This is a genomic window from Polymorphospora sp. NPDC050346 (genome assembly GCF_040655695.1).
Classification (GTDB): Bacteria; Actinomycetota; Actinomycetes; order Mycobacteriales; family Micromonosporaceae; genus Polymorphospora; species Polymorphospora lycopeni.
Window position 1 is genome coordinate 115,343 of sequence record NZ_JBFAKM010000015.1, and the last position, 54,423, is coordinate 169,765.

Genomic DNA, 54,423 nt, shown 5'->3' on the forward strand with positions numbered 1-54,423 from the left:
GGGGTGCGGGGCACCCCGAAGTGGAAGATCGTCAGGTACCGCAGCAGTTCCTCCACCGCGTTGTCGAGCACTCCGGGGTTCGTCTCCAACTCGGCCCGGTGCTCTGGGTGCGACAGAAGGGTGAGCACGCTCAGGCCCAGGGCGCCCGCCGTGGACTCGTGCCCCGCGGTGAGCAGCAGGACACCCACGCCGGCGATCTCCTCGGCATCGAGCGTGCCCTCTGCCGCCAGCATGCTCAGCAGGCCGCCGGTGTCACCGTCCCGCTGCTTGGCCAGTTGCCGCAGCAACGCGTACAACTCGTCCATCGCCCGCGCAGCGTCCTCCGCGCTGGCCTCCAGGCTGAACAACGTCGCGCTGTTGCGCTGGAACTCCGCTCGGTCCCGGTAGGGCACCCCGAGTAGCGCGCAGATGGTCAGCGACGGCACCGGAAGCGCGAACAGCGACACCAGGTCGGCAGGCGGCCCGTGCTCCTCCATCACGCCGAGCTGGTCATGGACGATCCGTTCCAGCAGCGGCCGCATGTCCTTCATGCGCTTCGCGGTGAACTTCCCAGCCAACTGGAGCCGCAGCCGGGTGTGCTCCGGCGCGTCCATGTCCACCAGCCAGCCGGGCAACGCCGGCGCGCCGAAGAAGGGATCGGCGCTCGGTCGCGCCACCGGCGCCCGCTTGAACTCCGACCGGGCGCTGAACCGTGGATCAGACAGGATCTTCCTGGCCAGGGTGTGGCTGGTGACCAGCCATCCGACATGACCGTCCGGATAGACCATCCGCCGAATCGGCTCGGTCTCCCGGTACCGCGCCAGTTCGGCGGGCGGATCGAACGGGGTGAGCCTTACCGTCGGCATCGGTACTGGATTCATACCCCTACCTCCTCCTTCAGGAACTCGGCCAGTCGTCGTACCCCGGCGTCGATCTGGTCGATGTCGAGATAGCTGCACGACAGCCGCAGTTGCCGGTCGCCGCCGCCGTCGAGATAGAACTGGGCCATCGGGGTCCAGAGCACGCCGTACCTGCGCGCCGAAGTCTCCAGCAGGTCGGCGTCCGCCGACACGGGCAGGCACATCCGCACGAAGAACCCGCCGTACGGTCGGTTCCAGTCCACGCGGCGGGATCGCACGTCACCGAGGCACGAGTCGAGTGCCCCGATCAGGTGGTCGAGATTGCGCTGGTACCGCTCGGCCTTGCGTCTGGACAGCTCGATCAGGGAACGACCATGTTGCAGCAGCATGCCCGCGACCACCGCCTGGCACAGCGGTGACGTGTTCACCGTGACCATGGTCTTCATCGCGGCGATCTCGTCGGCGAGCATCCTGCCGTCGTCGCCCACGCTCTGATCCGCCACCACGTAGCCGACTCTGGCGCCGGGAGAGCAGACCTTGGCGAACGTGCCGATGTGGATGACGCGTCCAACCGCGTCCAACGCTTTGAGCGGCGGCAGTTGCGACCCGTACGGCGCCGTGAAGGCGTAGGCGCTGTCCTCCAGGACGAAGAAGTCCTCGCGCTCGGCAAGCGCCAGCAGCTCCAGCCGAGTGGCCAGGGGCATCCGGGCACCGCCGGGATTGGAGAAGTCCGGCGCGACGTAACAGGCGCGCAGCCGCCGACCCTCGCGCCGGGCCTCCCGGCAGGCGGTCGCGAGAGCGTCGAGGTCGATTCCCGCCGCGGTCTCGCCGACCGCGACGCGTTCGACGTCCAGGAGCCGCGCCGCTCCGGTCATACCGACGAAGCAGGGATTCGCCACCGCGAGCAGGTCGGCGGCGGATCGAAACAGTACGCGCAGCACCAGCAGCATGCCTTCCTGCGCACCCACCGTGATCACGATCGCGTTCGGGTCGGCGTCGATCCCGTGGTCGCGGTTCAGGGCCTCGCCGACGATGCCGTTGATGAGCCCTCGGCCGGGGCCGTACTCGTAGAGCAGTCGACGTGCCTGGTCCGGTGTGCGGCCTTCGTCGCGCAGGTGGTCCAGAAAGCGTTCGGTGTAGCGCTGGATGTCGAGGTCCGCGAGGAACTCCGGATGCGGGGCACCGGGCGCGAAGGAGATCGCGTCCGGATACCGGGCCATCACCTCGTTGAGGAATCCGAGCGAGCCCAGCAGCGGATCGCGCAGCGACGCGTGCAGGGACTCCCGGTCGAGCTGCGTGGCGTTCACCGGCTTGGTCCCGGCCGCCGCCAGCGCCGCCCGATCTTGGTGAGAACATCGTCGCTGTACGCCCTGACCACCTGGCTGCCCGCGAACTCGGCCAGGTACTCCCGGAAGTCGTCCAGCGGCTCCTCCGCGACCGTCAGCAATCGCCGGTTGGCGGCCACGGCCGGCGCGCCGAGTTCTCGCACGGCGCGGTCGATCGCGTCACGCATGTCGGACGGCGCGACAACCTCGTCGCAGATCAGCCGACCCTCCGCGCTAGCCGCAGAGATCTTCCGCCCGGCCAGGACGACCTGTCGGGCGAGGCGGGCCCCGGTGAGCCTGGCAAGCCTGAGGTTGCCCGCCCCTGGCACGATGCCCTCCTCGGCCGCCGGCAGGCTGAAGTACGCGTCGGTCTCGGCGATCACGCGGTCGAGTACGAGCAGCAACTGCATGCCCCCGCCGATGGCGAACGAGTCGACGGCACCGACCCACGGCTTCGCGACAGTACGATCCGACCAGGCCGCCGCCGACCGGTCGACGAGCAGACCACGGTACATCTTGTTGATGTAGCCGAGCTCCCTGCTCATCAGGAACTCGAGGAACGGGATCGCGCCGTCGCACAGGTCCCTGAGATTGATGCCGGCACTGAAGACCCGCTTGCCAGGGTAACGGGGGTGGCCCACCTCGCCGCCGCGCAACACACCGACCCGCACCTGGTCGTCCAGCAGGGCCAGGTCGACCGCCGTCTCCTGGTCGGCGATCAGCCTGACGTCCTCGGCATTCAGGCAGTCAGCGTTTCGGAAGGTGAGTTCGGCGGCATGTCCCCGGCGTTCGACCAGTACGGCGTCCAGTTCGGCCACTCCCGTGCGCTGGAAGTCGTCGCGCAGCCGCAGTGCCCGTGATGTGGGCATCAGCATCGTGTCTATCAGGTGACGCCCGGCCGTGGCCGAGCGCAGCACCGCGGCACAGAAGATGCCCTGGTCGATCTCCCTGCCCTCCTTGTCCGCCTGGACGTGCTGCCGCTCGGCGGTCATCTGATCGGCCGACGGCACCAGTCCCGGAAACCGCTCGGCGGCGGCTGCCACCAGTGCGGGTAGCCGCGGATAGCTGGCGCGGTCGTCGGTGAGCCGGTCGTAGACGCTTTCCACGTGCAGGGCAAGGAACGCGCGGCGCGCCGCCCGACACGCGGTGAAGACGTCCTCGGCGAGCCGTTGCTGGGTACTGTCGCGTTCGACTTTGGCGGGCAGGGTGGTCAGTACGTCCTCTCCGGCGGCCACGAAGCCGGCGAGTGTCCGCGCATCGTCGTCGAGACCACCGGTGAGCGTCGGCGGCACGACATCCCAGGTGGGGGGGCAGGTCGCGGTCACGAACCCGTCCCTACGGCCAGCCGTCGCAGTTCACGGTCGCACGCTGCCAGGTGCACACCGAGCGCCTCGTCGTATTCAGCGGTGGATGCCTCGAGCAGCAGCTGCCTGCGTACCGCGAGCTCCTGATCGGAAACCCGGCCCATCAGCACGACCGCGGTGTGTGCCGCATCGTCGAGGTCCTCGCTGATCTGGTCGATCAGGCCGAGTTCGGAGGCCTTCGTCACGGAGAGGTCCATCCCCCAGATCACGATCTGGCGGGCCCTGGCCACGCCGAGGTTCTGCACCAGCCGGTAGACCGACATCCCCGGCCAGAAGTGTCCGTCGTTCACCGGCAGGACGAGTACCAGGTCCGGCGCGCCGATGCGGAAGTCGGCCGCCAGCAACAGATCCAGCGCAGGCCCGCCGCTCAGGCCGCTGGCGACGGCGACGTTCGCGGCGGGAAGCCGCTCCAGCCTGCGGACCGCCCGTTCCCACCGGTTGACGTCGCGGATGCCGACCTCGCCCGGCCACATCCGGCTCTCCGCCGAGGTGCACTCGAGCCGCAGGACCACGACGGTCCGTTCGACGCGTTGCTCCACCTCGTCGCAGATCGCGTTCACCGCGGCGGTCAACTCCGCGAGGGGACGTGTCACGTCGACCTTCAGCGCGAGTCCGAGACCGCCGGACACCGGGGTCAATTCGAGATTTCTGTTCATCGTGTCGACCGCCCTTCTCTCACCAGGCCACCAGGGCCATTTCGATAGTTGATCCGGGCCCCATCGTCATGAGGACGCCGTACTCGCCGGGCGTTGCGCTCTGCTCGGCGAGCAGACGCTGGTAGGAAAAGAGAAAGGACCCGCTCGACAGATTTCCGTGATCCCGCAGGACGCCCGTCGTGTGTCGCACGTCGTGCCGCGAGAGCCCGAGGTTCGTACGCACGGAGTCGATCACCTTTTTCCCTCCGGAATGGATGATCCAGTGTGTTATGTCGGAGCGTCGCAGTTCCATTCCGGTGAGCAGCTCTTCGAGTGCGAGCTCGGCATGCGCTCCAACCACGTACGGCACGTCTTGATCGAGATAGAAGCTGAATTTGCCTTGACCGTCGTCCCAGTCGTAGCGCATCGCGTCTACGGCCTGCGGAATGATACAGCTAGCGAAACGGATCAGCGCGGGTCCGCTGGGGACGTCGTCGCCCGCCCTGGCCGCCACCGCCGCCGCACCGTCCCCGAACAGGCTGTTCACCACCGACGATCGCATCGTGCCGTCGAAGACGTAGGCGGCCGAGCACGCTTCGATGCACACCATGAGCGCCAGTTCACCGGGATGCGCGCGCGCCCAGCCGGCGACCGCGGTCAACGCGTTCAGCCCCGCGTTGCATCCCATGCCCACCACGTCGAGACGCGAGCAGTGCACACTGATGCCGAATTCTTTGATGAGTAGCGCTGAGAATCCCGGCGTGATGAATCCGGTCGAGGAGACGCAGCAGAGGTAACGCACGTCGGACAGGGCTGCCCCGGCGTTCTCCAGACACGCTACGACGGCTTCCCTGCCCATTGCCAGGCCGTTGGTGACATGCTTGCGCAACAACTCGCCCTGGCTTTCCGGATGCCGCGAACCATCGGGCCCGAGTGGCGGCAGCGTGAGCCCGCGGCGCTCGATCGCACTGTTGAGGAAGACCGATCGGATTCGCGGATCGGTGATGTTGAACTCGTCCAGTAGTTCGCGCTGGCTGTATGACGTCGTCGGGACCGCGGTACCGACCCCCACAATGCGTGGGGAGAAAGCTCTCTCCCTTACCTCCAGACTCACAACCTATTCCTCTCCATGAATTCGACTCGGGTTAGACTTGCCGCCGTGTCCAAAGGAGTGCGTTACGAGAAGACCGGCCACGTGGCCGTGGTGACTCTCGACCGGCCCGAGGCCCTCAACGCGATGAACCTGTGCATGCACGAGGAACTCGCCCGGGTCTGGGACGACTTCGAGACCGACGACGACCTGTGGGTGGCGGTACTCACCGGCGCGGGGTCCCGGGCGTTCTCCGTCGGCCAGGACCTGAAGGAACTCGCCGAGCGGGTCCGATCGGGTACCGCGGGCACCGCGACCTTCGGCAGCCGGGGCAAGCCCGCCTGGCCACGGCTGACCGAACGGTTGGAACTGACCAAGCCGGTGGTGGCCAAGGTGCGGGGATATGCCATGGGTGGCGGCTTCGAGCTGGCGCTGGCCTGTGACATCGTGATCGCCTCGACCGATGCCACCTTCGCGCTGCCCGAGGCCAGGCTCGGCCTGATGGCGGGGGCGGGTGGCGTGTTCCGGCTGAGCAAGCAACTGCCGTGGCGCGCCGCCATGGGCCACCTGCTGACCGGTAGGCCGATGACCGCTCAACGCGCCTTCGAACTCGGCCTCGTCAACGAGGTGGTGTCCGCCGACGAACTCGACACGTGCGTCGACGGGTGGGTCGCCGACATTCTGCGGTGCGCTCCGCTGTCCGTACGAGCGATCAAGGAGGCCGCGACGAAGTCCCTCACCATGCCGCTGGACACCGCATTCTCGACCCGGTTCCACTGGGAGGAGCGCCGGATGCACAGTAGGGACGCGATCGAGGGGCCGCTCGCGTTCGTCGAGAAGCGCGATCCGCGCTGGGAAGGCCGCTGACCCCCGCATCAGCTGAGGAAGTCGTCCGCGCCGCCCTCGCGAACGGTGTCCAGGGTGAAACAGTGCAGGCCTCCGCCGAAGAGCCGCCGGTGGCGGTGCCGGACCGGCACGACCGTGAATCCTTTCCGCTCCAACGCCCGCGCAAGCTCCGGGCAGGCTTCGTTGACCAGGATCGTGTCCGGGTCGACCGACAGCTCGTGCGACACGTAGTTCTCGGCCAAGCCGACGATCACCTCTTTGAGGGTCGACCACTCATCAAAGCTGTTGAGCCGCATGCACTCCCCCGATGTCGCATTCGATTAGCCCACCCGGACCGCGCCGGTTCCAGCAATCCAGTCGTAGCCCAAATATCCAATCGACGCAAGTCACTGCCCAAGCCAACCTTTTGCAGATCCATACACCCAGGATGCCCGTCAAGCATCCAATCACCTCAACCACTGTGATCCAGGACACACGCCTCCGGGCAACAAGTGTTTCAGCCTTCCGGTAGTGTCGCCTCCAAGGTTGACCCATTCAGCACCCTCGATCTCAGAGCGGACGGTCGACCAACGGGGATCAATCATGAGCTCGGAGGACGACCAGGTACCGCAGTGATCCATTGCGGCATGGGCTCAGGCTTTCCTATCCAGGAGTTCTTGCCGCCTTAAGCACAGGAGCGGGGGATGATGCACACCACCCACGAGGACGATCCTGTATACAGCCGTTTCCAGTTCCTGATGAACGCTCCCGCATTGTTCAATGCGGTCGCCACGGCGGTCGAGTTGAGGATCTTCCATTTCCTCGCCGAGCGGGGTACGGCAACGTCCGATGACATCCGGGAATTCACAGATCTGCCATCACATCAGCTCCGCGTCCTGCTGCAGGCCGTCTGCGCAACCGGGCTGCTGACCAGACGGGACGGCCGGTACGTCAACTCGCCGGTCGCGCAGGACCTGCTCGCCTCCGACGACGAGGACAGTTGGACGCACATCGTCACCGGCTGGAAAGAGGTCTACTACCCCGCCTTCGCCCAGACGACGAAGGCCCTACGTGCCGGGACCAACACCGCGCTCGAGGCGCACCCGGGTGACGAGCCAACGCTCTACCAGCGGCTCTCGCGCAATCCCGAGCTCGAGGCCGCCTTTCACCGCGCGATGAGCGCGTTCACGCTGCGGTCCGTCGACGCCCTGGCCGAGCGGCCCGAGTTCGCAAGGGTGCGGCACCTGCTCGACGTCGGTGGCGGCGACGGCACGACGTCGATCCGGCTGGTGGCACGCCACCCGCAACTCAAGTCGACGATCTTCGACATTCCTAGCGTTTCCCGGCTCGCCGACGGCAAGACCGCATCGCTGACCGACCGGGTCGCCCTGCTGCCCGGCAACATGTTCACCGACGAGTTCCCACTCGGTCCCGATGCCGTTCTCTTCAGTCACGTGCTGGAGATCTTCGCGAGCGATCAAATCCTGGCGATGCTGAAGAAGGCGTACGATGTCCTTCCGGTCGGCGGCCACGTTTTCCTATACGGCTACAACGTCTCCGACGACGAGACAAGTGGCATCTTCTCGGCACGGCTCGGCCTCTACTTCAATGTGCTGGCCAGCGGCCAGGGAATGGCATACCCGGCGAAGGACTACGAGCGCTGGTTGCGCCAGGTCGGCTTTCATGACGTGACGACCATCCGGGATCTTCCGTTCGAACACGGCCTCAGCATGGGCACGAAGTAGTACCCGGGTACGAAACCGGTGCGAAACACGAAAGGCTGACTACATGCTTCTCGAAAACGCCCTCGCACACTACTACCCACAGGTTCAAGAAGCCCTGCGGGCACTACAGGGGAAGCCGGGATCGACTGAATTCACCCCGGGCACCGAACTGCCCGAGCTCACGCCCGCGATCCGCGACTATCTTTCGGCCTCCGAACTGAGGCACAGCTCAATGGGGAAGTATCGCGGCAAGACTCTCGCACTTCTGGACCTCACCCGCAATTCCGGAACGATGACAACCAAGACGTTCGCCTCGCTGGTCATCGTCGGCCGCGCGGTCCGGTACATCCAGAGCACCGGCGAGCGGGTCACGATCGTGACGCCGTCCTCGGCCAACAAGGCGGTCGCCATGCGTGACGCCGTGTTGCGGGCTATCAACGCCGGGCTTGTCACTGCCGATCAGCTCAACGTGGCGGTCGTGGTACCGGCCGGCTCGGTGCACAAGATTCGCGCATCGGAACTGCTCGCCGACCCGTACCTGCGGGAGCGCAACCCGATCGCCGTGTACCACGGTGACGTCGCGGGAACCGTAAAGTCCATCGCACGCAACATGATGGACAAGCACGCGGGCCTACTGGCGAAGACTGCCAAAACCAACCTCTGGTACACATTGCAACTGGAGAACTACCTCGCCGCCGACGTGGTCCGGGCGCTGGCGGAGTCCGAATTCTTCACCCCCGGGGCGAACGAACCACGGCTGCACGTGCACGCCGTGTCCAGCGCGTACGGGCTGCTCGGACACGCGTACGGCCGGAAGCGGTTCGGCGGGGCCGGGCTGCCTTCGCGGTACTTCCTCGTGCAGCACCTCGGCGCCCCGGACATGGTGCTCAGCCTGTATCACAACGGTGAGTTCGACACGAGGAACGTGCCGGACTACTCCTACGAGCCGGAGTCCGGCCACTACGTCCAGCGGGAGAGCCCGCACTTTCCCGCCGTGACCCTCGACCCGCACGAGACGCTGGACCCGACCTTCTACACCAGGGCGCCGGTCACCTCGCCGCAGATGAACGCGTTGATCCACAACCAGGGCGGCGGCGGCGTGGTCGTGTCACTCGCGGAATGCCTGGCGCGGTACGGCCAGGTGCGGTCGCTGCTGGGTGAGGCCGGCGTGCTGGTCCCCGCCAACCCCACCCTGCTCCGTGAATGGTCGCTTGTCATGGCGATGACCGGAATCCTGAACGCCATCGACCGGGACCTCGTGCCCGAGAACGACATCGTCGTACACGGCTCCGGCTGCTATTCGGTCGGGGACTTCGACGAGGTGCCCCTCCGGGACATGCACGAGGTCGGCACCGACGACGACTCGCTCATGAACGTGGTGCTCGCAGCCACCGCGCTCTGACTCCTGTCGCCCGCACCATGAGGGGAAGGCCCCAAGTCATGCGTCTGAACAGCTACGACGACTTCTCGCCGCTCAAGGAGGTCATCCTCGGCTCGGCGGTGAACTACGTCGAACGCATCCACGACCTGTCGTTCGACATGTTCATCAGCGACAATCTCACCGGCGCCAGGGGATACTACGCGAGCATCACGGACTGGTACGACGGCTCGTCCCGTGCCAAGCGGAACGAGCCGCACCGGCTGGCGCTGAAGAAGCGCTTCCTCGACGAGCTGATCGAGGACATCGAGGGTATGGCAGAGGTCCTCGAGTCTTTGTCCATCAAGGTCCTCAGGCCGATGTCGCTCGATCCGCGACCGAAAGACGTGGCGACGCCCGCCTGGTCGGCACCGATCACGCCCCCGCTGAACGTACGGGACAACACCCTGATCCTCGGCGACGAGATCATCGAGACGCCGCCGACCCTACGCGCCCGGTACTTCGAGACCCACTTCCTCAAGCCGATCTTCATGGAGTACTTCACGCAGGGTGCCCGGTGGACGACGATGCCTCGGCCGATGATGACCGACGCCTCGTTCGACCCGCGGAACATCGACAACGCGGCTCCCAACATCGAAGTGCCGTTGGACCCGCAAGCGTCACCGTACGATGTCGGCCCGGAAATCATGATCGATGGCGCGAACTGTCTCCGGCTCGGCCGCGACCTGATCGTCAACATCTCCAACGCCAACCACGCGCTCGCGTGCGACTGGCTGGAACGGCACCTGGACGGACGGTTTCGCGTCCACCGCATGCACAAGCTGACCCAGAGCCACATCGACAGCGTGGTGATCCCCCTACGGCCGGGTACGCTGCTCGTCAGGTCCGAAAAGGTGATGGAATTCCTGCCCGAGCAGCTCCGCCGCTGGGATGTGATCGTCTCGCCCGTTCCCGACGTGAGCGACTACCCACAGTACGACAACGACGACCCGATCCCCGCCAGCCCGTACATCGATCTGAACCTCCTGTCGATCGACGAGAACACCGTGCTGGTCAACGACGCCTGCAAGACCCTCATCCAGGTCCTGGAGGAGAACAGGTTCACGGTCGTGCCGTTGCGGCACAGGCACCGCCGGCTGTTCGGCGGCGGCTTCCACTGCTTCACTCTCGACACCGTCCGCACCGGCGGAGCCGAGGACTACCTCAGTTAGGAGAGCCCATGGCAGTCCGCAACTGCGCGTCGACGCTGTCCGGCGCGCTGTTGGAACGCGACTTCGCACCGTTCTTCGGCACTCCCTGCGGCATCCTGGCGCCTCTGTACGACCAGCTCGGAACCGCCGCGGATCTATGGACCGTCCCCCGTGAGGACAACGCGGTCGGTGTCGCCGCCGGTGCCGCGATGACCGGGAAGAGCCCGGTGGTCCTGATGCAGAACTCCGGCCTCGGCCAGTCGGTGAACGCCATCGCGTCGCTCGTCGTCCCGTATCAGATTCCGATGTTGCTCATCGTCAGCATGCGCGGCGTGCCGCCGGACTTCACGACGGAGAACCTCGTGATGGGCCGACTGACCGAACCGTTGCTCAACGGAGCGGGGATTCCAGCGGTCCACCTTCGGGCAGACAGCCTCGGGGCACAGGCTGACTGGGCCCGCGACCTTGTCGTCGAACGGCGACGACCGGCGGCACTGCTCGTTCCCCCGTCGCTGTTCGGGTGGCAGGCGTGAACAAGACAGATGCCGTCCGAGCGGTGATCGAGGCCACGTCCGTCGAGCCGATCATCTTCACTACCGGGTACTCCTGCCGTATCGCCAGGAACGTCGCCGACCGGCCGAACCACTTCTACATGACCGGCAGCATGGGACTCGCGGCCTCCATCGGCACCGGTATCGCGATGTCGTCGGGCCGACGCGTCGTCGTCGTCGACGGTGATGGGGCGCTGACCATGAATCCCGGCTGTCTCCTCACCGCCGGCGCATCCGCCCATCTACCGATTCTCCATCTCGTCCTCGACGACGGTCTGTACGAGTCCACCGGAGGGCAAAGCGTTCCGTCGCGGCGTATCAACTTCACCGCGCTCGCCGAGGCCGCCGGATACAGCGACGTCTGGCACGTCGACGACCTGGGGAAACTCAAGGATCTGCTGCGCAGCGAGGTCGCGAGGTGCGCCTCCCCCACGTTCGTGCACTGTGAACTCGCCGAGCGGGACACGGCCAACCCGCCGCCGCGGGTGGAGGCCGACCTCACGCAGCACCATCTGCGGTTCAGCCGGCATCTCGCGAGCACGTCCGCATGACCTCGACCGTGGCCCGTTCGTGGTTCGGCAGCCATGCGGACCCGGACCGGAGATTCGACGCGGCCAGGGCGGCCGAGACGATCGTGGCGGACATGCGGGGTGTCTCCATGGGTGGCTATCCGGTCGCCGTGTCGCCTGTCGTGGTGCCGCGCAAGTCGTACCGGTACCTGCTCGACGCAACCACCCGGCTGCTCGACCTCCAACGTCGTACCGTGATCAACCTGGCGTCCGATTCGCACGGACGGATGGCCGCGCTCGGGCTGGACCCGCGACTGCACCCACGTGCGACCGACGACGAGGCGTACGAGATGCGGTACTGCGCTGAAATGGCGCGCGCGGACGTGCTGATCGCCGAGGAGGGCCCCCGGTTCGTCGAGTTCAACGTCGGTGCCAGCTTCGGGGGGATGGTGCAGTTCGACATCCATCGTCGCGCCTGGCAACGGCTCAGTGCCGAGGCCGGCGGGCCCGAGCTGTCCAGCCCCGATCCGTTCGCGCTCTACGCCCGTTTGATCACAGGCATCTGCGCGGAACTGGGGATCGATCCGTCGGCACTGCTCGTCGGCAGTCTCGAGGACCCGAGCGTGAGCAACCGCTTCTTCGATCACCAGGTCGAACGACTGCGGGCACACGGCGTGCCGACCCGGTTCGCTCGGCTCGACCAACTGCCCGACGTCATGGGACCACCCGCGGCGCTCGCGCGCCTGCTCGGTCTGGTCCACGTCTGCGAGAACGAGGCCCAGGCCTCGGGCTGGGACCTGTCCGCACTGGTCACGGCGCTGCGGTCGGGTCTGCGGATGTTTCCGTCACAGACCACCCGGCTGGTCGACTCCAAGAAGGTACTCGCCCTGCTCTCCGAAGGACTACCTTGGATGTCCGCCGAGGAACGCGCTCTGGTCCGGCGGGTCGTGCCGTGGAGCAGGCTGATGGGTGACCGGCGGACCGAGTGGCGAGGGAAACGGTATGACCTGCCACGGCTGGTCGTCGAGCGGCAGGAACTGTTCGTTCTCAAGGGCGCCTCGGGCTTCTCCTCCGAAGAGGTTCACTTCGGCACCCGCATCAGCCCCAGGCAGTGGGCGGAGTTGGTCGAATCCGCCGTCCGGTCGGAGTACTACGTGGTGCAGGAGATCGTCCCGGTGGTCCGCCATCCGGTACGGGTCATGCTCGACGGGTCCGGCGAGACGGAGACCGTGTCCGCCAACTCGGTACTGAGCCCGTTCAGCATCGGTGGCGCCGCCACCGGCTGCCTGGTCCGTTTCGACCGGGCAACCGAGCCCGGCGCGATCACGGTACGGTCCGGTGCCAGACTCGCGTGTCTGTTCGCGGCGCCGGTCTGAGAACGGCGGGGCCGCCTTGGTAAGTCTGAGCCGCACGGGGCGACCCGGTTTTGGGGGTTCGGTGAACGCACGTCGTTTGAGGTACGGATGGCAGAACAGCGACCGGCCATGGGTCGTGACCGCACACCACATGTTCGACGCGCTACATAACCGTCGCCCGCGGGTGACCGAGTCGGCACCGGCCGCCGGCGGGCCGACGCTCGCCTACGCGGGACTGGCCGAGGGGCTCAGCCACGTCCTTCCGTTCCTGGAACAACGGCGTGGACCGACCGGGCAGCGCCGGCGCCACACCACCTCCTGGGCGGACATCTTCGCCGGTCGGGCCGCGCCGGCGGCGGACATCCTCGCCGCGGGCTGTCTCCCCGGTCGGGTGCCGCCCGATCCGGTGCCGCGCAGCCTGACCCTGCCGCTACGGATCACGCTGGTCGTGCCACTTGACGAGGGTGCGACGCAGGTACTGCGACGGGTTTCCCGCAAGGCTCGCCAACAGCACGTGCGAGAACTACGATCGCGCTCCCGCAGCCTCGAGGTGGCGACCCTGGACAAGGACTTCGACCTCTTCTACGACGGCATGCACGTGCCGACCATGCGGAGCCGGCACGCGTCCGCGACCCGGACGGTGTCCCGGGCGACCGCGCACCAGTGCCTATTCCGCGGTGGAGTGCTGTTCTTCTTGCGAGAGGAGGGGGAGCGCGTGGCCGGCATGCTCTGCCGGCAGGAGGGGGACGTGCTGGTCGTCCGGCTGGCCGGGGTGCGCGATGGCGCCGAGGAGCCCTACCGCTCCGGCACCTACATGGCCATCTACGTCATGATTCTGCAGTGGGCAGCCGACCGCGGGCTCGCCCACGTCGACCTCTCCGGCTGCGAACCGTTTCTCAGCAAGGGCATATTCCAGTTCAAGCGCAAGTTGCACCCCGAAGTCACCCTCCCCCGCAACCACTTCGCGGGCAAGCGCCTATGGCTGCACGTACGCCGGGACAGTCCGCCGGTGCGTGACTTCCTCGTCGCCAACCCGATGCTGGTGGTCGCCTCCGACGGTGGCCTGGAAGCTGTGTACTTCCATGATGCGCAGCGCCCGGCGCGGGTCGATCTGCGGTGGGAGGCACCGGGGGTACGCGGCGGCCGCCTGCTCGACCTCGACGCGTTCATGGCGGGCCAGCCCACCACCGGCCAGGCCCTCCCGCCCCGGCCGGCCGGCGGTGACGGCCGAACGGGCCGGCTGCGGTGACCGGCCGCCCCGGCACCACCGCTTCGACCTCGAACCGGCCCACCGTCCGCATCGGCGTCGTCGTGCTCCCGGAGCACAACTGGCCGTACACACGGCGGGCCTGGTGCTCGGTCGAGGAGTGGGGCCTGCACCACGCCTGGACCTTCGACCACTTCTCGTGGCGATCCCTGCGGGGAAAGCCCTGGTACGACTCCCTGACCACGTTGACCGCGATCGCGGCCGTGACGGAGCGAATCAGGCTGGGTACCCTCGTCGCCTCTCCGAACATCCGTCACCCCGTGCCGACCGCGAAGCAGGTGATGACCCTGGACGAGATCTCCGGCGGGCGGCTCGTACTGGGCATCGGAGCCGGAGCGACGGACGGTACGGACGCACGGGTGATGGGATCGGTCGCCGGCGTACGCCGAAGCGATCGGTTCGAGGAGTTCGTGACGCTCACCGACCTGCTTCTGCGAAATCCGCGCACCACCTTCCACGGTGCGTGCTACGAGGCGGTGGAGGCGGACATGGTGCCCGGCTGCGTGCAACGTCCGCGGGTCCCGTTCGCGCTCGCGGCCAGTGGTCCGCGGGGATTCCGGCTGGCCGCCCGGTTCGCCGAGACATGGGTGACGATCGGGGATGCCGCCCGGCCGGGAGCAAGGTCGGAGGCGGACGGTTGGGGTGTGCTCACGCGCCAGATCGAGCAGCTCACCGACGCGTGTGAGCAGGCCGGGCGAGATCCCGACAACATCGGCAAACTGGTCAACGTGAGCAGGTTGGTGCCGGATCCGTACGCATCGGTCGAACGATTCATCGACCTGGTGGGGCGCTGCCACGAGTTGGGTTTCACGGATGTCGTCGTCAATCACCCTCGCCCGTCCGGCGTCTTCCAGGGCGACCCGGCAATGTTCGAGCAGGCGGTACGCCAGACGCTGGCCGTCTTCGCCGAAGACGGCCAGTAGCGCCGGTCTGCCATTTCTGCCGGTCAGCGGTCAGGCAGGGGCGGTTCGGTCTCGGTCTGGGCACGGACCAGATGGTCGCCGGCGGGTGTCCGGTAGTAGAGGACCGATCGCCCGGAGCGGCGCCGCCGGATGAGGCGCGCGTCGAGCAGGATCTTGAGATGGCGGCCCACCGTGCCCAGCCCGTACCCTCCGAGGGCGACAAGCTGGGTCGTGCTCTTCGGCGTGTCCAACTGGCTGAGCACCTCGGCCCGGACCGGGCCGAGGAGCGCCCGGAGTGCGTACGGCACGCCGGCGTGTTCAGCTTCCGCGAGCACGCCGGAGCAGGGGTACACCACCGCGTACCGGTGCGGTTGCTCCCAGGCCACCCAGCCACGCCGGGCCGTGCTCGGGATGAACAGCAACTGCACGCCGGCGAGATCACGAGGCGGGTACTCGTACGTGTTGATCTGTAGCCGCCCGTCCCCCAGCCAGCGCATCCCGGGCCGCATGCCGCTCAGCGCGGCGGCCCACCCGCCGGTGCTGATCTGCTGTGTCCGGGACACGATATCGGCCTCGAAGATCCGCCGACGGTTCAGCCAGTCCGGCCGGACGGTATGGCTCCACACCCAGTGCAGCAGGTCAGCAACCCGGTCCGGCAGATCCGGCACAGCCAGCCCGGCGGGAACCGGGCCGCCGAACGCGGTCGTCAACTCGGCGAGGGCAACCGCGGCCGGCGTCTGACGAACCCGTCGAAGCTCCTCGTTGAAGGTCCGATCCTGCGGGTGTGGCGGCGGGCTGATGAAGTCCGGCATCCAGTTCGGTTGCAACACGGTCTTGACGAACAGGGTCACCACCGGGTCGGCGGCAAGCCGTGCCCGGTACGCGGCGGTCTGAGCGGGGGTGTGGGCGGGCCGGCCAGGCGCCGCTCCACGCCCACGTAGGACATGGAGACTCGCGATGGTCTCGGCCAGGGCGGACACCGTGAACCGGCTCTGTGCCAAGGTGTCGGTACCGATTTGCCACACGCCCACGTTTCGCCCCCATGCGAAACTTTAGCTCCCCGCGCTCACGGCATCGAGACTGCCGGCATGCGTACGTATGGTGAGCTGTTCAGGCTCCTGGAGTTCCGATCGCTCTTCGCCGCCGGCGCCGTGCAGATCGCGGCGACGACCGTCAGCGGGCTCGCGCTCAGCACGCTGGTCTACGCGGCGACCGGCTCGCCGCTACTGGCCGCCCTGGCTCTGTTCGGCTCCTCCTTCGCCCAGGTCCTTGGTGCCACCACCCTGCTCTCCGCGGCGGACCGGCTGCCGCCACGGGCCGCGCTGGTCACGATCGCTCTGATCTTCGGGGCGGCAACGCTCAGCCTGGCCGTCCCGGGTATGCCGATCTGGGGAATGTTGCTGATCATCTTCAGTCTGGGCCTGGTCAACTCGGTGACCGGCGGGGTGCGCTGGGGCCTGCTGGGAGAGATCGTGCCGGACGGCGGCTACATCCTCGCCCGTTCCGTGTTCAACATGCTGATCGGGGCCATGCAGATCAGCGGCTATGCCCTCGGCGGCATCCTCGTGGCGGTCCTGTCGCCCCGGCAGGCGTTGCTGGTCAGTGCCGGCCTCTACCTCGTCGGAGCGACCGTCCTGCGCTTCGGCCTCACCGCCCGCCCGCCCCGCGCCGCCGGTCGGCCGTCGGTCCGCGAGACCTGGCGGGTCAATCGCCGGCTCTGGTCCCTGCCCGCCCGCCGTCACATATACCTCGCGCTCTGGGTCCCCAACGGACTCATCGTGGGCTGCGAGGCGCTGTTCGTGCCGTACGCACCGACGTCGGCCGGCGCGCTGTTCATGGCCACGGCGCTGGGTATGCTGGCCGGCGACACCATCGTGGGTCGGTTCGTGCCCCGGCGGTGGCGGCCCCGCCTCGTCACCCCGCTACGAGTGCTCCTCGCGGCCCCGATCCTTCTCTTCGTACTTCCTCTTCCCGTCCCGGCGGCGGCGCTGGTCCTGGCGGTGGCCGCTGTGGGGTTCAGCGCGGGGCTGCTGTTGCAGGACCTTCTCATCGCACTGACCCCGGATGACGCACGGGGGCAGGCGCTCGGGTTGCACACCTCCGGCCTGCTGACCATGCAGGCGGTGGGCGCGACGATCGCCGGTCTGGTCGCGCAGTTCGTACCGGTCGGTACCGCCATGGCTGTCATGGCGGTCGTGTCCCTCCTGGTGACCGTCGTCCTCACACCCGCACTGCGGCGGCCGGTGGTAGCGGCGGAAGTCGAGAAGGTCGCCGCGTGACGGGTCCGACGTAGCGTGCCCGGAATCAGGTGGTGAGTGGCCGGTGCAGCCAGTCGAGCAGATCCGGCGGCGCGAGTCGCGCCGCGCGCCGGTGGTAGCGCTCGACCTCGTCCGGGGTGAGCAGTCGCCGACCTTCGCCGGAGCGTCCGCGCCGGAAGAACGCCGCCCGGTCGATGAGAACGTTGACCGCGTCCGGTGCCAGCACGTCGGCCCGCCGCCGCATCCGGTCGAAGGAAGCCGCCTCGACCAGTTTCGGCCATTCCTGCTCAGGTACGTCGATATCCAGCCGTGCGGCCAGCCTGCGCATCTCTCCCTCCAGATCGGACTGGAGATCGTCGTAGTGCACCAGCACCACGTTGCGACTGTCCCGACGCGCCCAGGCGTCGGACAGGTGCCACATCACGCCGGGAAGGGAGTTCGGTTGCTCCCGCGGATGGCCGTCGCGATCGATCCAGGCGAGGAGCCATTCCCGTGAGGGTGGCGTGGGAGCAGGTGACCCGGCCGGCTCAGGTTGGCCGGTCAACTGCCGGATCCGGCGTCGGTCCAGATTGTCGCTCTGATGATGACGGGACACCGCCGCGTCCAGCGGGTGACGCGCGACCACCACATAGGTCGCCTGATCATCGAGTGGAATGCCGTCGAGTGGGGTGTGGGTCTTGATGATCCGTCGGTGCGACTGGGCGGCGAGCCGGGCGAGCACCTCCTCACGTGGCTCCAGCAACCAGTCCAGCCAAGGCGAGAGTTGCGCCAGCGGCACCGGCAACTGTGGAGTACGCAGCACCAGCAGGGCACAGATCATCTGCATCCAGGTGGTACCGCTCTTCGGACATGTGCTGATGACAATGTCACCAGCACGGAACGGAAATCCCGCCCACCGACCGCTGTCATCTTGGACGGAGCGATAGCGCACGAATTCACCGGCCGCGACTGGGTCGACTTCAAGAGCGGGCGCAGTCGGTGTCGGAAAATCATCCATAAATCGAGAGTAGTCGATATATATATGAATGGGCAACCGCCGTCGCCGCACACGACATCCGACTCCCGCACGACCACGCATCACGACGTTGGAACACCGCTACGGCACTGCCGCGTCACCCCGGGCAGACGACATCGGCAGATCACCGACGGCAGTCATCCGGAGAGCCACACCGTCGAAGAGAGCTGCGGCCTTTGTCACAGCCCGGCCAGGTCGCGATCTCGCCTGCGCGGCCGAGCCCGGCTGACGGCCGCCCGCCGGATGCTCAGGTGCGTGGTTGGACCAGGCCGTTGTCGTACGCGAAGATGACGGCCTGGATCCGGTCCCGTGCGCCGATCTTGGCCAGGACGCGTCCGACGTGCTTCTTCACCGTTGACTCGGTGAGGCTCAAGCGTTCGGCGATCTCGGTGTTGGTGGCGCCCTGCCCGATCGCCTCGAGGACCTCCCGCTCACGCTCGCTCAGCGTGGCCAGCCGGGGATCGGTGCCGGCTGTCGGTGCCGCGTCTTGCAGGTAGGCGTCCATCAGCTTGCGGGTCAGGCTGGGCGCCACCACCGAGTCTCCGCTGGCGACGGCTCGGATGCCGGCGAGCAGTTCCTCGGGGCGGGCGTCCTTGAGCAGGAAGCCGCTAGCCCCGGCTCGTAGCCCGGCGTAGACGTATTCGTCCAGGTCGAATGTGGTCAGGATCAGCACGTGGCTGCGGGAGCCGGCCGCGGTGATGCGGCGGGTGGCCTCGATGCCGTCCATGCCGGGCATGCGCACGTCCATCAGCACCACATCGGGCCGGGCCTGTTCGACCATCCGCACCGCCTCGGCGCCGGTGGCGGCCTCGCCCACCACGGTCATGCCGGGGGTGCCCTCGAGCAGCATCTTGAAGCCCATGCGCTGCAGCGGCTGGTCGTCGGCGATCAGGACGGTGGTCACGAGGGCTCCTTGAGGACGACGTCGACGAGCCAGCCGTTCCCGGCCGGGCCGGCGGTCACCACACCGCCGTACATGGCGGCGCGTTCGCGCATGCCGAGCAGGCCGTGGCTCGGTGCGGCCGGTGCGCCACGGCCGTTGTCGCGAACGCGTACCCGTACCTCTCCATCGCGAGCGGTGAGAGTGACCGTCGCGGACGCGCTGCGCCCCGCATGTTTCAGGGTATTGGTGAGCGCTTCCTGAACGATGCGGTAGACCGCGAGCTGCACGCCCTTGCCGAGGGTGTGCAGCTCGCCGGAGGTGGAGTAGGTGACCGGCAGCCCGGCGGCCCGTACGCTGGGCAGCAGCCGGTCGAGGTCGTCGATGCCGGGCTGAGGACTCAGATGAGGGTCGGCGTCTTCCTCGCGCAGTACGCCCAGCAGGCGGCGCAACTCGGACAGCGCCTGCCGGCCGGTGTCCCCGATCAGCCGGAGCGGCTCGGCGGTCTGCTCCCCCCGCGATGTCGCGAGGGCGGCGCCACCGTCGGCCAGGCCCACGATCACTGACACGTGGTGGCCGACGATGTCGTGCATCTCGCGCGCCACCCGGGCCCGCTCGTCGGCGACGGCGAGGCGGGCCCGCTGGTCCCGTTCGACCTCCAGGCGGGCGGCGCGGTCCTCCAGAGCGACGAGGTACGCCCGGCGGGTGCGCACCGCTACACCGGACGCGGTCGCAGCCACCGTCAGGCCGAGGGCGAGGAACAACGTGAGGGTGCGGTTCTCGGTGGCCGGTCCGAAAAGGTAGATCTGGGCTGTCAGTAGCCCGAGGGTGATCCCGGACGCCCAAGCCAGCGCCCGCCCTGAACCGCGGGAGGCCACCCCGAAGAGCATCACGAGCAGGATCACTCCGGCGCCGACACCGACGTCCAGCAATGCTTGGACTGTTTCGATGGCCGCGGTGACCAGGAACGCGGGAAACGGGTACCGCCGCCGCCAGTACAGCGCCGGCAGCAGGACCAGCGTTGCGATCGTCGCCGACAAGGGCTTCTCGATCAGGTCTGGAATGCTGAAGAGCACGATCGGTACGGCCACCAAGGTGTCCATGACCCACGGGCGGCGGCGGTCGAAGGCCCGCAGCCGTGCCTGCCGGTCCACCAGCCATCCCTGCGTGCTCATCAGCCGATTCTCCCCTGCGCGCCGTTAAGCGTCGGTCTTCTTGAGCCCATACGCCGCCGCGGCGAGTGTCACGATCACATATCCGGCGAAGACCACGAGACCGGTCCACGGCGCCAGGGTGCCGTCCGCGGGGGTCAGTGCCATCACGGCGCTGCCCGCGTTGCTCGGCAGGTACGGGGTGATGGCCTCGGAGATCGAGGCCGGCAGCAGCACGGCCAGACCGGGCACGATGAGCAGCACGCCGGCCAGGATCGTGATGGCGCCCGCGCTGGAGCGTACGAGCATGCCGAGGGCGACGCCGAGCACCGCGACCAGGGCCAGATAGAGGCCGGCGCCGAGAAGGGTGCGAAGCACGCCGTCGTCTCCGAGGCCCAGGCCGCCGACCTTGTCGTTGAGCACGGCCGACCCCAGTGCGAAGGCGGCGAAGGCGGCTGCGGTCATCGTGACGAAGGCGGCTGCCCCGGCCACCAGGCTCTTCGACCACAGCACCGGCAATCGGCGTGGCACCGCGGCGAGGGTCGCCCGGATCATGCCGGTGGTGTATTCGCTCGCCCCCAGTAGCGCGCCGAGCGCGCCGACGGACAGGGCGGCCAGGATGCTGCCGGACAGGGCCAGGTCGATCGGGGTCATGCCGTCGCCCGAGAAGGAAGCTGAGGCGATCATGCCGAAGGCGATCAGGAGGACGGCCGAGATGCCGGTCGTGATCCAGGTGGAGCGCAGCGAGGAGAACTTGGTCCATTCGGCGGCGACGACGCCACCAGCAGTGATCTTCATCGGGCGGCCTCGTATTCGACAGCGTCGCGGGTCAGGTCCATGAACGCCTCTTCGAGGGAGGCGTTCTGTGGGGTGAGCTCGAACAGGGGGATGCCACGGGTGGCCGCGGCCAGCCCGATCTCGCGGGCGGTGGCGCCGGTGACGAACAGTTCCTCGGCGCCGGTCGAGGTGAGAGTGACGCCCGGGCCGGTGATCACCGCGCGTAGCGCGTCGGGGACGGCGGTGACGACCCGGACGCCTTCGGTGGTCACGAAGTTGGCTACGGTGGTGTCGGCCAGCAGTTTGCCTCGGCCGACGATGACCAGGTGGTCCGCGATCAGCGAGACCTCGCTCATCAGGTGCGAGGACAGCATCACGGTGCGGCCCTCGGCGGCCAGGCCGGTGAGCAGGTTGCGCACCCAGAGGACACCTTCCGGGTCGAGTCCGTTGACCGGCTCGTCGAGCATCACCACGGCCGGGTCGCCGAGCAGCGCGGCGGCGATACCGAGCCGCTGGCCCATGCCGAGGGAGAAGGCGCCGACCCGCTTGTGGGCGACGGCCGAGAGGCCGGCCAGGTCGAGCACCTCGTCGACGCGCGAGCGCGGGATGCCGTGCGTGCGGGCCAGGGCGAGCAGGTGGCTGACCGCCGTGCGGCCGGGGTGCACGGCCTTGGCTTCGAGCAGCACGCCGATCTCGCGCAGCGGGGCCTTCGACGACACGTACGGCTTGCCGTTGACCAGCACGTCGCCGGAGGTCGGCGCAGTGAGGCCGACGATCATCCGCATGGTCGTCGACTTGCCGGCGCCGTTGGGGCCGAGGAACCCGGTGACCTGACCGGGCTTCGCGGTGAACGACAGGTGGTCAACGACCGTCTTCGCGCCGTACCGCTTGGTTACTTCGCGTACCTGAATCATGCTCACCACGCTAGGGTCGCGTAGCGCCAAGACCGTGGTACCGCAGTCGGCTTTTCGAGGCGGCCGGTGGTACTGCGGTACCACCGGCAGCCCGGTCGGATCCGGCTCTTCCCATGCAACGAGCGGCGCCACGGAAAGCGGTCCGGTGCCGCCGACGCCTGCCGCCACGCCGCCTCACCCGTCAACACAGAACCGGCCGACGCAACCCACACCGCGCCGGCCAACACCGAGAAGCCACCGAACATCAACGGCAACGAACGCCCGTCCGGCCAGACCAGCACTGCGGTTGCCGTCTGAAGATTGCCCACAACGAAGCGTCCGGCCCCGTCGTGCCATCAACGAACATCGCCGATGATAAAAGTCGAGCGGGAGGTGGACGTGTCCCTGGTCGACACCATCCAGGCGGGCCTACAGACGCTGACCGCCGGTAACGACCGCGCGGCGCAGGAAACCGTTGTAGTCGACCACGCTATCCAGCAGACCGGGATACAGGCAGCGGCGTCGGGCTTCGTTGGAGTCGCGCGAAATCTGGCCCTCGTCCGCACGGTGATCGGCCAGATCCGGACCGCCCTCAGCGGCATGGCCGCCGTGGCTCGGGAGGCCGCCACGACACTGGCTGCCACGCCGCAGCAGCCGGCCCCACAAGAGATCACCGCGACGCTCGGCGCGGTATCGGGAAACCTGAACAGCATCACCGATGGGATCTGCCGGTGTATCGGACAGGTCGACCAGGCCAAGCAGGTCACGGTCACAGTTCTGCGGGGCGGTGATCCCGGGACCCTGCTGGCCAGGCTCGACGCCATCCACACGGTTCTGGCTGCGGTCGGGCAGCGCGTTGCGGCCACCAGGCACCAGGTCGAGGCGGCGACGGCCGAGGCAAGATCGACCGGCAGCTCGGGTGAATGGTCGCGGTCGCCCACAGCACCGCCGGAGTCGACCGCAGAGCCTCCGGACACACCGGTCGCTCACGGTGGTGACGCCCCTGATGAACCGGCCGTTGGTTGGAGTTCAACGGTCGATGGCCAGCGGCTCGTAGCGTCTCTCCCGGCTTTCGGCGGACGCGGGTCGAAGACCGCGGCCTGCTGGTCGGCCCCGATTTGAACGAACAACCACTGATCAGCCAAGAGAATCCCAAGACCAAGGCACTCGCCGCCCGGGTCGGGCTCGCGAGGTCCTGGGCTGCCGAGACCCACGTTGAGGCGCACGCCGCCGAGACAATGCACCGGCTCGGATTGCGGGAGGCGGTGCTGGCGGTCGACAAGAGGCCATGTCCCGGCATGCAGGGCTGTGACCGCCTGCTCCCCCGGCTACTACCGGCCGGCGCCCAGCTGACGGTGTACGGTCCTGACGGATTCCGCAAAACGTACAACGGACCAGAGGAGGACCACGGGTGACAGGCCAGACCGTCGAGGTCATCTTCACTGAGGAAGAGGACCCCGTCGTGGTGTCGACCATCGCCGAACTGGACGCGGTCCTCGATCGCGTCACCGCCGAAACCTCACCCCACACGCCGCCCCTGATCGCCCTCGACATGCCGGCACAAGAGCGCAGCCTGATGGTCGGGGTACGAGGCGCCGTCGGCGTGCTGAACTACGTGGATCTCACCACCGGCGACGGATACGCCAGCAAGGGAACAGCCACCGACGCGCCGACCCCGCCGTACTTCTACTGCGGCACCTGGACCGGCATCACCGCCGGCGCCGAAATCCCGATCGAACAGGTACGGGCAGCCGCACGGGAGTTCCTGACCACCGGCGACCGCCCCACTTGCATCACCTGGCAGTAACCCCTTTCCGGGCTCCTGCCTCCCGCTGTGATCTTGCACGGGTCGATCCAGCTCGTCCCCGGTCGGTGCTGCCTGACCTGCCGGAAGCGCCGTCGGCCCGGAATGGGCTCAGCCCGTCAGCCCCTGCTGAACAGGCAGAACGGGTGCCCCGCCGGGTCCAGCATCACTCGAACGCTCTCCTGTGGCTGGAAGTCGGACGCTCGAGCACCGGCCGCCACGGCCCAGGCCACCGCCGCGTCGAGGTCGTCCACGGCAATGTCCAGGTGCGTCATGATCTGCTGCCGGCCCTGAACGGTCGGCCAGGACGGAGGAACATAGTCCGGCTCGATCTCGAAGTTCAGCGTCCGCAAGCCACCCTGACCATCAGGTGACCGGACCTGCGCCCAGTTGGTCTCGATCTCGCTCTCCCAGCCCAGGAGCTTGCTGTAGAACTCAGCCAGCTGACGTGGATTCGGCGCGGCGAGGGTCGCGCCCGTGATCTGCAAGTTCGGCTGCTGCATACGTCACTTTCCGTAGCCTGGCGCCGCCGACTCCGGCCGCCCGGAAGCTCCGATGGCGATGGCGCTTGCGAAAAGGGGAAGTACCGGGGGCGATGCCTGTAACGGAGGGTGAGAATATCAGTGCCCGCGGAAGAACCGGATCAGCGCGGCCGGGCTCAGCTCTGCGGAAGCCATGCCGTCCGAAGGCCCTGCAGTGGTTTCTACGTGGTCTGCAGCCAGGCCGTCGCCGCGCCCCCGGCTGCCACCCCCGCAACACCTGCCCACGGCCCGTCCACGCCATTACCCGTCCGACAGCACCGACGCCGAGCCGCAACTGATCGCCGCATACCTGCCCACCAGCCGGCGCGGACGGTCAAGTCGGGCACCCGATCACCTACCCCCATCGCCACATCGTCCGCTTCCTCGACCACACAGGCAACGGACGGGGCGGGACGTGGGGAAGCTCGACGGACGAGCACCCACCGAGGGGTCTGTCAAACAACGAACGGCCCTGTCTCACATTCGGTGGTGACGGAGAGTTGTGAGGGCTGTTGACACTCGCTTGATGGATGTCGACGTGCTTGTGCGGACGGTGTTTTCGGGTCTTTCTCCGCTGGTCGTAGAGGATGTGGCCGACGAGGGCGCGCGGATCGTGGTGTGGGCACGGACTCCACAAGGGACCGCGGACTGTCCGGTGTGCGGGGCGTCGTCGGGGCGGGTGCACGGATTTCACCCGCGGACGGTGGCCGACGTGCCGGTCGACGGACGGAAGGTGGTGGTCCGTGTGCGGGTGCGGCGCCTGGTGTGCCCCACGCGCGGCTGCCAGCAGACGTTCCGGGAGCAGATGCCCGGGGTGCTGGAGCGTTACCAGCGGCGCACGGCCCGCCTGTCCAGGCACGTCGCGGCGGTGGTCAAGGAGTTGGCGGGCCGGGCGGGGGCACGTCTGCTGGCGGTACTCGCGGTGGGCCTGTCCCGTCACACGGCCCTGCGCGCCCTGCTGCGCATCCCGTTGCCCACCGGGCGGACGCCCCGTGTGATCGGCGTCGACGATTTCGCTCTGCGCCGGCGGCACCGCTATGCCACCGTGGTGATCGACGCGCAGACACATGAGCGGATCGACGTACTGCCCGACCGCACCGCCGACACCCTGCAAGCGTGGCTGCGCGGCCATCCGGGCGTCGAGGTCGTGTGCCGTGACGGCTCCGCCACCTATGCCGAGGCGATCCGCCGCGCCCTGCCCGACGCGGTCCAGGTCGCCGACAGGTGGCACCTGTGGCAGAACCTGTGCGAAGCCGCCCTGAGCGAGGTGAAGGCACACAGCACCTGCTGGGCCGCCGTGCTGGACGCACCCATCTACGACGGACCCCGAGCCCGAACCACCCTGGATCGCTGGCACCAGGTCCACAGCCTCCTCAACCAGGGCGTGGGCCTGCTCGAATGCGCCCGCCGCCTGCAACTGGCCCTGAACACCGTCAAACGCTACGCACGAGCCGACCGGCCCGAACGGATGCTCCGCGTCCCCAAATACCGCGCCAGCCTCGTCGACCCCTACCGCGAACACCTACGCAAACGCCGGACCGAGGACCCCGCCGCCCCCGCCGCGCACCTGTTCGAACAGATCAAGGCCCTCGGCTACACCGGCTGCCTGAACCTGCTGCACAAGTACATCAACCAGGGCCGCGCGGACGCCGACCGCAGCCACATCTGTCCACGCCGGCTCGCCCGGATGCTCCTCACCAGACCCGACAACCTCAAACCCGAACATCGAGATCTCCTGGCACGGCTCACCGCGGCCTGCCCCGAGATGACCCAACTGGCCGACGTTGTCGAGGGCTTCGCCGAACTCCTGACGCCTCACGCAGGAAACGTCGACAGGCTCTCGCACTGGATCAACGGCGTCCGTGCGGTCGATCTGCCTCATCTGCACGCCTTCACCCGAGGCTTGGAGCGGGACCGCGACGCGGTGAACGCCGCGCTCACGCTTCCGTACAGCAACGGCCCCACCGAAGGCGTCAACACCAAGACCAAACGGATCGCACGCCAAATGCACGGACGAGCAGCGTTCACCCTGCTCCGCCACCGCATCCTCCTCGGATAGCAGCACGCTCCGTCACCACCGAATGTGAGACAGGGCCGTTCGTTTTACAGACCCTGCAGCGCCTCGTGGCGCACTTTCCGGTCGTAGTAGGCGCGTGACTCTGGCTGGGCAGGGAGGGGGATGCGGCGAGGTAGAAGGCGCGTTTGAGCTGTTTGTTGCCGCGTCTGGCGGGGTGTTCGCCCCGGATGGATGATCCTGAGCTGCGGGTCACCGGGGCAAGGCCGGCGTAGGCGGCCAGGTGCCCGGCGGTGGCAAGGTGCGGGCGTCGCCGACGTCGACGAGGATGCGTGCTGCGGTTCCGACTCCGATGCTGGGCATCGACGTCAGGACCGCGGATAGGGGGTGGGTCTCCAGCAGTCTCTCGATCCCTGCGGCGATGAAAGGCATTCGCACGGGAACGCGCGACGCGCTGGCGGCTGCTTCATATGCTGCGCCCCAGGAGGTCACATGACGAACGCTGAACTGATCGATCGACTGATCGAGGAGACTGCCCAAGCACCTGACTGGCGTAGCGGCTGGGCCCGTCCAGGGCACCTCCCCCTGTTCAACAACTTGGGACCCGTCATGTACTTGACCCCGGCGGGCGATGTCGTCATGAATGACGAGGAGGACGGCCCGTTGCGGCTGGCCGATCAAGCCGAGCGCGACTTCGCGCTGGCCAGAGCCGCTGAGCAGTATCCGGAACTTGCCTACCTGAAGCCTTTGCGGCCGCAACTCGCAGCCACCTGTGACCGATGCTGCGGCCGGGGCAGAGTGACGCTCTCGCAGGGGACGATCTTGCCCTGGCGCGATGGACAGGAACCCAAGTCGTTCTTGTACTGCCCGGGGTGCAACAGCCTCGGATGGACCGTGACCGGCTGACCGCTGCACCCGCCCCGCTGCCCGGCAGTAGCGCCTGGCCGGCCTGGTCGACCTTCCGCGTGCAAGGGTCACCGCGACTGGCGCCGAAACTCAGCGACACCGACTCCGACCGGAGGTCGATGGCGCTGAAAGCAACTGACATCCGGCGCCCGAAGTCGCTAACAAACTCATGGCCGGCGGTCGTGGCTTGGTGGTGGCGCAACGGGTCCGACGGTTGCGGTGCCTAACGCCCTCCTGTTCGCAGCGGACGTTTCGGAAGCGGTTGCCCGCGCTGGTGGGCCGGTGGGCACGCCGAACCCGTCAGTTGACCACGCTGATCGGCGATCTCGCGGTCGCGGTTGCCGGTCGGGCCGGCGCGGCGGTGCTGGGACGGGTGGGTGTGCGGGTTTCACGGTGCACGCTGCTACGCGTGCTGATGGCGATGCCTGTACCCGTGGGGCCGGCTCCAGCGGTACTCAGCGTGGATGACTTCGCGCTGCGCCGCGGCCGCCGGTACGCGACGTTGCTGATCGACGCGGTCACCACAGCCGCGTCGACGTGCTACCCGATCGGAAGGCGGACACCCTGGCAGTCTGGCTGCGAGACCATCCGGAGATCCAGGTGGTGTGCGTGACGGGTCCGCCGCGTACGCGGAAGCGATCCGTTCCGGGGCACCGCAGGCGGTCCAGGTCAGCGACCGGTGGCATCTGTGGGCCAATCTCGCCAAGGCGGAGTCCGTCTGTCGTGTGTTGGCGGGCATCGCTGTGTCGTGAGTTAGGGCGGGGAGGTCTCTTCTGGTCGGGTGGCTGGCCGTATCCCGCCTGGTGGGGTGAACTGCGTCGGTCCGATGGGGTTCTTGGTCGTGCTGCTGCCTGGCCGACGGTTGCACGAGCGGGTCGGAAAGGCGGAGTGACGTTGGAGTCCTAGTTGGCAGCTCATCACCGATCGGCCGGTGACGAATACCAGTACTGACCATCAGACTCGCCAGGTGACCTACCAGCCCTCCAATCACCCGGCCCAGCCGGGCCACGGCCAGCCGCCGCACAAGCCGAACCTCGTCTACCCGCCGCCAGCACCACCGCGGCGGAAACTCGGTACGGGAGCCGTCATCGGCATCGTTGCCGGGGTGGTTGTCCTTGCCTGCTGCGGAGTAACCGGCATCGCGGCGATCGTCGGTAGTTCGACTGAGCCGGTCGCGAACCCAGCCCCGGCCACGACGAGCGCAGCCGCCGCACCGGTGGCGCCGATCGTCGAGGCGCCGACCATCGCGCCGGCCACGACGCCACTTGCCACGACGGCGCCTGAGCCCACCACCGCGGCCCCGACTACCCCGCCAACGCCGGCCAAGCTGGTTATGCCCGATCTGAAGGGCCTGAACGCGGCTATCGCCGACGACAAGCTACGCAAGCTCGGGTTTACGAACATCCAGTACGGCAGCCAAGACGAGTACGACACGATGGTGCTGCTGCTGGCGAACTGGACAGTGACGAAGCAGTCGGCGAAGGCGGGGTCGGAGTTGGCTCCGGATGATCTGATTGTGGTGACCTGCACCAAACAAAGCTGACGTGGGGTGAAGCCACGGCACCTCGTGCAGGTGTCGGGGCTTCCCGTCAGTACCAGTCACACGACCCCGCCAGTGCCGGTGCTGGATCGTCGGGAGATTCACCTCTGCGGCCAGGCCGGCACGGTGCTCGGCCCACGCCATCTGCCCGGCGATCCGCGCACGCATACGGTCCGGGCCGTCCTCGGTCTCGTTGGCCAGCAGACCGTCAAGCACGTAGTGCGACTCCGGTGCGGTCGCCACGATGACCTCCGTGTCGAACTTCGAGTGCTGGTCGGGGACGTGGGTATAGGTGTAGACGCCCTGGCTACGGACGAAGTACCGCGACAGGTGACGGGCGGTGATGCTCTTGCCCTTGACCGGGAACCGTTACCCGTCCGAACTCGACAGGGTGCCCGAACCAAACGCGCGGGTCAGCGGCAGCCGGTGGTGGTAGTTGGCCACCGTGGCGTTGGCCGCCTCCAGGGTCTCCGGCCTGTCAGCTGTTCGCCGGGGTACATCGACTCTTCGCTGCGCAGGACGTGCGCCGTGACGGAAGAGTACACGTCCGCAGCCTGCTGCCGGTACAGCCATCGCAGCAGCCCGGCCCGCGCCGCCGCCCGCTTGACCGGGTCGGTCAGGTCGCGTCGGTGCTGATCGGCCACTTGGCGGCCGGCAAGGGGAGCATGACGGGGGGCCCGCCGAAGGTCGACAGCTCCTTCACCGAGCCGCGGGCGGCGCACGCTTCGACCAGCTCGTACCCGAACTCCTCCCCTGGTAGGCGCTGACGTTGACAGCCTCGTCTGGCTGGCCTGGTTGACTAGCTAGGCCAGGGACCTGGGGAGTTCCTTTCAAGGTCTAAGGTACTGCTCCACAATCTTGCTCGGGCTCGATGGACCGAGCTCCCGTGGTCCGGATCGTTAGCCTGCACGATGGGCTTTCATCACGAACATAGGACGCGAGCGGGCGGCCTGAGTATGACCAGGGACCTGGCCAGCCGGAGTTGGGTCGGTGCACCGACGGTGCTCTCGATAATTCAACGCGCGTCTTGGAGTCGGGATGCGCGCCGGCTGCGAGACGCGTCGACTCGGGCCGCCGCATGCCGCAGCCGTTCGGCCTCGATGGTGAGTGCGTCGCGCAAGTCGTGAGCGTTGATCCAGACCGGGTTCACGTCGTCGTCCGGTTGCGGGGGCGGGTCAGGGTGTTCTCGATCCGGGTCCGGAGCTCCACTTCGGTGCCGAGCGCGGTGACCATGTCGTAGATCCCCGAGCGCCTGGATGGCTCGCTCGTACGGCTGAACGGCACGGTTAGCTCTGGCACGCCCCCCGTCGGCGGCGGCGATGATCGCTCCCGGTTCGATGCCGGGCTCGATCGGGATGTGCTGGTGGACCCGCCATCGTCGGCGGCGTCGACCGGCTGGCCCGGGTCGCCGAGCAGCACAATGGTGGCCACCGCGGGGGTCTGGTTGGGGGTGGTCTCCAGGTTCAACGTTCGGTCGATGCGTAGGGTCTCGGCCGCGGAGACCGAGTTTCGGCGGGCAGTCCGGCCGTCATCTCGGCCATCTCGCCGGCGGTGCTGAACTCGGCCTCCTGCCGACCGGCCGGCAGGAGGCTTGGCCCGGGATGGACGAAAGAACAAGCACCCGCCGTTGTCACCGACGGTGGCGCTCCACGCCTTCGTTCTGCCACGGCACTCTCACTCACAGCTCAGTGAGGTTTATCACAGCGTAAAGTTTGTCCAGCATGGTCGGCCCACATACGTAACGGATTGGTTGCGCCCCCCTCTTCCGAAGGGGATTCGCGTTTCACCTTGGCGATGCGGAGCGTGACATCGAGCTCGGACTATAGCCGGGCGAGTGCGCCGATGAACCGTTCGTACGGCTGCGCCCCTGGTTACCCCCTGCGGCACATCGACGCCTGCCATGATCTCAGGATGTGTTGGGAGGGCCCGACGCCAGGCTTCCGATCCAGCGACGGAAGTTCGACAGAAGTCGGAATGCGGTTACCCATAGCCGTACAACTGTCCGACTAGAACTCGTCGACAGTCCTACTTGCACGTAGGTTCACGACAGGGCCGCCAAGGCTTGCGATCCGCCCTACGGATTCGCTCCGCGCGTCGTCTATCCCGGGGTCTGAGCCAGTAGAGTTGCTCTTCGAAGAACGACCCATGCGGCCCTGCCGCCCGGGCCAGGCTCCCAGCCTCTCGATGTTCACAGAGAAGAAGGGGGCTGAGGAGGTCCCCGGAGCGCAGGGAGAAAGGGTTGTCCTTCGAACGGCAGTGCCCGAGAGGGTGCCGGCGAGCCCGGCACAGGACCACCGGTCGGTGGCGGCAGGTCGGCGAGGTCACGTACCTCGTCGTCCGGATCGCAGCCCTCGTCACGCAGGTGGTATGCACTGCATACGGAAGTGGCCCCGCGTAAGCGAGGCCACCACGGGAGGCGTCTCGCCTGCAAGCTTGCCAGCGGTGGGCGGGGCGCGCTCCTACAACGGGGGACACGCACGGTAAGCCCTGCAAGGCATGGCGTGGCGTCCGATTTCCCGCGACCAGTTTGGCACATCGCATTCCGACGCTGCCAGCTAACGCGCGACACACCTCCGTTCGGTGCACAAGTTTGCACCAGTACGCCAACTTCCACCTAGGCGTTTCCGTGCCCGGCAGCGCAACGGTGGCAAGAAGTCGCCACCGTTGGTCGCGCTCCCCTCTCACGAGCACCGCGAGTTCGTCGTTTCTCTTCAGAGGTCGTACAGCTCCGGCGACGCAGGTGGGCCGCCGTCTCGCGCGGCTTCGGCACACATGAGCAGAAATGGGTCCACTTCGCTCGAGGCGTCAACGTATCCGTCGCAGAACGCCTCGTGGATCATCACGGCTGGCACCGTGGCTCACCCACTGTCAGTACCAAGCTACGGCGTACAGTCGGGATCGTCGCTGTACGCGTGGACTACGCCGGCCATCAACCGCTCTATCGCCTTCATGTCTGACAGGTCGCGTAGTACATCGCGTTGGTCGCCACTCAGGTTCGCCAGGCGCGCCTGGCGAACCTGACCTCAGCTTTACGTCGGGTCCTGGGTCTGCTGCACCGGTAGGTGACATCTGAGATGGCTTGTCCTGGTGGCGGGCTGGAAGGATGTTGCTGTGCCCAAGCCCTACCCTCGTGAGTTCCGCGACGATGTCGTCCGGGTGGCCCGTGACCGTGACCCGGGCGTGACGGTCGAGCAGATCGCGAAGGACTTCGGAGTTCACCCGATGACGTTGTTCAAGTGGTTGCGCCAGGCCGACGTCGACGCTGGGACCAGAGCGGGTGTCAGCGGCGGCGAGTCGGCCGAGCGGCGCGAGGCCCGCAAGCGGATCAAGCTGCTGGAGCAGGAGAACGAGGTCCTGCGCAGGGCCGCGGCTTACCTGTCACAGGCGAACCTGCCGGGAAAAGGCTCTACCCGCTCGTGAGCGAGTTGGCCGCCGAGGGAATTCCCGTGGCGGTGACGTGCCGGGTCTTGAACATCGCTCGTCAGCCCTACTACCGATGGCTCGCCCGGCCCGTCGGCGACGCCGAACTCGTTGCCGCTTACCGCGCGAACGCCCTGGTGGACGCTCACCGCGATGACCCGGAGTTCGGGTACCGGTTCCTGGTCGATGAGGCCCGCACCGCCGGACAGGCGATGGCTGACCGCACCGCGTGGAAGATCTGCTCGGACAACGGCTGGTGGAGCGCCTTCGGCAAACGCAAGAGCCGCGGCAAGGGTGGCAAGGTCGGTCCGCCGGTGCATGACGACCTCGTGAAACGGGACTTCACCGCCGACGGCCCGAACCGGTTGTGGCTGGCCGACATCACCGAACACCGCACCGGCGAGGGCAAGCTCTACCTGTGCGCGATCAAGGACGTGTGGTCGAACCGGATCATCGGCTACTCCATCGACTCGCGGATGAAGTCCCGCCTGGCCGTCAACGCGTTACACAACGCCGTAGCCCGACGCGGCCGAGTGGCCGGCTGCGTGCTGCACACCGACCGCGGGTCTCAGTTCCGCAGCCGGAAGTTCGTCCGCGCCCTCAACCAGCATCACCTGGCCGGATCGATGGGCAGAGTCGGTGCCGCCGGCGACAACGCCGCCATGGAATCGTTCTTCGGCCTGCTGCAGAACAACGTCCTCGACCGGCGGACCTGGACCACCCGCCAGCAACTGAGGACCGCGATCGTGACCTGGATCGAACGGACCTACCACCGCCGCCGACGGCAGCGATCCCTGTCCCGGTTGACCCCATCGAGTACGAGACCATCATGACCCCACCGGCCAGTCAGGCCGCGTGACTGAAACTGTCACCTACCGGTGCAGCAGCCCCCCTCTGCGCCACGCCACCTGGCGTCAACCCGTGAAGCCGCTACACGGCAGAATCTCCATCGAACCTAACGAAGCACTACTTGAACGGAATAGGTCGGTACGGCGCAACCAGCGTTGGCGACGCTGGCCACACCGCTGGTTGGATGACGTCGTGTCCGAGCCAATCGAGTGGATCAAGCAGTGTGTAAACGCGCACGATGTCGTCGAGCGGCCGTTCGCCCTGCACCGGCCATCGGGTGCCGTACCAGGAGTTTTGTGGTTGCCGCCCTTGGCCGGTTCGCCACGTCCGCTGATCCTGCTGGGGCATGGCGGTAGCGGACACAAGAGAAGCCAGCGGATCGTCGACCTTGCCCGCTGGTTCGCGGCGCGTTCCGGTTTCGCGGCGGTCGCGATCGACGGCCCCTGTCACGGTGATCGCGTCCCGGTTCCGTTGGCGCCTGCCGAGTATCAGGCCAGGATCGCCCGGGAGGGGATCGAGATTGTCCTCGACCGGATGGCCGACGACTGGCTGGCGACCGTGAACGCGCTTGCTGGCGTGGGTCTCGCCGACATCAGCAACGTCGGATATCTCGGGATGTCCATGGGGACACGGTTCGGTCTGCCCCTGGCGGCGGCCATGGGCGACAGGCTGCGGTGCGTGGTCTTCGGCAAGTCCGGGCTTCGGCAGGCCCCCGGCGTGCACGAGGACCTGGACGCGCCGCAGCGAGTCGCCGCCGACGCCCGACGGGTCACCGCCCCGGTGCTCTTCCACGTTCAGCGGCACGACGAGATCTTCCCCAAAGACGGCCAGCTGGCGCTCTTCGACCTGCTCGGCTCGCCGGACAAGAAGCTGGCCGGCTATCCCGGCGGACACGCCGAGACCGGGCCCACGGCTATCGGCCGGTGGCGCGACTTCGTCTCCCGCCATCTGGCCCGGAGTACCTGAACCTGCCGACCGCACACCGGCCGCAGGTTGCACCGGTTCCCGAGGACCGCCTATCGCAGGCGCGAATCGGGGTGTCGGATGCTTCTGGCGCCGCTCATCACCTCTCATCATGACTTTCTCCGTGCCGGACCACCTCGGCGATCTTTCAGATGTGTTTGGAGCCCTGTCGCCAGCAGTGGCCCTCACCGATTCTGGTTGTCCGGACAGCCGTCGGGGATGGGCGTTTGCGATCAGTTGGGGCGCCGGCCCGTCGTTCGGTGGTCGGTGTCGCGACGGTGGACGGAGATGATAAAGCCGGGGGTTGGTCTTCGCGGAGCCGATACCTACCACTTCGAACCTCAACCCGACTGACTAAGGAGGTCCTTGGATGTACCTGGACCCGTTGATGCCGGCCACGCACCGGTTCCCGCGTACGGCACCGTCCGACGGCAGCAGCCAGGAGCAGCCGACGCACATGCGGCCGTTCGTTCTGCGCGGTGCGCGGCTCGGTGGTTTGCGCGAGGCCAGGCACCGTACGCCGGCGACTCAGAACAGGCATTCCGAGCCGACGACCTCGGACGGCAAGAATCCCACGACCAAGACCGACACCTACGTCACCCCGGACGACTGATGACGGTCCTTATCGTCAGCACACCCTGGGACTGGTCGGCCGAGCAGGTTGCCAACCAGCTACGGGACCGCGGCGTCCGGTACGCGTGGCTCGACGTGGGCGCTTTCCCCCTCGACCTGGCCCTTGCTGCCGAACTCGACGACGGCGCCTGGAGCGGTGGCCTGACCGGTGCGCGGCCGGTCGAGCTGCGTGAGGTGACCTCGGTGTTCTACCGGCGGCCGAGCGACTTCACACTGCCGGCCGGCATGTCCGGACCGGAACGCAGGTTCGCCCGCGCCCAGGCCCGGGTCGGGCTGGGCGGGATCCTGTCCAGCCTCCCGGCCCGGTGGATCAACCATCCGGCCGTCCTGGCGGACGCCGAGTACAAGCCCCGCCAGCTCGTCACGGCCAGCAGGGTGGGCATGGCCGTTCCGCCGACCCTGGTCACGAACCAGGCCGAGGCGGCGCGGAAGTTCGCGGCCCGGTATGGCGATCTGATTGTCAAGCCGCTCGCCGAGCCGATTGTCGAGGAGGCCGGCTCCCACACCGCTGTGTGGACCCGAAAGGTGATCGCCGCCGACCTGGACGACCTGGCCGGTGTCGAGACGACCGCGCACCTGTTCCAGCAGTGGGTGCCCAAACGGTTCGAGGTCCGGCTGACCGTCGTCGGCGACCGCATGTTCCCGGTGGCCATCCACGCCGGCAGCGAGCAGGCGAGAGTCGACTGGCGCAGCGACTACGACGCGTTGTCCTACGAACTGGTGGAATGCCCGCCTGACATCGCCGGGCAGGTCGCAGACTACTGTCGGGCGTTCGGGCTGACCTACGCCGCGTTCGACTTCGTCGTCACCACCGGGGGACGCTGGGTGTTCCTGGAGTGCAACGGCGCCGGCCAGTGGGGCTGGCTGGCCGAGGAACTCGACCTGCCGATCGCGGCCGCTCTGGCCGACGAACTGACCAAGGAGTAGGCGTGGACTGGCAGCACGCGGCCCAGACCCTCGCCGCCCACCTCGTCGACAGCGGCGAGCTGAGCGACCCGGCCTGGCGGCGCGCCTTCGAACAGGTACCCCGACACGTCTTCGTCCCCGACATTCCGCTCGACCAGGTGTACGCCGACCAGGTCCTGGTCACCCAGCAACGGCCCGCACCGACCACCGCCGGCACCACAGGACCGCTACTGCCGACCTCCTCGTCCAGCCAGCCCGGAGTGATGGCGACCATGCTCGAACGCGCCGATATCCGCGACGGCATGCGCGTACTCGAGATCGGCACCGCGACCGGCTACAACGCCGCACTCCTGTCACACCGCCTCGGCGGCGACAACGTCTACTCCGTCGAACTCGACCCGACACTGCACGCGACCGCACGCCAGCGACTGGCCGCCACCGGCCACCACCCCCACCTCAATGTTGGGGACGGCACCGCGGGGTGGGCCGACCAGGCACCGTACGACCGGATCATCGCCACCTGCGCCGTCAACCACATCCCACCCGCCTGGATCGACCAACTCCACACCGGCGGCCGGATCGTCGCACCACTGGCCGGCGCCGGCTGCGCCCTGATGATCCTCGACAAGACCGCCGCCGACGAGGTCACCGGCCGCCTCGACCACCAACACGTCGCCTTCATGCCCCTGCGCACCGACGTCGACAACCCACTCGCCGACCGACGGACCCTCGGCCCGGCCACAAACGGGATCGGCCAGTACGGCACCACCAACCTCGACCCGGCCGTCTACGACCACGCCGACCACGACCTGAACCTGCTACTCCAACTCCACCTGCCCGGCCTGTCCATCGGCGCCATGGACAACCCACACGGAACCTTCCTCACCCTGTCCACACCCACCGCGTACGCCCAAGTCGCCCGCACCGCCAACACCACCAACGGCCGCCACACCACCATCCAGTACGACGGCAGACCATGGGACACCGCCGAGCACGTCGCCGAACTGTGGCAACGCCTCGGCCACCCCGACCGCAGCCGGTACGGGATCAGCGCCCTCAACCGCACCGACCGGCAGTACATCTGGCTCGACCACCCCGACAGCCCACACGCCTGGCCCATGCCCGTCTAGGGGCCCAACGGATGCACTCGATGCATCGTCGGCTGGCTCCGGAGGCCGACGAGATTGACGTCCGGCGCCGATCCGTTCGCCAGAGCTCGTGACCGCGTCGGCCGTGGCCGATGCTCGGTGGGATCTGGTTCGTCGGTTGCGTGATCCCAGATGCTGCCCTCGGGATGCTCCGATGGTCGTGTCGTACGTGGTCAGTCCTGTCCTGGCTCAGGTCGCCGGTCGTACTTCGCCAGCGTCGCCTTGTTGGTGCTCGCGTCTTGGAAGACCAGCTCCCATGGGCCGGTGTTCACGTCCATCTCCTTACCGAACCCGACCCACTTGCCGGCCAGGCGACGACCGGTCGGTTCAGCCAGGAGTTGGATCGCGCCGTGGTATCGGGCACCCCGGTAGTACCCATCTCGCGCGGTCTGTTCCACCCATGTGCCCGTGATGACGTTGCCGTCCACGGTCAAGTCCATGGTGAGTGGCGAGTCGGACGCCCCGGGCAATGAGCGCACGGTGAGTCGGTCGCCGTGCTGAAGCAGGACGACGTAGTGAAGACCGGTGAACGTGTCGGCTCGGCCCGAGCTGAAGTACTGGTACCGGGAGAGCCATACGCCTGAGTAGTTGCCGGCCGGCGCGTTCCGTGGAGCCGGGCCTCCGTTCGGTACCGGCGTTGGCGATTCGGCCACTTCCACGTCGTGACCGCCTTGGCCATCGTCCGAGACGCCGCTGTTTGGAACCTGCACCGTGAAGCCGAGAGAGCCGATTGGTAGGCCGGTGACGGCCTCCAAAGCGCGGGCATAGGCCGGGCGTGGGGCCGTGATGACGCCGGCCTCCCACCGCTGGACGAGACGCTTGTTCGCGTCGTTCGGGACGCCCGCGCGGTCTCCAGCCTTGCGTAGTGCGCGAGCGAAGTCGTCCTGACTCATGAGCAGGCCCATGCGTACGGCTCGCAACGTTGCGTTCGGTTCGATCGTCACCGGCCAAGCCTAGCGCTACTGTCGCCGGAATGTCGCCTTAAATGTCGCCGGAACGTCGCCGCGAAAGACGTCGCGCTTGACGACATTCCGGCGACATTCTGGGGGTGCTCCCGGGCGGCCGGTTGGAGGCGGGCCCGGGCGCCAAACGGAGTTCGAGCGGAGGACGGTCGGCCGCTAACTAGCGGCTTTGCTGCAGTGGCCGGCGAGGAGGGGTGAGCTGATTGTGGGCTGGCACGCGTCCCGCCACGCGGGAGGTGTACGGATGGGCGCCCCATGTCGTCGGCGCTCAGGTGAACGCGGCGCAGGTGGTGCTGAATCGTCACGCCGTGGCCGAGTTGGAGCCCGGGGTGGCGCGTGTCCGTTCAAGGCGGCCGCACTTCGGGGCACGGAACGGATCTCGCGATCATGCATAACGGTATAAGCGGCCCTCAAGGGATAGATAGCGAGCGTCCAAGCGCCGCCCGTGTGTACGACGCGCCGCTCGGTGGGTCGGCGAACTTCGAGGTCGATCGCGAGATGGCTAGTCGGATGCCGGCGGCGGAGCCGCAGGTTGACCGGTACGCACGTGCGAACCGGAGCTTCCTCCGTCGAGCGGTGCAGGGATTGCTGGACGAGGGCGTTGGCCAGTTCGTTGATCTTTGTTCGGGTTTGCCGACGGTGGGGAACGTGCACGAGATAGTGCATGCCGCGAGCCCTGATGGTCGGGTCGTGTACGTCGATGTGGATCCGGTGGCTATCGGGTACGGCCGGTACCTCCTGGCCGACGTGGATGAGGCGGCGGTGGTCCAGGCCGATGTCCGTGACGTGGAGGCCGTTCTCGATGCTGCCGAGACTCGGCGGCTGATCGACTTTTCCCGGCCTGTCGGGGTTCTCGCGGTGGCGGTGCTTCACTTCGTCGACGACGACCCGGCAGGGATCCTCGGCCGGTTCCGGATGGCCACGGTGCCGGGCAGCTACCTGGTGGTGTCGCACCTGACCACGCCGGCGCAGATGTCGCGGGAGACCGTTGGGGTGATCCAGCGGTACCGGGACTCGACGGGGTCGCCGTTGATGTTCCGCACCCGGGACCAGGTGGTGGATCTGTTCGCGGGCTGGGAGCTGCTGCCGCCGGGGGTGGTGCCGGTCGACCAGTGGTCGCCGGAGCCGGAAGACCTTGAGGAGTCCGCGCATCTGGGCCCGGTGCCGATCTGGGCGGGTGCGAGTCTCCGGAGTTCTGTGTAGCTGTCGCCGGTCGGAGCCGGCGGGCAGCAGTCTGCGGGTGGTCTGGCCGGTGGATCTGCGCGCCCATCGCGCGCCTGTTTTATCCATCTGGGGAGGATAAGTGAGTATCAGAGTCGCACGTCGGGCTGCTGCTGCGGCGGTGGTCGGGCTGCTCGCGGTCACCGCCGCCTGCACCGCCGCGCCGGCCCGGCAGCCGGACGGGGTTGACCGGGTGGTCTACCTGACCGCGTTCGCGAGTTTCGGTCGGGAGGCGTACGCCTGGGTGGCCCTGGAGAAGGGCTTCTTCCGCGACCGGAACATCGAGGTGGAGATCAAGCCCGGGCAGGGGTCGGCCGACAACCTGAAACTGTTGGCGGCCGGGCAGGCGCAGTTCTCGGCCAACGACCTGTCCGGCGTCATGATCACCCTCGGGCAGGGTGACTACCAGGGCGACGTACGCGCGGTCGCGGCGATCCAGCAACGCACGCTGAACTCGATCACCGTGCTGGAGTCGTCCGGCATCACCACCCCGGCCGACCTGGTCGGCAAACGGGTCGGCGGGGTGCCCGGTGGCGCGCCGATGCTGCTGTGGCCGGCGTACGCCAGGCTCGCCGGCATCGACCCGGCGAGTGTGCAGTGGGTGAACTCCCCGGCGCAGCAGACCCCGGGCCTGCTCGCCGCCGGCCGGGTCGACGGCATCGGCCAGTTCACCGTCGCCCGCGGCACCGTCGAAAAGGCCGCCCAGGGCCGGCCGGTGCACCTGCTGCCGTACTCCGACGTGATCGCCGACCTGTACGGCAACGCCCTCATCGCACCCACGACCCTGATCAAGGACGACCCCGACCTGGTACGCCGGTTCACCGAGGCGATCCTCGAAGGACTCGTCTACTCCATCGACCACCCCGACGAAGCCGGCCAGATCCTGCACAAGCACGTCCCGTCCGCCGACCCGGCCGCCGCCGCACAGGAGGTCGCCCTGATGCAGCCGTACGTGCTGTCGAACGCCCGCGCTGGCGTCCTCGACCCGGAACGGATCGCCCGCGCCATCGCCGTACTCCAGGGCGCCGGCGTCATCCCGGCCGGCCTCACCCCCGCCGACGTAATCGCCTCCGGCTTCGCCCCCGGCCCCGTCTGACACCACTCCCTCTTGCCCTGGTGGGCCTGGGGGCGGCGACCTCGCGCGTCCTCCGGCCCACCATCCGCCCGCAACCTCTTCTCTTTGGAGCAGTGATGGCCCGCCCCGCTACCGAGGCCCGCTACGCCTACGACAACTCCCATCCGTCCGCCCGCCGCTACCTCGCCAGCCTCTCCGCGGCCTTGGACGACTTCACCATCGGCCGGCTGGCGCATCTCGACCTGACCGGCCGCCGCTGCCTGGAGATCGGCGCCGGGCGTAGCCACGTCCCGGTCTGGCTCGCCGAGCACGTCGGCCCGACCGGCCTCGTGACCGCGACCGACATCGACACCAGCCACACCGGCACCCACCCGCGCCTGGCCCCGCTGCGGCACGACATCGTCACCGAACCAATCCCGGACCCGCCGTACGACCTGATCCACGCCCGCCTGGTCCTGATGCACCTGCCCGAACCCGAAAAGATCCTCGCCCGGCTCGTCGACGCCCTCGCGCCCGGCGGGATCCTGTGCGTCGAGGACTGGCACATCCAACCCGCCGGCGTCGTCCTGGACGCGCCGACCGGGCAGCAACGGCGACTGTTCGCCGCCTACCAGCACGAGGTCAACCAGCGCGTCTTCCAGGCCGCCGGCTCCGACCCGAACTGGGCACCTCGCATCCACACCACTATGCGCGGCGCCGGCGTGCGCGGTGTTGACACCGCCATCTACGCACCCGTCTGGCACGCCGGCAGCCCCGGCCTGCAGATCTCCCTAACCGCGATCGCCTCCCATCGCGACCGGCTCCTGCACGGCGGCCTGCTCACTGACGCCGACCTGCACGAGGTCACCAAACTGGTTGCCGACCCCGACTCCGGACTCGTCGTACGCGGCCACCAGCTCTACTCCACCCTCGGCAGCAAGCCTCGACGCTAGGACGCGGGGTGCCGGGCCACTCCCGATCGGCCTGGCACCCGCCTCCGCCGGCACCGGTGCCTCTCGAATGGTGGCCCCGGCGCCGGTCCGCCGCGCGTTCACCGCCGCGCGTCCCGCTGGTCGAAGCGACCTCCCGAAGCAGTCCTCTACCCGAAGCCAGCCATCTCCCGGCGCCCCGCACCGGCCCGGCAACGAGCCGGGAACCGGTCCCGGGTGACGCCAACGACAACCCGAACCAGGGAAGCATCATGACAAACTCGAGTACCTTGCCCCGCCGCCTCGCACCCACACCGCCGGCACAGGTCGTTCTCCCCCGCCCGGGTGACAAACTGTCGATCGCCGCCTGCGACTACCTGGGCGGCACCGGCCCAATCGTCGGCACCGTCGTCGACATCGACGCCACCATCAGCCCCCTCCAGGTCGAGGGGCTGGAATGGATCCACCTGGTCGTCGCCGATGCGGACCGGCCAGGTGCCGAGCCGCGAACCCTGATCGTCCGCGTCGCCGCCCTACGCCCCGCTACTCCCGGCGCCGAGTTCACGGCCGCCACCAGCACCTACACCGGTGACTACAGCCGGCAGCCGATCGACAGGGCACGATCCCTGGCCGACCTGGCCACCTCGAGCCTGCCCGTCTAGCCATGAACCCGGAACCCCGTCGGCGGCCACGGGGCCGATGAACCCCGATCCCCCACCACAACCGTCGACTCCGCCGCCGCAGACCAAACCCGGGATCCAGCACCGGCTCTCACACTTCCGGAGACAGGCCACCGCATGCCCTACATACAGACGCCGACGAGTCTGCGGGCTCAACGGCTGGGCGAACTCTTGCGCCAACTGCGTAAGCAACGTGGCATCACCCTCATGACCGCCGCCGCCCATCTCGGCCTGGACCATTCCGCCCTTGCCCGATTCGAACGATGCCAATGGCCGCTGCTGCCTGGCCGGGTCGAAGCCCTCCTCGACATCTACCAGATCACCAACCCGCACCAGCGGGCCATGCTGCTCCACCTCGACAGGCACCACCACCGCGTCGACGCATGGGACCCCGACGACCTACACCACACCAGCCCACCGTCCCTCAACCCCACCCGCCCGGAGACCACCATGCCGTTCCAGGAACGCCACCACCCCACCCTGCGCAGCCAGTGGCTCGCCGAACAGCTGCGTGAACTCCGCACCAGCCGCGGCCTCACCCTGCAGCAGGCAGCCGAACACCTACCCGTCGACTGGAGCATGATCAGCCGTTTCGAACGCGGCGAACTCAAACTCAAGTACGACTACGTCGCCGCCCTGCTCGACCTCTACCACGTCTTCGACGACCGCCAGCGCAACACGCTGCTCAGCCTCGCCCTCGACATCCGTCACGCCAACAACTGGGACGCCGACTTCACCGACGAACTCCCCCACCACCCCTACGTCAACCTCGCCTGGCTGGAACACCGGGCCGCCCACATCCGCTACTACGCCACCGGACGCATCCCCGACCTGCTGCAGACCCCCGCGTACGCCGCCCACCTGATCCAGCTGCAGATGGGCCTCCGCAAACCGACCCCCGAACACCAGGCCGCCCTCGACGTCCTCACCGCCAGACAGCGGACCTTTCACCGCGGTGACGGCCACCTGACCGTCGTGCTGACCGAACACGCGCTACGTAACCAGGTCGGTGACGACCACACCATGGCCGAGCAACTCGCCCATCTGCGCAAGGTCGCCACCGACCGCCGCTACACCATCCAGATCCTGCCCCTGCACACCGCCGCCGCCGCCCGCTACGACACACCGTTCACGGTCTTCGACATGCCGGCCCCCTACCCGCCCGTCGCTGTCACCCAGAGCCTCGCCGGACGCCTCTACCTCGAACGACCCCGAAGCCTGCGCTTCACCATCGCCTACGACCACATCCACGCCGACGCCCGCCCGGAGACCGAAACCCCTCACCTGCTCACCACCATCGAGCAGGCAAGCAGGAGCGCGGCAGCGTCCGAACGGCCCGGGGACGATCAGGCTGCCGCGACCACGGTGTCCGCTCCCCCGGCGCGGCGGCGCCCGATCGATGCGTGACCCGTCTTCGCCGGGCCGATTGGGTCAGGCAACCGGCTTGCGACGGGGTCGGCCACCGTAGGCCCTGAGCGTGCCCTGTGGGGACTGCCCCCGGCGGTGACGGGTTCGGGACGTGTCGGATGTGGCTGGCCGCCGGTTCGGTGGCCGGCCACATGCCCTTGGGCAGATGGCCGTCCGCTGGTCGGCCTGCTCCGGCTGTCACTGGCTCGGCGTGCGGCCTGGATGTGGCGCCGCCTGCCAGGTAGTGGCGGTGGGGCATGGATCGCGCAGCGCCTGGCCGCCGACGATCGTCGCCGGCGATGCGGGGCTACTGGGGTCGGCGGTGGCTGGTTCGGCTCCGGGGATGTTTGCCGAGGTCGTTTGCGGCTGGTCCGGTCCGGTTGCCTGGGTGGGTGGTTTGCCAGGTGGGGTTTGGAGGGGTTCGTGGGCTTCAGTGTGTGCGGTGTGGATTTTCTGCCGGTGGCGATCGGCGACCAGGCAAATCAGTGATCGACATATAGAGAATCGTCGTTTGTGATTGCTATAGTTCCAGCGCATCGATCACGCAGCGGGTTCGGGGAGGCACCGATCGTGACCGGGCATGATATCCACCCATCGCCGATGGCGTCCCTGGGTGGATTACTGGCGCCCGGCGAGCGGCTGGGCTGGCAATTCCGGTCCCGCGACAACTCCAGGACACCGTTCGCGATTCCAGAGCCAGAAAAGCCCGCCATCAAGGAAGCGACGGTCGCGGCACGATCGTGGTCCCAACTCGGAAAGCGCCTGCGATGGACGGCAATCCTGGGCGTCGCAGCCACCGTCGCACTGGCCATCTGGGGCAGCACCAGTACCGCCGAGGGTTCTGAGGGGCAGGCGCAGATCGGTTTGCCTGCACGAATCCTGGGCGTCGGCACCTTCCTCCTGCTCATCGTCCTCGTTATAGAGCACATGACATACCGGTCGCGGGCGAAGTGGACCGCTCGGCGCCCGCTGCGGATATACCGACGCACGCTGAAGGCGTGGCAGCGCCAGAGGTCCCAGCACGAGTCGGTAGAAGACGCACGAGTTGCCGGGCTGCCCCAATGGTGGGCGGCCGGACCGGCGCCACAAGTGACGCGCCTGGACATCGTCGGCGGCAGCCAGGCAGGGTGGCGCGACCTGCTAACGGTCGCCGGCGCGTCGTACCTGGCCACCCACGGGCCGTCCACCGTCGTCGACTTCACCGGCGACGAACTCTGCCGCGACCTGCAGGCGCTTTGCGAAATCGTGCCGCACCGCGTCGACTGGCAGACGCCACCCCACGACTGTGACCTGCTCACCGGCCTGAACAGCCGACAACTGGTCGACGTGCTGGTGGAGTCCGTCCACGGCGACGGCGACCGGGAACTGCGCAAGAAACGCGCCGTCGACACCCGTGTCCTGAACGCGGTCGTCGAAGCACTCGGCGACGAGGTGAACCTGGCCCGGATCCTCGACGCGCTTAGGGTCCTGCTCCGCCTGCCCGGCCCGACACCGTCGTTGACCGCCGCCGAACGCGCCCACATCGCCGACGAACTGTTCCCCACCGACTACCTCGCCAGGTCCACCGATTCACTGCAACAGCTGGAGGCACTGCTGCATCCGCTGCGCGGCCTCGCCGGTGCGGAACGATCACCGGCGGTGCTGACGGTCGTCGGGGTAGCCACCGACGGCACCAGCGCCCGCAGTGAACTGTTGAACGATCTGATCGTCGCGTGGGCAACCCGGCGGGTCGCTACCCGGCCGGACCTGTGCCGCACCCTGGTTCTCGCCGGCGCCGACCACCTCGCAGCCCGGCACATCGAACGGCTTGCCGAGATATGTGCCCGCCAAGACGTCACCCTCATCATCTTGTGGCGCAACCTACGCGACACGGCCCTGCGCATGCTCGGATCAGGTGCGGTGGCGTTCATGCGACTACGGCACGCCGAAGAAGCCACCCGAGCCGCGGATTTCATCGGGCGTCAGCACAAGTTCGTCCTGTCCGGCCTGACCAGGACCGTCGGCGGGTCCACCAGCACAACCGACGGCACCGGCACCTCCGACTCGGAGTCGACCGGCACCAACCGCGGCAGCGGCCGGACCGGCCGGATGTGGCAGCTCATCGAGGCCGCCGACACATGGAACCGCAGCAAGGGCAGCAGCGAGGGCATCACCCGCTCCACCTCCACCCAGACGTCCACGACCACCGGCACCAACTGGTCCGACACCTACAACAACCAACGCGTCTACGAGTACGCGGTCGAGCCAGGCGTGCTGCAGGGGCTGCCGGAACGGGCACTGCTGCTGGTCGAGCACAGCCCTGACGGTGCCCGTCTGCGAGCCCTGGACTGCAACCCCGCCATCGTCACCCTGCCCGACGTCCAGATGCGCCCGGCAGAACCATCCACGGAACCGATCGACGCAGGCCCGACCGCGTCGATCACGGACCGCCCGCCCGCCCGGCCCTTCACCGCCGCCATCGTCGGCTGGTCGAAGGCGCTGCTACGCAGCGACCGGCAGCCGGACGGCCGCCGATGACGTTCCCAGCTGATCCCGCCCGCATCAGCTTGGCCGATGCGCGGCTCACGCGGGCCCGACCGACTCATGGCCTCCACTGCGACGACTCAATCAGGGTTCAGGTCATACGGCGACGACCGCAGGCAGCCATCGGCATCACCACCAGCACCTCGTCGGGGTCGGGCAACGCGGGCAGCGGACCAGCATGTGCCTCATCGGGGGCGCGATGAGCGCCGACCTGGTGGGCATGCGGCCTCCGGGCGCTGCGACCGCTCACGGTCGCCTTCTCGCCGCCCTCGAGCGAACCAGGATCAGCCGGATCGAAGAGGTGTACCAGGACGCGCCGCAGCATCCGGATCGCCACGACAGCGAGGAACGGGACCGGGGCAGACCACGGCGGCTCGCAGCAGTATCGGCGGCCTACCACGCATCCGTGCACGGCACGGGCGATCTGCTGATGTTCGCCTGGTGTCGACCGGATGCCGGCGCTCCTGTCACCGTGCTCGCCAGCAGCGGCACGTCGCTGTATCCCGCGGTGGCCGGCACATTGCGCGTTCCGGCCACGCGAGGGGCGGAGCCGAATACAGGACCGGTGCCTCTCTCCTTTCCTCCGGGTTGCCGCGGTCGCTCATACGGCGGCGACCGGACGGTGGCGCTGCTGGCCTCGTTCCCGTGTTGGACTCGGCTCGGCGCGCTGGTTGACGGGCTGCTGGTAGACGAGACCGCAGGCGATGGCGATCTTCGCCCAGGACTAGTCGACGGCTTGCTGGGTGTGTGGCATGCGCCGTTCGCCTGGCTGATGGTGGCCGAGCCGGTCCCGCCGGCTGGCATCAAAGCCGCTGCCGACGCGGTCGCCGCACAGGAGCGCGATGCGCGAAGCCGTACCTCGTCGCCGGAGTACGCGGTACGAGCCTCGCGGCTGGAACTCCGGCACCGGGAGCTACGGGCCGCAGAATCGACCGGGCTGTGGCAGATTCACCTGCTGGTCGGTGGCGCCGGCAGGGCCGAGGTGATGGCGGTTGCCGGGCTTGTCGCCGCTGCCGTGGATCTGACCCACCTGCCGTATGCGCTGGTACCAGGGGCGCCTGTCGGTGATCTCGCAACCGTGCTGGACAGTCCGGATCCGCACCGGGGCGCGGTCGAAGAGCCCGTCCTCGCCGGATCGCCGCTGGTGGCCGCGCTGACCCGGCCACCGACGGTCGAGATTCCCGGGGTGCGTGTCATTCCACGGCCGACGTTCGACGTCACCCCGGAGACGACGGCTGCCGCAGCCAGTGTGGACCTGGGCGAGGTGATGGATCGTGCGGGCGCTCCCGCTGGCCGGATTCGGCTGCCGATGGACAGCCTGAACCGACACACTTTCGTCTGTGGCGCCACCGGTGCCGGGAAGTCACAGACCATCCGGCATCTGCTGACCCAGGCCACCCGGGCCGAGGTGCCCTGGCTGGTTATCGAACCGGCGAAGGCCGAGTACCGGCGGATGGCCGCGCGTCTGCCGGGCCACGACGTGATCGCTATGCGTCCCGGCGAGCCGGACCACCCGCCCGTCGGTTTGAATCCGCTCGCTCCCGTGCCCGGCTTTCCGTTGCAGACACACGCCGACCTGACCCGTGCGCTGTTCAATGCGGCGTTCCAAGCCGACGAACCGTTTCCACAGGTGCTCTCGGCTGCACTGACGCGCAGTTACGAGGCCCTCGGCTGGGACCTGACGCTGGGCGAGCCGGCCCACGCCGGGGTATGTCCGAGGTACCCGACACTGGCAGACCTGCAAGCCGCGGCACACCAGGTGATCGAGTCCGTCGGATACGGACGGGAGGTCACCGACAACGTTCGAGGCTTCATCACCGTCCGGCTGTCCAGCCTGCGTCTGGGAACCACCGGTCGATTCTTCGAGACAGGGCACCGGCTAGACGTCGGCCGGCTGTTACGGCGCAACGTTGTCCTCGAAATCGAGGACATTGGTGATGATCGCGACAAAGCGTTCCTCATGGGCTCCGTACTGATCCAGATCGTCGAACATCTGCGCGTCGAGGAACGCCGGAATCCACGTGCACCCCGGTTGCGGCATCTGACCGTGATCGAGGAGGCACACCGGCTACTGCGCCGCCCCGACCAACCAGGGCCGGCGGCACACGCCGTCGAACTGTTCGCCGCACTACTCGCCGAGGTACGCGCCTACGGCGAAGGGCTCGTGATCGCCGAGCAGATCCCGGCCAAGCTGGTTCCCGACGTCATCAAGAACACCGCTGTCAAGATCATTCACCGGTTACCTGCTCAGGACGACCGCGACGCCGTGGGCGCGGCCAGCAACCTCACCGACATGCAATCCCGGTACCTCGTCACGCTGCCTCCGGGTACCGCTGCCGTCTTCGCCGACGCCATGGATCATCCGATCTTGGCCGTGATGCCGGACGGTACCAGTATCGAAGCGGGGGCGGAGGCTGGCCAGCCACACCCGGCCACCACGCTGATCGGTGCCCCACTGCCGGGATGTCCCGCGTCCTGCAGCGTCGACCCCTGCGACATGCGCACCATGGCCCGCGCCCATCGGCTGCTCAAGAAGGAACCTCGAATTGTCGCCTGGGCCGAGTTGGCCGTGATCGGGCACCTCGGCGGCATGCCAGCGCCGACACCGATCCCCGCGATGCGCACCGCCCTGGGCGAGATCGAGCCCCGATTGCTCGACTGCGCTGTCCGGCACGCGGTCGACGCCGCCGTCATCGCCCGCTCGGCGCCGCTGGCCCACACCCACAGCCCTCGGGAGTTCGCTGCGCACGTGGCAGCAGAACTGCGTGCACAGGTAGCTCCGGTTGTGAAGGCCCGCTGCATTGACGAACCCGACCGATGGCTGGCCGGCTGCTTTCGGTGGAATCTGGTTCACCTCGCCCTTCTCGACCTGAACAGTCAGCAGCCGAACGCAGGGCGGCATCCTGACAGCGACGTCTGGGAGACGCGGTACGGACAGCCGATCACCGGAGTGAACTGCCGAGAACAACTCGAGAGTGTTGGCCAATGGTCGCTTCAACTGCTCGCCGACCAGTCTGCTGTTGCTGACGTCGTATACGGAATTGATTCTCCGTCGGCCCTTGAGACCGTGGTCGGGCAGCGACGCGACGCCGCCACGTGGAAGGAGTCGCTAGCCCCGATGATGGCCGAATTCACCAGCACCCGCAGTTGGCCAGAGGCTTTCCTGGCGCCCTACACATCGGATAACCGATGACCAGCTCCGACAACAGGGCGCGAGCTGAAACGCCCGACTCAGCAAACACCGTCGAACGGGCAGCAACTGGCCATGCCGCCGACGCCGAGAGGCGAACCAATCCGATAGTCGACCTTCACAGACGGGAGTTTAGAAACACCGACATACTGTCCGCGATGGAACGTCCGCCCTCGACCACCGCCGGCCGCGGGGACACAACAGATTTTACAGAGGCAGATTCCTCGGACCGTGAAGCAGAACGCGCAGACACGATCCACTCCCGCTACCCCGATGGCACTCCCGTCTACAAGAGCGAGCGCCCAAATAAGATCACCGGCCCAGACTCAAACGCCGAGGGCGCACCACACACCGTACTCAAGATGGATAGCGTCAATAGTCGCGTCTACAAGGCGCGAGAGTATGGGGAAGGAGGGGTCCCCGTGCGCGACATCGACTTCACCCATCCCACCTTCCCAAACGGACGCCCTCGACCCGATCACACCGCACCCGAACAGCATCGATACACACCAAATGACCCGGACAACCCGAGAGCCGGCTACACGCGCGGCCCAGGAGAGGCGCTCGACTCATGAACCATATCTACGTACGCGCCTGGCGCAGCGACCACTACATCGGTCTGGCAGAACTACTTACTACCCTCGGAAGGATTACCGCCGAAGCCTCGTGGGAGCTACAACTCGACGAGGTCGCACCTGGCCCAGCGGGCTCGGAAATCGAGGCCCTGACACAGCGGGAACGCGTACATACCCGTGAACTGATACTCGCCGCCTTCCCGGATGGCCAGATCATCGACGGCGAACTACGCGGATACACCGATGACACCGCCACCGAACCGTACATCATCGTACGAGCGGTCGACAGCACCGACTGGGACATCGAATGCGAGGACCCGAAGGTCTATGAGGCACTAAAGATTGCGCTTCCGGAATCATCCGATGCGATCTAAAGAACGCTCATAACTCGGTGAAAGCATCGCCTGGATCGGTGCTTGGCCTCGGTCGTCAGTTCCGGCACCTCTTGGTCGCCAGTGGTGACGGCGGCACGTGAACACAACAAACCCCGGGCCGGTTCGGGGTCGAAGCCATGACCACCGCCCTGCACCGAGTCACCCGAAACCTCCAGATCCCCTCCGACGGTGCCCAGCTACTCCGCCTGACCAACAACGCCGTCTTCGCGCTCCCACCGGCCAGAGTCGTCGTCCGCATCGGCCGCACACCAGCTCCACGATCGTGCCAACAAGGTCGCCGCCCTCGGCACCTGGTTCACCGACACCGGCGCCCTCATCACCCGCCTCACCATCGCCATCGAGCCTTCCAACCTGATCTTGCAGGTCAGCGCGGGTAGGCTGGGCCGTAGATCGATGAGGGCGAGGCTCCAGGTAAGACAGCAAATCGACCAAAACCCGATGCCCCAACTCGGAAGCCCTCGCCTGTGCTGTCTCACCCGTCCGCGATCTCGTTGTCCAGCCGGACCCTGAACCATCTCGCTGACCGTATCCGCAGCCACCGCAACGAGCGTCGATCCAGGTGGCGGCGCCTCGACGCGGGACGGCAGGCACTGCTCGCCCTGGCACACCTGCGCAACGGTGATACCTACACCCGGCTGGCCGCCGGGTTCGAGGTCGGCGTGAGCACCGCACGGCGGTACGTGCAGGAAGCGATAGCTCTGCTCGCGACGGCCGTCGACGACCTGGACACCGCCATGAACCGGGTCCGCCGGCTGGCGTGCGCAATCCTGGACGGCACCCTGATCCCGATATCGACCGGGTCGCCAACCAGAAGCCGTACTACTCCGGATAAGTGGCACGGCGTGAACGTGCAGGTCATTGCCGACGCGGCTGGCCGCCTCGTTTGAGCTTCGCCGGCACTGCCCGGCTCGGTCCACGACCTGACCGCGGTCCGGGCCCACGGCATCATCGATGCGCTGACCAGCGCAGACGTGATGACCTTCGCTGACCTGGGCTGTCAAGGTGCCCGCGGCAGCGTGCGCACTCCGTTCGAGCGGCGCCGCTTCCGGCTCAAGCTGTCACGCCGGGAGAAGTCTGTGCATCGGGCCCACGCGAAGATCCGCGCCCGCGGCGAACGGGCGATCGCCACTCTCAAGACCTGGAAGAGCCTGGCCGAGCTGCGCTGCCGCCCGCAGCGGGCGACCACGATCGTGCAGGCCATCCTCGTTCTGCACCACGTCGAAGCAACCGCTATACAGGATGAGAAGGCTCAATGGCATGTTCGGGCGAACTGCGCCGGGCCGGCTGACCTCCTCGGCCGACCCGCCGTGCTCGCCGGCCGAGCCGCCGGGCCGGAACCCGGCTCCGGCACGGCGGCTGCTTGCCGGCAACGGTAGCCCGGCCTGGCCGCCCTGACTGACCGGCGTCTCAGCCGAGTGAGCAGGGCGTCCCGTTGAGGGTGAACGAGGACGGGCTGTCGGTGCCACCGGTGTGGGTGGCCACGAACCCGATGGCGATCGCGCCGCCCGGCCCGATGATGACGTGGTCGTCGAGGCCGCGGGCGGTGACCTTGCCGCTGGACGGCGAGTACACCGCGTTCCAGCCGGTGGTGATGTGTTGTCCGGCGGGCAGCGGGAATTTCAGCACCCAGGAGGTGATCGGGGTTCCGCTGGTGTTGGTGATGGTGATGCTGCTCGTCAGGTAGGTGTCCCAGGTGTAGACCGAGTAGCGGACGTTGCAGGCGGCCCCGGTCGGCGACGGGCTGGTCGGTACAGCGGTGATGGCCGGCAGAGCCGTGCTGGCCGGCACGGTGGTCGGCGCGCTGGCGCCGTGCAGGGTGGCGGCCAGCGTTACAGCCGCCGCGGCGACACCGAGAAGGCTGCTCTTCAGTCTCATGGTGGCTGCGATTCCTCCGGAGATCGGCGTACGGCAGCGCGGCGGAACGAGGGGCGCCAGTCGCCGCTGATTGTCCGGTTCGCCTCGCAGGCATCAACATTAATCGATCACTTTCGATTGTCAAGCCTGCGGCCCGCCTACCCGTGCTGACCTGCAAGATCGGGTTGAAAAGGCTCATCGGCCAACCTGCAATCGTCGAGGGGCTCGCCGCCACCACCTGGGACCACCTCCCGCCACGGCCCCCCGAACCCGCCACCGAGTGGCTCGGCCAGGTCCTGCGCAGGTTCCACCGCCTGGGCAGACCAGGACTGCCCCTGCCCCGTTGGGATCCGGTAGCCCAACGACTCGGCCACCGTGTACCCGGCATCCGCGGCACCTACAGCCACGTCACCCCTGCCATGCAGCAACACATCATCCACACCATCCAACACCACTGCAAACCACCCAACTCGCACTTGCCCAAGCCACATCACCACCCACCCAACACAGGCCACCCCGGTACAGCTCCACGCAGCCATATCCGCGGACGGCACTCTCGACGGCCAGCGGGATCGATGCGCCCGATGTCCGTTACGACCCACCCTGCGTAGCCGGCCAAGCCCGGCCGGCGGAATGCCGGCCAGGCCTCGGTCGTTACACACCCTGGCGGACCGAGCAGGACAACGAACTCCGGTCCCGGACCACGTCGACGGAATGACGGCCGGCCCCCGGTCGTTACACATCCCCGACGCACCCAGCACCACCGCCCCGTGAGCTCAGCCTCCGGGCAGGTCGGTTGGAATGAACGACCACCCCCGGTCGTTACACATCCCCGACCCACCCGAGCACCAACGGGTGACCCCACAGACTTCTTCACCGCACCTTTCGCGGACCCGTACGCCGACCTCCCCCAGTCGGCGTCATCCCCCCACGAACGGAGCACCCTCATGAACACGATCCTGCGCAAAACGATTCTCGGCATCACCGGCCTGACCTTCGCCACCGGCGTCATCGCCGGCCCCGTCACCGCCGCCAGCGCCGCGACGCCGCAGACCCGCCCCGCCGCCGTCACCACCACCGCGGTGCAGGGCGAGCAGTCCCAGATCACCCTGGGCGCCGAACAGACCGACAATGTCAAGGCCATCATCGCCGCGACGAAGAAGAACGGCATGGACGAACGCGCCGCGGTCATCGCGATCGCGACCAGCCTGCAGGAGTCGAAGCTGGAGAACCTGGGACACCTGGGTGAGCGCAACGACCACGACTCGCAGGGCCTGTTCCAGCAGCGACCGTCGTCCGGCTGGGGCACCGTCGAGCAGATCACCGACCCCGAGTACGCCACCACCGCGTTCCTCAACGGCCTCAAGCAGGTCGACGGCTGGCACGACATGCCACTGACCGAGGCCGCGCAGACCGTCCAGGTCTCCGCCTTCCCCGACCACTACGCGCAGTGGGAAACCCAGGCCACCGACCTGGTCGCCGAACACTGGAACAGCTGACACACCAAACACCCCGCTGGCCGGGACCCCGTTACGGGGTCCCGGCCAGCGGCACATCCAGACACGCGCCAGTGCCGACGCGGCCGGACTGGTCGACTGGGATGTCAGCATCGACTCGACGGTCACCCGCGCTCGACTGTAGGAGCAGAAGGAGCCGCCAGGGCAGTCGACCGCCCTTCGAGCCCGAGATCTACAAGCAGCGCCACGTCGTGGAGTGCGGCATCAAGCGGCTCAAGCGTCACCGAGGCCTGGCCACCCGATACGAGCGGCTCGCCGTCCGCTACCAGGCAACCATCCACGTCGCCGCGATCAACGAGTGGCTCTGAACCGCTCATGAAGCGCGCCCTCGCTTTTCCGCAGGCGCGTAAGCCGTTCTAAACCGGATGACCTGGCGTCTACGGTGCCCATAATGGTGGGGATGCAGCATATCCAGTATCCGAAGATTGGCACGATTAGCGCCCGTGATGTCGCCGGTCCCTGGATTGCGGCCGAGAAGATCCACGGTGCGCAGCTGGTCGTGGCGACGGACGGCCGCACCACGCGGGTCGGCAAGCGTAAGGCATGGCTACGTGACGAGGACCCCTTCTTCGGTTGGCAGCTGCTACGCGACCGGCTGGTGGCGGCGGCCCACGCCGCGCTGCCCGGGCCGGGCGCGGCAGTGCGCCTTTACGGCGAGTTGTACGGGGGCGCCTACCCGCACCCCGATGTGCCACCGGCACCCGGGGTTACCGCCGTGCAGACCGGTATCTGGTACAGCCCGGACCTGCGGTTCGCGCTGTTCGACGTACTCGTGCAGGATGCCGACGACGAGGAGGGTGCGTACCTGCCGTTCGCGCAGGTACGCGAGGTGGCGGTGGTCGCGGGACTCGACGTCGTGCCACTGCTCGGGCGAGGCCGACGCCAGGACCTCGACGCGGTACCGACGAGATTCGTCACCACAATCCCAGACTCGCTCGGGCTGCCGCCCCTATCGGGGAACTTGGCAGAAGGTGTCGTGCTGCGCGCTGATCGGGCGCTGCCGCCCGGAAAGCGTTCCATCGTCAAGCACAAGATCGCCGAGTTCGACGAGCAACGCTTCGACGATAGTCAACCCTTCGACGCCGGCGCCCCGCTCACGTTGACAGACCTGCTTGCCATCGCCGGGCGGATGGCAAACCCGATACGCCTTGCCTCCGCCCGTTCCAAGGTGGGCGTGAACCAGGCCGCCATCGTCGACGAAGCCGTGCTGGATGTGCTGATCGACCTCACCAACGCCTTCCCGACGGCGATGGCACGACTGGACCACGCGGCGGACAGCGCCCTACAGGAGCACGTACGACACGCCATCCGGGTTGCGGCGATCGACGGGCACGCCGGCAGTGCCGAGAACGCGCACTACAGGTAGCAGCGGGCAAGCTACTCCTGGCCTGACAGCGGGAGTTGCCCCTGGTGGGCCGCCCTTGATGGGCTGAAAATGGGTGTGCGGGCGGTCCGGTGACGTCGTGGGTCTGTGGTGCTTCGAG

47 protein-coding genes and 4 pseudogenes (1 of these 51 running past the window's edge) are annotated in these 54,423 nt (G+C 67.8%); 33 read left to right on the forward strand and 18 right to left on the reverse strand.

Annotated features, from left to right (window positions below; all coding sequences use genetic code 11):
• The 5 genes from AB0I42_RS17815 to dpgA all read right to left on the reverse strand — a co-directional run.
• Positions 1 to 860, reverse strand: partial view of a cytochrome P450 gene (locus tag AB0I42_RS17815; protein ID WP_357538619.1) — the 5' portion only. The gene continues 325 nt to the left of window position 1, outside the view; 860 of the gene's 1,185 nt are visible here — the first part of the coding sequence; its start codon is at positions 858 to 860; its stop codon lies off the left edge, out of view.
• Positions 857 to 2,146, reverse strand: a complete 1,290-nt coding sequence (locus AB0I42_RS17820; RefSeq protein ID WP_357538620.1) for a PLP-dependent aminotransferase family protein — start codon at positions 2,144 to 2,146, stop codon at positions 857 to 859. The genes AB0I42_RS17815 and AB0I42_RS17820 overlap by 4 nt, the downstream gene beginning before the upstream one ends.
• Entirely contained in the window at positions 2,143 to 3,489 is a 1,347-nt protein-coding gene (dpgC, locus tag AB0I42_RS17825; protein WP_357538621.1) for a (3,5-dihydroxyphenyl)acetyl-CoA 1,2-dioxygenase DpgC, read from the reverse strand. Before dpgC ends, AB0I42_RS17820 begins: the two co-directional genes overlap by 4 nt.
• Complete coding sequence (gene dpgB, locus AB0I42_RS17830; protein WP_357538622.1) at positions 3,486 to 4,121, reverse strand: enoyl-CoA-hydratase DpgB; 636 nt, start codon at positions 4,119 to 4,121, stop codon at positions 3,486 to 3,488. The genes dpgC and dpgB overlap by 4 nt, the downstream gene beginning before the upstream one ends.
• 82 nt (positions 4,122 to 4,203) lie before the next feature.
• Entirely contained in the window at positions 4,204 to 5,277 is a 1,074-nt protein-coding gene (dpgA, locus tag AB0I42_RS17835) for a 3,5-dihydroxyphenylacetyl-CoA synthase DpgA (protein ID WP_357538623.1), read from the reverse strand.
• Positions 5,278 to 5,322: 45 nt separating this feature from the next.
• Between dpgA and dpgD the strand changes: the two genes are divergently transcribed.
• Positions 5,323 to 6,120, forward strand: a complete 798-nt coding sequence (gene dpgD / locus AB0I42_RS17840) for an enoyl-CoA-hydratase DpgD (RefSeq protein WP_357538624.1) — start codon at positions 5,323 to 5,325, stop codon at positions 6,118 to 6,120.
• An 8-nt stretch (positions 6,121 to 6,128) separates the two neighbouring features.
• On the opposite strand, the gene AB0I42_RS17845 is transcribed toward dpgD, so the two are convergent.
• Positions 6,129 to 6,395, reverse strand: coding sequence for a hypothetical protein (locus tag AB0I42_RS17845; protein ID WP_357538625.1), 267 nt, complete (start codon positions 6,393 to 6,395; stop codon positions 6,129 to 6,131).
• A gap of 387 nt (positions 6,396 to 6,782) precedes the next feature.
• Here AB0I42_RS17845 and AB0I42_RS17850 point away from each other — a divergent pair, with 387 nt between their 5' ends.
• From AB0I42_RS17850 to AB0I42_RS17885, 8 genes are all read left to right on the forward strand, one after another.
• A complete protein-coding gene (locus tag AB0I42_RS17850) occupies positions 6,783 to 7,823 on the forward strand; it encodes a methyltransferase (protein WP_357538626.1) in 1,041 nt (346 codons plus the stop codon).
• 43 nt (positions 7,824 to 7,866) lie between these two features.
• Entirely contained in the window at positions 7,867 to 9,204 is a 1,338-nt protein-coding gene (locus tag AB0I42_RS17855; RefSeq protein WP_357538627.1) for a DUF6002 family protein, read from the forward strand.
• A gap of 38 nt (positions 9,205 to 9,242) precedes the next feature.
• On the forward strand, positions 9,243 to 10,391 hold the full coding sequence (locus AB0I42_RS17860; RefSeq protein ID WP_357538628.1) for a glycine amidinotransferase: 1,149 nt from the start codon (positions 9,243 to 9,245) through the stop codon (positions 10,389 to 10,391).
• Between the two features lie 8 nt (positions 10,392 to 10,399).
• Positions 10,400 to 10,903, forward strand: coding sequence for a thiamine pyrophosphate-binding protein (locus AB0I42_RS17865; protein ID WP_357538629.1), 504 nt, complete (start codon positions 10,400 to 10,402; stop codon positions 10,901 to 10,903).
• 23 nt (positions 10,904 to 10,926) lie between these two features.
• Positions 10,927 to 11,472 carry a thiamine pyrophosphate-dependent enzyme gene (locus tag AB0I42_RS17870; RefSeq protein ID WP_357538630.1) on the forward strand — a complete coding sequence of 182 codons (546 nt, stop codon included), beginning with the start codon at positions 10,927 to 10,929 and terminating at the stop codon, positions 11,470 to 11,472.
• Positions 11,469 to 12,806, forward strand: coding sequence for a hypothetical protein (locus AB0I42_RS17875; RefSeq protein WP_357538631.1), 1,338 nt, complete (start codon positions 11,469 to 11,471; stop codon positions 12,804 to 12,806). The genes AB0I42_RS17870 and AB0I42_RS17875 overlap by 4 nt, the downstream gene beginning before the upstream one ends.
• Positions 12,807 to 12,921: 115 nt before the next feature.
• The gene (locus AB0I42_RS17880; RefSeq protein WP_357538632.1) at positions 12,922 to 14,034 is read left to right on the forward strand and encodes a GNAT family N-acetyltransferase; all 1,113 of its coding nucleotides are present in this window, start codon (positions 12,922 to 12,924) and stop codon (positions 14,032 to 14,034) included.
• A 62-nt stretch (positions 14,035 to 14,096) separates the two neighbouring features.
• A complete protein-coding gene (locus AB0I42_RS17885) occupies positions 14,097 to 14,975 on the forward strand; it encodes an LLM class flavin-dependent oxidoreductase (protein ID WP_357538661.1) in 879 nt (292 codons plus the stop codon).
• A gap of 23 nt (positions 14,976 to 14,998) precedes the next feature.
• On the opposite strand, the gene AB0I42_RS17890 is transcribed toward AB0I42_RS17885, so the two are convergent.
• Positions 14,999 to 15,934: a transcriptional regulator gene (locus AB0I42_RS17890; protein ID WP_357538633.1), complete on the reverse strand. Its 936-nt coding sequence runs from the start codon at positions 15,932 to 15,934 to the stop codon at positions 14,999 to 15,001.
• Between the two features lie 108 nt (positions 15,935 to 16,042).
• Here AB0I42_RS17890 and AB0I42_RS17895 point away from each other — a divergent pair, with 108 nt between their 5' ends.
• The gene (locus AB0I42_RS17895) at positions 16,043 to 17,233 is read left to right on the forward strand and encodes an MFS transporter (RefSeq protein ID WP_357538634.1); all 1,191 of its coding nucleotides are present in this window, start codon (positions 16,043 to 16,045) and stop codon (positions 17,231 to 17,233) included.
• Positions 17,234 to 17,258: 25 nt separating this feature from the next.
• On the opposite strand, the gene AB0I42_RS17900 is transcribed toward AB0I42_RS17895, so the two are convergent.
• The 5 genes from AB0I42_RS17900 to AB0I42_RS17920 all read right to left on the reverse strand — a co-directional run bounded on the left by AB0I42_RS17900 (position 17,259) and on the right by AB0I42_RS17920 (position 21,949).
• Entirely contained in the window at positions 17,259 to 18,209 is a 951-nt protein-coding gene (locus tag AB0I42_RS17900) for a sulfotransferase domain-containing protein (protein WP_357538635.1), read from the reverse strand.
• Between the two features lie 265 nt (positions 18,210 to 18,474).
• The gene (locus tag AB0I42_RS17905) at positions 18,475 to 19,131 is read right to left on the reverse strand and encodes a response regulator transcription factor (protein WP_357520146.1); all 657 of its coding nucleotides are present in this window, start codon (positions 19,129 to 19,131) and stop codon (positions 18,475 to 18,477) included.
• A complete protein-coding gene (locus tag AB0I42_RS17910) occupies positions 19,128 to 20,282 on the reverse strand; it encodes a histidine kinase (protein ID WP_357538636.1) in 1,155 nt (384 codons plus the stop codon). The genes AB0I42_RS17905 and AB0I42_RS17910 overlap by 4 nt, the downstream gene beginning before the upstream one ends.
• A gap of 24 nt (positions 20,283 to 20,306) precedes the next feature.
• Positions 20,307 to 21,056 carry an ABC transporter permease gene (locus AB0I42_RS17915; protein WP_344142592.1) on the reverse strand — a complete coding sequence of 250 codons (750 nt, stop codon included), beginning with the start codon at positions 21,054 to 21,056 and terminating at the stop codon, positions 20,307 to 20,309.
• Positions 21,053 to 21,949 carry an ABC transporter ATP-binding protein gene (locus AB0I42_RS17920; protein ID WP_357538637.1) on the reverse strand — a complete coding sequence of 299 codons (897 nt, stop codon included), beginning with the start codon at positions 21,947 to 21,949 and terminating at the stop codon, positions 21,053 to 21,055. Before AB0I42_RS17920 ends, AB0I42_RS17915 begins: the two co-directional genes overlap by 4 nt.
• Before the next feature lie 351 nt (positions 21,950 to 22,300).
• Here AB0I42_RS17920 and AB0I42_RS17925 point away from each other — a divergent pair, with 351 nt between their 5' ends.
• Genes AB0I42_RS17925 through AB0I42_RS17935 form a run of 3 tightly spaced genes read left to right on the forward strand, consistent with a single transcriptional unit; the run spans position 22,301 to position 23,735 of the window.
• Positions 22,301 to 23,050, forward strand: coding sequence for a DUF6244 family protein (locus tag AB0I42_RS17925; RefSeq protein WP_357538638.1), 750 nt, complete (start codon positions 22,301 to 22,303; stop codon positions 23,048 to 23,050).
• Entirely contained in the window at positions 23,047 to 23,343 is a 297-nt protein-coding gene (locus AB0I42_RS17930; RefSeq protein ID WP_357538639.1) for a DddA-like double-stranded DNA deaminase toxin, read from the forward strand. The genes AB0I42_RS17925 and AB0I42_RS17930 overlap by 4 nt, the downstream gene beginning before the upstream one ends.
• Positions 23,340 to 23,735, forward strand: a complete 396-nt coding sequence (locus AB0I42_RS17935; protein ID WP_357538640.1) for an Imm1 family immunity protein — start codon at positions 23,340 to 23,342, stop codon at positions 23,733 to 23,735. The genes AB0I42_RS17930 and AB0I42_RS17935 overlap by 4 nt, the downstream gene beginning before the upstream one ends.
• A 116-nt stretch (positions 23,736 to 23,851) precedes the next feature.
• Here AB0I42_RS17935 and AB0I42_RS17940 read toward each other — a convergent pair whose 3' ends face one another.
• On the reverse strand, positions 23,852 to 24,235 hold the full coding sequence (locus AB0I42_RS17940; RefSeq protein ID WP_357538641.1) for a VOC family protein: 384 nt from the start codon (positions 24,233 to 24,235) through the stop codon (positions 23,852 to 23,854).
• Positions 24,236 to 24,779: 544 nt separating this feature from the next.
• On the opposite strand from AB0I42_RS17940, the gene AB0I42_RS17945 reads away from it, so the two are divergent.
• Positions 24,780 to 26,312, forward strand: a complete 1,533-nt coding sequence (locus AB0I42_RS17945; RefSeq protein ID WP_357538642.1) for an ISL3 family transposase — start codon at positions 24,780 to 24,782, stop codon at positions 26,310 to 26,312.
• A 74-nt stretch (positions 26,313 to 26,386) separates the two neighbouring features.
• Here the strand turns inward: AB0I42_RS17945 and AB0I42_RS17950 are convergent.
• Positions 26,387 to 26,690: pseudogene (locus tag AB0I42_RS17950) on the reverse strand (IS110 family transposase); the annotation flags it as partial.
• Between the two features lie 69 nt (positions 26,691 to 26,759).
• Between AB0I42_RS17950 and AB0I42_RS17955 the strand changes: the two are divergent.
• Together AB0I42_RS17955 and AB0I42_RS17960 are read left to right on the forward strand one after the other, a co-directional pair.
• Positions 26,760 to 27,173: a hypothetical protein gene (locus tag AB0I42_RS17955; protein WP_357538643.1), complete on the forward strand. Its 414-nt coding sequence runs from the start codon at positions 26,760 to 26,762 to the stop codon at positions 27,171 to 27,173.
• Positions 27,174 to 28,140: 967 nt separating this feature from the next.
• Positions 28,141 to 28,716 carry a PASTA domain-containing protein gene (locus AB0I42_RS17960; RefSeq protein WP_357538644.1) on the forward strand — a complete coding sequence of 192 codons (576 nt, stop codon included), beginning with the start codon at positions 28,141 to 28,143 and terminating at the stop codon, positions 28,714 to 28,716.
• A 174-nt stretch (positions 28,717 to 28,890) separates the two neighbouring features.
• Here the strand turns inward: AB0I42_RS17960 and AB0I42_RS17965 are convergent.
• Both AB0I42_RS17965 and AB0I42_RS17970 read right to left on the reverse strand, forming a co-directional pair.
• Positions 28,891 to 29,199 (reverse strand): annotated as a pseudogene (locus AB0I42_RS17965) (Tn3 family transposase); the annotation flags it as partial.
• A 660-nt stretch (positions 29,200 to 29,859) separates the two neighbouring features.
• On the reverse strand, positions 29,860 to 30,180 hold the full coding sequence (locus AB0I42_RS17970; protein WP_357538645.1) for a hypothetical protein: 321 nt from the start codon (positions 30,178 to 30,180) through the stop codon (positions 29,860 to 29,862).
• Between the two features lie 1,644 nt (positions 30,181 to 31,824).
• On the opposite strand from AB0I42_RS17970, the pseudogene AB0I42_RS17975 reads away from it, so the two are divergent.
• From AB0I42_RS17975 to AB0I42_RS17995, 5 genes and pseudogenes are all read left to right on the forward strand, one after another.
• Positions 31,825 to 32,992, forward strand: a pseudogene (locus AB0I42_RS17975) (IS3 family transposase).
• 170 nt (positions 32,993 to 33,162) lie between these two features.
• Positions 33,163 to 33,948: a dienelactone hydrolase family protein gene (locus AB0I42_RS17980; RefSeq protein ID WP_357538646.1), complete on the forward strand. Its 786-nt coding sequence runs from the start codon at positions 33,163 to 33,165 to the stop codon at positions 33,946 to 33,948.
• 367 nt (positions 33,949 to 34,315) lie between these two features.
• A complete protein-coding gene (locus tag AB0I42_RS17985) occupies positions 34,316 to 34,558 on the forward strand; it encodes a hypothetical protein (RefSeq protein ID WP_357538647.1) in 243 nt (80 codons plus the stop codon).
• Entirely contained in the window at positions 34,558 to 35,505 is a 948-nt protein-coding gene (gene tgmB, locus AB0I42_RS17990) for an ATP-grasp ribosomal peptide maturase (RefSeq protein ID WP_357538648.1), read from the forward strand. The genes AB0I42_RS17985 and tgmB overlap by 1 nt, the downstream gene beginning before the upstream one ends.
• A 2-nt stretch (positions 35,506 to 35,507) precedes the next feature.
• Entirely contained in the window at positions 35,508 to 36,614 is a 1,107-nt protein-coding gene (locus tag AB0I42_RS17995) for a methyltransferase domain-containing protein (protein WP_357538649.1), read from the forward strand.
• Between the two features lie 191 nt (positions 36,615 to 36,805).
• Here AB0I42_RS17995 and AB0I42_RS18000 read toward each other — a convergent pair whose 3' ends face one another.
• On the reverse strand, positions 36,806 to 37,537 hold the full coding sequence (locus AB0I42_RS18000; RefSeq protein WP_357538662.1) for an XRE family transcriptional regulator: 732 nt from the start codon (positions 37,535 to 37,537) through the stop codon (positions 36,806 to 36,808).
• A gap of 444 nt (positions 37,538 to 37,981) precedes the next feature.
• Between AB0I42_RS18000 and AB0I42_RS18005 the strand changes: the two genes are divergently transcribed.
• The 9 genes and pseudogenes from AB0I42_RS18005 to AB0I42_RS18045 form a co-directional block, all read left to right on the forward strand.
• Positions 37,982 to 38,797 (forward strand): SAM-dependent methyltransferase, encoded by an 816-nt coding sequence (locus AB0I42_RS18005; RefSeq protein ID WP_357538663.1) that lies wholly within the window; start codon positions 37,982 to 37,984, stop codon positions 38,795 to 38,797.
• 100 nt (positions 38,798 to 38,897) lie between these two features.
• Positions 38,898 to 39,911 carry an ABC transporter substrate-binding protein gene (locus AB0I42_RS18010; protein WP_357538650.1) on the forward strand — a complete coding sequence of 338 codons (1,014 nt, stop codon included), beginning with the start codon at positions 38,898 to 38,900 and terminating at the stop codon, positions 39,909 to 39,911.
• A 95-nt stretch (positions 39,912 to 40,006) separates the two neighbouring features.
• On the forward strand, positions 40,007 to 40,822 hold the full coding sequence (locus AB0I42_RS18015) for a methyltransferase domain-containing protein (protein ID WP_357538651.1): 816 nt from the start codon (positions 40,007 to 40,009) through the stop codon (positions 40,820 to 40,822).
• Between the two features lie 248 nt (positions 40,823 to 41,070).
• The gene (locus AB0I42_RS18020) at positions 41,071 to 41,460 is read left to right on the forward strand and encodes a hypothetical protein (RefSeq protein WP_357538652.1); all 390 of its coding nucleotides are present in this window, start codon (positions 41,071 to 41,073) and stop codon (positions 41,458 to 41,460) included.
• Between the two features lie 135 nt (positions 41,461 to 41,595).
• Complete coding sequence (locus tag AB0I42_RS18025; RefSeq protein WP_357538653.1) at positions 41,596 to 42,885, forward strand: Scr1 family TA system antitoxin-like transcriptional regulator; 1,290 nt, start codon at positions 41,596 to 41,598, stop codon at positions 42,883 to 42,885.
• 570 nt (positions 42,886 to 43,455) lie between these two features.
• On the forward strand, positions 43,456 to 45,402 hold the full coding sequence (locus AB0I42_RS18030) for a hypothetical protein (protein ID WP_357538654.1): 1,947 nt from the start codon (positions 43,456 to 43,458) through the stop codon (positions 45,400 to 45,402).
• A 205-nt stretch (positions 45,403 to 45,607) separates the two neighbouring features.
• Complete coding sequence (locus AB0I42_RS18035; protein ID WP_357538655.1) at positions 45,608 to 48,601, forward strand: ATP-binding protein; 2,994 nt, start codon at positions 45,608 to 45,610, stop codon at positions 48,599 to 48,601.
• Positions 48,602 to 49,169: 568 nt separating this feature from the next.
• Positions 49,170 to 49,547: a hypothetical protein gene (locus AB0I42_RS18040; protein ID WP_357538656.1), complete on the forward strand. Its 378-nt coding sequence runs from the start codon at positions 49,170 to 49,172 to the stop codon at positions 49,545 to 49,547.
• Between the two features lie 485 nt (positions 49,548 to 50,032).
• Positions 50,033 to 50,794, forward strand: a pseudogene (locus tag AB0I42_RS18045) (transposase family protein); the annotation flags it as partial.
• A gap of 181 nt (positions 50,795 to 50,975) precedes the next feature.
• Here the strand turns inward: AB0I42_RS18045 and AB0I42_RS18050 are convergent.
• The gene (locus tag AB0I42_RS18050; protein WP_357538657.1) at positions 50,976 to 51,443 is read right to left on the reverse strand and encodes a cellulose binding domain-containing protein; all 468 of its coding nucleotides are present in this window, start codon (positions 51,441 to 51,443) and stop codon (positions 50,976 to 50,978) included.
• A 926-nt stretch (positions 51,444 to 52,369) separates the two neighbouring features.
• On the opposite strand from AB0I42_RS18050, the gene AB0I42_RS18055 reads away from it, so the two are divergent.
• The 3 genes from AB0I42_RS18055 to AB0I42_RS18065 all read left to right on the forward strand — a co-directional run bounded on the left by AB0I42_RS18055 (position 52,370) and on the right by AB0I42_RS18065 (position 54,305).
• Positions 52,370 to 52,921, forward strand: coding sequence for a hypothetical protein (locus AB0I42_RS18055; RefSeq protein WP_357538658.1), 552 nt, complete (start codon positions 52,370 to 52,372; stop codon positions 52,919 to 52,921).
• A gap of 101 nt (positions 52,922 to 53,022) precedes the next feature.
• The gene (locus AB0I42_RS18060; protein ID WP_357538659.1) at positions 53,023 to 53,247 is read left to right on the forward strand and encodes a transposase; all 225 of its coding nucleotides are present in this window, start codon (positions 53,023 to 53,025) and stop codon (positions 53,245 to 53,247) included.
• Positions 53,248 to 53,330: 83 nt separating this feature from the next.
• Positions 53,331 to 54,305, forward strand: a complete 975-nt coding sequence (locus AB0I42_RS18065) for an RNA ligase family protein (protein ID WP_357538660.1) — start codon at positions 53,331 to 53,333, stop codon at positions 54,303 to 54,305.
• The last annotated feature ends 118 nt before the right edge of the window (positions 54,306 to 54,423 follow it).

What these genes read in the sequence shown, in the direction of transcription:
- AB0I42_RS18025 (WP_357538653.1), top strand. Translation starts at nt 41,596, where the DNA reads ATGCCCTACATACAGACGCCGACGAGTCTGCGGGCTCAACGGCTGGGC.
- AB0I42_RS18055 (WP_357538658.1), top strand. Translation starts at nt 52,370, where the DNA reads ATGAACACGATCCTGCGCAAAACGATTCTCGGCATCACCGGCCTGACC.
- AB0I42_RS17940 (WP_357538641.1), bottom strand. Translation starts at nt 24,235, where the DNA reads ATGCAGCAGCCGAACTTGCAGATCACGGGCGCGACCCTCGCCGCGCCG.
- tgmB (WP_357538648.1), top strand. Translation starts at nt 34,558, where the DNA reads ATGACGGTCCTTATCGTCAGCACACCCTGGGACTGGTCGGCCGAGCAG.
- AB0I42_RS18005 (WP_357538663.1), top strand. Translation starts at nt 37,982, where the DNA reads ATGCATAACGGTATAAGCGGCCCTCAAGGGATAGATAGCGAGCGTCCA.
- AB0I42_RS17900 (WP_357538635.1), bottom strand. Translation starts at nt 18,209, where the DNA reads ATGGATGATTTTCCGACACCGACTGCGCCCGCTCTTGAAGTCGACCCA.
- AB0I42_RS18015 (WP_357538651.1), top strand. Translation starts at nt 40,007, where the DNA reads ATGGCCCGCCCCGCTACCGAGGCCCGCTACGCCTACGACAACTCCCAT.
- AB0I42_RS17955 (WP_357538643.1), top strand. Translation starts at nt 26,760, where the DNA reads ATGACGAACGCTGAACTGATCGATCGACTGATCGAGGAGACTGCCCAA.
- AB0I42_RS18060 (WP_357538659.1), top strand. Translation starts at nt 53,023, where the DNA reads ATGTCAGCATCGACTCGACGGTCACCCGCGCTCGACTGTAGGAGCAGA.
- AB0I42_RS17850 (WP_357538626.1), top strand. Translation starts at nt 6,783, where the DNA reads ATGATGCACACCACCCACGAGGACGATCCTGTATACAGCCGTTTCCAG.
- AB0I42_RS17920 (WP_357538637.1), bottom strand. Translation starts at nt 21,949, where the DNA reads ATGATTCAGGTACGCGAAGTAACCAAGCGGTACGGCGCGAAGACGGTC.
- AB0I42_RS18000 (WP_357538662.1), bottom strand. Translation starts at nt 37,537, where the DNA reads ATGGGCCTGCTCATGAGTCAGGACGACTTCGCTCGCGCACTACGCAAG.
- AB0I42_RS17985 (WP_357538647.1), top strand. Translation starts at nt 34,316, where the DNA reads ATGTACCTGGACCCGTTGATGCCGGCCACGCACCGGTTCCCGCGTACG.
- AB0I42_RS18065 (WP_357538660.1), top strand. Translation starts at nt 53,331, where the DNA reads ATGGTGGGGATGCAGCATATCCAGTATCCGAAGATTGGCACGATTAGC.
- AB0I42_RS17845 (WP_357538625.1), bottom strand. Translation starts at nt 6,395, where the DNA reads ATGCGGCTCAACAGCTTTGATGAGTGGTCGACCCTCAAAGAGGTGATC.
- AB0I42_RS17910 (WP_357538636.1), bottom strand. Translation starts at nt 20,282, where the DNA reads ATGAGCACGCAGGGATGGCTGGTGGACCGGCAGGCACGGCTGCGGGCC.
- AB0I42_RS17895 (WP_357538634.1), top strand. Translation starts at nt 16,043, where the DNA reads ATGCGTACGTATGGTGAGCTGTTCAGGCTCCTGGAGTTCCGATCGCTC.
- AB0I42_RS17865 (WP_357538629.1), top strand. Translation starts at nt 10,400, where the DNA reads ATGGCAGTCCGCAACTGCGCGTCGACGCTGTCCGGCGCGCTGTTGGAA.
- AB0I42_RS18035 (WP_357538655.1), top strand. Translation starts at nt 45,608, where the DNA reads ATGAGCGCCGACCTGGTGGGCATGCGGCCTCCGGGCGCTGCGACCGCT.
- AB0I42_RS18040 (WP_357538656.1), top strand. Translation starts at nt 49,170, where the DNA reads ATGAACCATATCTACGTACGCGCCTGGCGCAGCGACCACTACATCGGT.
- AB0I42_RS18020 (WP_357538652.1), top strand. Translation starts at nt 41,071, where the DNA reads ATGACAAACTCGAGTACCTTGCCCCGCCGCCTCGCACCCACACCGCCG.
- AB0I42_RS17915 (WP_344142592.1), bottom strand. Translation starts at nt 21,056, where the DNA reads ATGAAGATCACTGCTGGTGGCGTCGTCGCCGCCGAATGGACCAAGTTC.
- AB0I42_RS17860 (WP_357538628.1), top strand. Translation starts at nt 9,243, where the DNA reads ATGCGTCTGAACAGCTACGACGACTTCTCGCCGCTCAAGGAGGTCATC.
- AB0I42_RS17855 (WP_357538627.1), top strand. Translation starts at nt 7,867, where the DNA reads ATGCTTCTCGAAAACGCCCTCGCACACTACTACCCACAGGTTCAAGAA.
- AB0I42_RS17945 (WP_357538642.1), top strand. Translation starts at nt 24,780, where the DNA reads ATGGATGTCGACGTGCTTGTGCGGACGGTGTTTTCGGGTCTTTCTCCG.
- AB0I42_RS18050 (WP_357538657.1), bottom strand. Translation starts at nt 51,443, where the DNA reads ATGAGACTGAAGAGCAGCCTTCTCGGTGTCGCCGCGGCGGCTGTAACG.
- AB0I42_RS17925 (WP_357538638.1), top strand. Translation starts at nt 22,301, where the DNA reads ATGATAAAAGTCGAGCGGGAGGTGGACGTGTCCCTGGTCGACACCATC.
- AB0I42_RS17875 (WP_357538631.1), top strand. Translation starts at nt 11,469, where the DNA reads ATGACCTCGACCGTGGCCCGTTCGTGGTTCGGCAGCCATGCGGACCCG.